Source organism: Rhodococcus sp. NCIMB 12038, assembly GCF_002165735.1.
GTDB lineage: Bacteria > Actinomycetota > Actinomycetes > Mycobacteriales > Mycobacteriaceae > Rhodococcus_F.
On sequence record NZ_NHML01000012.1, the window covers coordinates 1 to 55,915 of the forward strand.

57 protein-coding genes and 1 riboswitch (1 of these 58 cut by a window edge) are annotated in these 55,915 nt (G+C 68.6%); of the genes, 32 read left to right on the forward strand and 25 right to left on the reverse strand.

The annotated features are described in order from the left end of the window. The 4 genes from CA951_RS19160 to CA951_RS19175 all read left to right on the forward strand — a co-directional run. A partial coding sequence (locus CA951_RS19160; RefSeq protein WP_143543073.1) for a biotin/lipoyl-containing protein occupies positions 1–223 on the forward strand: 223 nt, incomplete at its 5' end. A 68-nt stretch (positions 224–291) separates the two neighbouring features. Further along, entirely contained in the window at positions 292–702 is a 411-nt protein-coding gene (locus tag CA951_RS19165) for a DUF1707 domain-containing protein (RefSeq protein WP_087558355.1), read from the forward strand. A gap of 1 nt (position 703) precedes the next feature. Next, complete coding sequence (locus CA951_RS19170) at positions 704–1,042, forward strand: hypothetical protein (protein WP_087558356.1); 339 nt, start codon at positions 704–706, stop codon at positions 1,040–1,042. 2 nt (positions 1,043–1,044) lie between these two features. Next, the gene (locus tag CA951_RS19175) at positions 1,045–1,377 is read left to right on the forward strand and encodes a VanZ family protein (protein WP_087558357.1); all 333 of its coding nucleotides are present in this window, start codon (positions 1,045–1,047) and stop codon (positions 1,375–1,377) included. On the opposite strand, the gene CA951_RS19180 is transcribed toward CA951_RS19175, so the two are convergent. The 3 genes from CA951_RS19180 to CA951_RS19190 form a co-directional block, all read right to left on the reverse strand. Continuing rightward, positions 1,341–2,129: a tyrosine-protein phosphatase gene (locus tag CA951_RS19180; RefSeq protein ID WP_087558358.1), complete on the reverse strand. Its 789-nt coding sequence runs from the start codon at positions 2,127–2,129 to the stop codon at positions 1,341–1,343. The two genes, CA951_RS19175 and CA951_RS19180, sit on opposite strands and share 37 nt — an antisense overlap. Beyond that, positions 2,126–3,469 (reverse strand): L-lysine 6-transaminase, encoded by a 1,344-nt coding sequence (gene lat, locus CA951_RS19185; protein WP_087558359.1) that lies wholly within the window; start codon positions 3,467–3,469, stop codon positions 2,126–2,128. The genes CA951_RS19180 and lat overlap by 4 nt, the downstream gene beginning before the upstream one ends. A 65-nt stretch (positions 3,470–3,534) precedes the next feature. Next, positions 3,535–3,999, reverse strand: coding sequence for an Lrp/AsnC family transcriptional regulator (locus CA951_RS19190; RefSeq protein ID WP_087558360.1), 465 nt, complete (start codon positions 3,997–3,999; stop codon positions 3,535–3,537). A 30-nt stretch (positions 4,000–4,029) separates the two neighbouring features. Between CA951_RS19190 and CA951_RS19195 the strand changes: the two genes are divergently transcribed. The 5 genes from CA951_RS19195 to CA951_RS43470 all read left to right on the forward strand — a co-directional run bounded on the left by CA951_RS19195 (position 4,030) and on the right by CA951_RS43470 (position 8,410). After that, positions 4,030–5,160: a 2-oxoadipate dioxygenase/decarboxylase family protein gene (locus tag CA951_RS19195; protein ID WP_087558361.1), complete on the forward strand. Its 1,131-nt coding sequence runs from the start codon at positions 4,030–4,032 to the stop codon at positions 5,158–5,160. Then, entirely contained in the window at positions 5,157–6,674 is a 1,518-nt protein-coding gene (locus CA951_RS19200) for an aldehyde dehydrogenase family protein (protein WP_087558362.1), read from the forward strand. The genes CA951_RS19195 and CA951_RS19200 overlap by 4 nt, the downstream gene beginning before the upstream one ends. A 30-nt stretch (positions 6,675–6,704) precedes the next feature. Next, positions 6,705–7,709, forward strand: a complete 1,005-nt coding sequence (locus CA951_RS19205) for an acyl-CoA dehydrogenase family protein (RefSeq protein WP_087558363.1) — start codon at positions 6,705–6,707, stop codon at positions 7,707–7,709. Between the two features lie 52 nt (positions 7,710–7,761). Then, positions 7,762–8,142: a VOC family protein gene (locus CA951_RS19210; protein ID WP_087558364.1), complete on the forward strand. Its 381-nt coding sequence runs from the start codon at positions 7,762–7,764 to the stop codon at positions 8,140–8,142. A gap of 130 nt (positions 8,143–8,272) precedes the next feature. Then, positions 8,273–8,410 (forward strand): hypothetical protein, encoded by a 138-nt coding sequence (locus CA951_RS43470; protein ID WP_179220244.1) that lies wholly within the window; start codon positions 8,273–8,275, stop codon positions 8,408–8,410. Positions 8,411–8,482: 72 nt separating this feature from the next. Here CA951_RS43470 and CA951_RS19215 read toward each other — a convergent pair whose 3' ends face one another. Then, entirely contained in the window at positions 8,483–9,877 is a 1,395-nt protein-coding gene (locus CA951_RS19215) for an HNH endonuclease signature motif containing protein (RefSeq protein WP_087558365.1), read from the reverse strand. A gap of 366 nt (positions 9,878–10,243) precedes the next feature. Here CA951_RS19215 and CA951_RS19220 point away from each other — a divergent pair, with 366 nt between their 5' ends. Both CA951_RS19220 and CA951_RS19225 read left to right on the forward strand, forming a co-directional pair. Then, on the forward strand, positions 10,244–14,752 hold the full coding sequence (locus CA951_RS19220) for an ATP-dependent helicase (RefSeq protein WP_218780508.1): 4,509 nt from the start codon (positions 10,244–10,246) through the stop codon (positions 14,750–14,752). 1 nt (position 14,753) lies between these two features. Further along, on the forward strand, positions 14,754–15,503 hold the full coding sequence (locus CA951_RS19225; protein WP_087558367.1) for a DNA-formamidopyrimidine glycosylase family protein: 750 nt from the start codon (positions 14,754–14,756) through the stop codon (positions 15,501–15,503). On the opposite strand, the gene CA951_RS19230 is transcribed toward CA951_RS19225, so the two are convergent. Both CA951_RS19230 and CA951_RS19235 read right to left on the reverse strand, forming a co-directional pair. Beyond that, a complete protein-coding gene (locus CA951_RS19230) occupies positions 15,500–16,231 on the reverse strand; it encodes a DUF1353 domain-containing protein (RefSeq protein WP_087558548.1) in 732 nt (243 codons plus the stop codon). The genes CA951_RS19225 and CA951_RS19230 overlap by 4 nt on opposite strands. A gap of 7 nt (positions 16,232–16,238) precedes the next feature. Then, positions 16,239–16,817, reverse strand: coding sequence for a TetR/AcrR family transcriptional regulator (locus CA951_RS19235; protein WP_087558368.1), 579 nt, complete (start codon positions 16,815–16,817; stop codon positions 16,239–16,241). Positions 16,818–16,870: 53 nt separating this feature from the next. Here CA951_RS19235 and CA951_RS19240 point away from each other — a divergent pair, with 53 nt between their 5' ends. Beyond that, the gene (locus tag CA951_RS19240) at positions 16,871–17,830 is read left to right on the forward strand and encodes an oxygenase MpaB family protein (RefSeq protein WP_087558369.1); all 960 of its coding nucleotides are present in this window, start codon (positions 16,871–16,873) and stop codon (positions 17,828–17,830) included. A gap of 184 nt (positions 17,831–18,014) precedes the next feature. Then, the gene (locus CA951_RS19245; RefSeq protein ID WP_087558370.1) at positions 18,015–18,551 is read left to right on the forward strand and encodes a hypothetical protein; all 537 of its coding nucleotides are present in this window, start codon (positions 18,015–18,017) and stop codon (positions 18,549–18,551) included. On the opposite strand, the gene glpD is transcribed toward CA951_RS19245, so the two are convergent. After that, positions 18,529–20,271, reverse strand: a complete 1,743-nt coding sequence (glpD, locus tag CA951_RS19250; protein WP_087558371.1) for a glycerol-3-phosphate dehydrogenase — start codon at positions 20,269–20,271, stop codon at positions 18,529–18,531. The two genes, CA951_RS19245 and glpD, sit on opposite strands and share 23 nt — an antisense overlap. Positions 20,272–20,321: 50 nt before the next feature. Here glpD and glpK point away from each other — a divergent pair, with 50 nt between their 5' ends. Continuing rightward, on the forward strand, positions 20,322–21,815 hold the full coding sequence (glpK, locus tag CA951_RS19255; protein WP_087558372.1) for a glycerol kinase GlpK: 1,494 nt from the start codon (positions 20,322–20,324) through the stop codon (positions 21,813–21,815). Here the strand turns inward: glpK and CA951_RS19260 are convergent. Beyond that, positions 21,800–22,984, reverse strand: a complete 1,185-nt coding sequence (locus CA951_RS19260; RefSeq protein ID WP_087558373.1) for a PLP-dependent aminotransferase family protein — start codon at positions 22,982–22,984, stop codon at positions 21,800–21,802. The two genes, glpK and CA951_RS19260, sit on opposite strands and share 16 nt — an antisense overlap. Before the next feature lie 167 nt (positions 22,985–23,151). Further along, positions 23,152–24,555: an NAD(P)H-quinone dehydrogenase gene (locus tag CA951_RS19265; protein WP_087558374.1), complete on the reverse strand. Its 1,404-nt coding sequence runs from the start codon at positions 24,553–24,555 to the stop codon at positions 23,152–23,154. A gap of 116 nt (positions 24,556–24,671) precedes the next feature. On the opposite strand from CA951_RS19265, the gene CA951_RS19270 reads away from it, so the two are divergent. Then, positions 24,672–25,133: a gamma-glutamylcyclotransferase gene (locus CA951_RS19270; RefSeq protein WP_087558375.1), complete on the forward strand. Its 462-nt coding sequence runs from the start codon at positions 24,672–24,674 to the stop codon at positions 25,131–25,133. A gap of 3 nt (positions 25,134–25,136) precedes the next feature. Here CA951_RS19270 and CA951_RS19275 read toward each other — a convergent pair whose 3' ends face one another. Genes CA951_RS19275 through CA951_RS19285 form a run of 3 tightly spaced genes read right to left on the reverse strand, consistent with a single transcriptional unit; the run spans position 25,137 to position 28,168 of the window. Beyond that, on the reverse strand, positions 25,137–26,300 hold the full coding sequence (locus CA951_RS19275) for a M20 family metallopeptidase (RefSeq protein WP_087558376.1): 1,164 nt from the start codon (positions 26,298–26,300) through the stop codon (positions 25,137–25,139). Beyond that, positions 26,297–27,457, reverse strand: a complete 1,161-nt coding sequence (locus CA951_RS19280) for a M20 family metallopeptidase (protein WP_087558377.1) — start codon at positions 27,455–27,457, stop codon at positions 26,297–26,299. The genes CA951_RS19275 and CA951_RS19280 overlap by 4 nt, the downstream gene beginning before the upstream one ends. Before the next feature lie 12 nt (positions 27,458–27,469). Beyond that, positions 27,470–28,168, reverse strand: coding sequence for an enoyl-CoA hydratase/isomerase family protein (locus CA951_RS19285; protein ID WP_087558378.1), 699 nt, complete (start codon positions 28,166–28,168; stop codon positions 27,470–27,472). Positions 28,169–28,188: 20 nt separating this feature from the next. On the opposite strand from CA951_RS19285, the gene CA951_RS19290 reads away from it, so the two are divergent. After that, positions 28,189–28,971, forward strand: coding sequence for a purine-nucleoside phosphorylase (locus CA951_RS19290; RefSeq protein ID WP_087558549.1), 783 nt, complete (start codon positions 28,189–28,191; stop codon positions 28,969–28,971). Further along, on the forward strand, positions 28,968–30,557 hold the full coding sequence (locus CA951_RS19295; RefSeq protein WP_087558379.1) for a phospho-sugar mutase: 1,590 nt from the start codon (positions 28,968–28,970) through the stop codon (positions 30,555–30,557). Before CA951_RS19290 ends, CA951_RS19295 begins: the two co-directional genes overlap by 4 nt. Positions 30,558–30,565: 8 nt before the next feature. Here CA951_RS19295 and upp read toward each other — a convergent pair whose 3' ends face one another. Further along, entirely contained in the window at positions 30,566–31,189 is a 624-nt protein-coding gene (gene upp, locus CA951_RS19300; RefSeq protein ID WP_087558380.1) for a uracil phosphoribosyltransferase, read from the reverse strand. Between the two features lie 134 nt (positions 31,190–31,323). On the opposite strand from upp, the gene CA951_RS19305 reads away from it, so the two are divergent. The 5 genes from CA951_RS19305 (at position 31,324) to CA951_RS19325 (ending at position 34,860) form a co-directional block, all read left to right on the forward strand. Beyond that, positions 31,324–31,647: a type VII secretion target gene (locus CA951_RS19305; protein ID WP_179220245.1), complete on the forward strand. Its 324-nt coding sequence runs from the start codon at positions 31,324–31,326 to the stop codon at positions 31,645–31,647. A gap of 2 nt (positions 31,648–31,649) precedes the next feature. Further along, positions 31,650–32,840, forward strand: coding sequence for a C40 family peptidase (locus CA951_RS19310; protein ID WP_087558382.1), 1,191 nt, complete (start codon positions 31,650–31,652; stop codon positions 32,838–32,840). Positions 32,841–32,848: 8 nt separating this feature from the next. Then, positions 32,849–33,193: a hypothetical protein gene (locus CA951_RS19315; protein ID WP_087558383.1), complete on the forward strand. Its 345-nt coding sequence runs from the start codon at positions 32,849–32,851 to the stop codon at positions 33,191–33,193. Further along, positions 33,190–33,495 (forward strand): YbaB/EbfC family nucleoid-associated protein, encoded by a 306-nt coding sequence (locus CA951_RS19320; RefSeq protein ID WP_015890015.1) that lies wholly within the window; start codon positions 33,190–33,192, stop codon positions 33,493–33,495. The genes CA951_RS19315 and CA951_RS19320 overlap by 4 nt, the downstream gene beginning before the upstream one ends. Positions 33,496–33,609: 114 nt before the next feature. Next, a complete protein-coding gene (locus CA951_RS19325; protein ID WP_087558384.1) occupies positions 33,610–34,860 on the forward strand; it encodes a primosomal protein in 1,251 nt (416 codons plus the stop codon). Positions 34,861–34,867: 7 nt separating this feature from the next. On the opposite strand, the gene CA951_RS19330 is transcribed toward CA951_RS19325, so the two are convergent. The 3 genes from CA951_RS19330 to CA951_RS19340 are packed head-to-tail and all read right to left on the reverse strand — an operon-like array spanning position 34,868 to position 37,655. After that, a complete protein-coding gene (locus tag CA951_RS19330; RefSeq protein ID WP_087558385.1) occupies positions 34,868–35,953 on the reverse strand; it encodes an adenosine deaminase in 1,086 nt (361 codons plus the stop codon). A gap of 9 nt (positions 35,954–35,962) precedes the next feature. Then, positions 35,963–37,258: a thymidine phosphorylase gene (locus CA951_RS19335; RefSeq protein ID WP_087558386.1), complete on the reverse strand. Its 1,296-nt coding sequence runs from the start codon at positions 37,256–37,258 to the stop codon at positions 35,963–35,965. Next, positions 37,251–37,655, reverse strand: coding sequence for a cytidine deaminase (locus tag CA951_RS19340; RefSeq protein ID WP_087558387.1), 405 nt, complete (start codon positions 37,653–37,655; stop codon positions 37,251–37,253). The genes CA951_RS19335 and CA951_RS19340 overlap by 8 nt, the downstream gene beginning before the upstream one ends. 255 nt (positions 37,656–37,910) lie before the next feature. Here CA951_RS19340 and sdhC point away from each other — a divergent pair, with 255 nt between their 5' ends. The 6 genes from sdhC to CA951_RS19370 all read left to right on the forward strand — a co-directional run bounded on the left by sdhC (position 37,911) and on the right by CA951_RS19370 (position 43,856). Then, positions 37,911–38,315, forward strand: a complete 405-nt coding sequence (sdhC, locus tag CA951_RS19345; protein ID WP_005239889.1) for a succinate dehydrogenase, cytochrome b556 subunit — start codon at positions 37,911–37,913, stop codon at positions 38,313–38,315. 1 nt (position 38,316) lies between these two features. Continuing rightward, positions 38,317–38,760: a succinate dehydrogenase hydrophobic membrane anchor subunit gene (locus CA951_RS19350; RefSeq protein WP_005239887.1), complete on the forward strand. Its 444-nt coding sequence runs from the start codon at positions 38,317–38,319 to the stop codon at positions 38,758–38,760. Between the two features lie 15 nt (positions 38,761–38,775). Continuing rightward, positions 38,776–40,527, forward strand: coding sequence for a succinate dehydrogenase flavoprotein subunit (gene sdhA, locus CA951_RS19355; RefSeq protein WP_087558388.1), 1,752 nt, complete (start codon positions 38,776–38,778; stop codon positions 40,525–40,527). Next, positions 40,527–41,306, forward strand: coding sequence for a succinate dehydrogenase iron-sulfur subunit (locus CA951_RS19360; protein ID WP_005256985.1), 780 nt, complete (start codon positions 40,527–40,529; stop codon positions 41,304–41,306). Before sdhA ends, CA951_RS19360 begins: the two co-directional genes overlap by 1 nt. 155 nt (positions 41,307–41,461) lie before the next feature. Further along, on the forward strand, positions 41,462–42,457 hold the full coding sequence (locus CA951_RS19365; RefSeq protein ID WP_087558389.1) for a malate dehydrogenase: 996 nt from the start codon (positions 41,462–41,464) through the stop codon (positions 42,455–42,457). A 118-nt stretch (positions 42,458–42,575) separates the two neighbouring features. Continuing rightward, complete coding sequence (locus CA951_RS19370) at positions 42,576–43,856, forward strand: D-alanyl-D-alanine carboxypeptidase family protein (RefSeq protein ID WP_087558390.1); 1,281 nt, start codon at positions 42,576–42,578, stop codon at positions 43,854–43,856. A 10-nt stretch (positions 43,857–43,866) separates the two neighbouring features. Here CA951_RS19370 and yhjD read toward each other — a convergent pair whose 3' ends face one another. The 5 genes from yhjD to CA951_RS19395 all read right to left on the reverse strand — a co-directional run bounded on the left by yhjD (position 43,867) and on the right by CA951_RS19395 (position 49,472). Next, positions 43,867–44,889 carry an inner membrane protein YhjD gene (yhjD, locus tag CA951_RS19375; protein WP_087558391.1) on the reverse strand — a complete coding sequence of 341 codons (1,023 nt, stop codon included), beginning with the start codon at positions 44,887–44,889 and terminating at the stop codon, positions 43,867–43,869. A gap of 4 nt (positions 44,890–44,893) precedes the next feature. Then, positions 44,894–45,928 (reverse strand): tryptophan--tRNA ligase, encoded by a 1,035-nt coding sequence (trpS, locus tag CA951_RS19380; protein WP_087558392.1) that lies wholly within the window; start codon positions 45,926–45,928, stop codon positions 44,894–44,896. A 52-nt stretch (positions 45,929–45,980) separates the two neighbouring features. Beyond that, positions 45,981–46,787 (reverse strand): exodeoxyribonuclease III, encoded by an 807-nt coding sequence (locus CA951_RS19385; protein WP_087558550.1) that lies wholly within the window; start codon positions 46,785–46,787, stop codon positions 45,981–45,983. Between the two features lie 35 nt (positions 46,788–46,822). After that, positions 46,823–48,046 carry an MFS transporter gene (locus CA951_RS19390; RefSeq protein ID WP_179220246.1) on the reverse strand — a complete coding sequence of 408 codons (1,224 nt, stop codon included), beginning with the start codon at positions 48,044–48,046 and terminating at the stop codon, positions 46,823–46,825. Positions 48,047–48,248: 202 nt separating this feature from the next. Further along, a complete protein-coding gene (locus CA951_RS19395; protein ID WP_005560536.1) occupies positions 48,249–49,472 on the reverse strand; it encodes an NADP-dependent isocitrate dehydrogenase in 1,224 nt (407 codons plus the stop codon). Between the two features lie 274 nt (positions 49,473–49,746). Beyond that, positions 49,747–49,867, forward strand: a riboswitch (SAM riboswitch). Between the two features lie 117 nt (positions 49,868–49,984). On the opposite strand from CA951_RS19395, the gene CA951_RS19400 reads away from it, so the two are divergent. Continuing rightward, on the forward strand, positions 49,985–51,268 hold the full coding sequence (locus tag CA951_RS19400; RefSeq protein WP_087558393.1) for a bifunctional o-acetylhomoserine/o-acetylserine sulfhydrylase: 1,284 nt from the start codon (positions 49,985–49,987) through the stop codon (positions 51,266–51,268). Then, a complete protein-coding gene (locus CA951_RS19405; protein WP_087558394.1) occupies positions 51,265–52,389 on the forward strand; it encodes a homoserine O-acetyltransferase in 1,125 nt (374 codons plus the stop codon). Before CA951_RS19400 ends, CA951_RS19405 begins: the two co-directional genes overlap by 4 nt. A 30-nt stretch (positions 52,390–52,419) precedes the next feature. On the opposite strand, the gene CA951_RS19410 is transcribed toward CA951_RS19405, so the two are convergent. Genes CA951_RS19410 through CA951_RS19420 form a run of 3 tightly spaced genes read right to left on the reverse strand, consistent with a single transcriptional unit; the run spans position 52,420 to position 54,205 of the window. Next, positions 52,420–52,704, reverse strand: coding sequence for a DUF3017 domain-containing protein (locus CA951_RS19410; protein WP_015889999.1), 285 nt, complete (start codon positions 52,702–52,704; stop codon positions 52,420–52,422). Between the two features lies 1 nt (position 52,705). Then, positions 52,706–53,566, reverse strand: coding sequence for a bifunctional methylenetetrahydrofolate dehydrogenase/methenyltetrahydrofolate cyclohydrolase (locus CA951_RS19415; protein ID WP_179220247.1), 861 nt, complete (start codon positions 53,564–53,566; stop codon positions 52,706–52,708). A 33-nt stretch (positions 53,567–53,599) separates the two neighbouring features. Further along, a complete protein-coding gene (locus tag CA951_RS19420; protein WP_087558396.1) occupies positions 53,600–54,205 on the reverse strand; it encodes a pentapeptide repeat-containing protein in 606 nt (201 codons plus the stop codon). 43 nt (positions 54,206–54,248) lie between these two features. Here CA951_RS19420 and CA951_RS19425 point away from each other — a divergent pair, with 43 nt between their 5' ends. Further along, positions 54,249–54,716, forward strand: coding sequence for a tRNA (cytidine(34)-2'-O)-methyltransferase (locus tag CA951_RS19425; protein ID WP_087558552.1), 468 nt, complete (start codon positions 54,249–54,251; stop codon positions 54,714–54,716). Here the strand turns inward: CA951_RS19425 and CA951_RS19430 are convergent. Beyond that, on the reverse strand, positions 54,697–55,641 hold the full coding sequence (locus CA951_RS19430; RefSeq protein ID WP_087558397.1) for a LysR family transcriptional regulator: 945 nt from the start codon (positions 55,639–55,641) through the stop codon (positions 54,697–54,699). The genes CA951_RS19425 and CA951_RS19430 overlap by 20 nt on opposite strands. A gap of 89 nt (positions 55,642–55,730) precedes the next feature. On the opposite strand from CA951_RS19430, the gene CA951_RS19435 reads away from it, so the two are divergent. Continuing rightward, positions 55,731–55,915 carry the start of a TDT family transporter gene (locus CA951_RS19435; RefSeq protein WP_087558398.1) on the forward strand. The gene runs 859 nt beyond the window's last position, so 185 of the gene's 1,044 nt are visible here — the first part of the coding sequence; it begins with the start codon at positions 55,731–55,733; its stop codon lies beyond the right edge, outside the window.

Sequence of the window (55,915 nt, forward strand, 5' to 3'; positions counted from 1 at the left end):
GCATGGGGGCGGTGACGCCGTCACCGCCCCCATGCAGGGCACCGTCGTCAAGGTCGCCGTCGAAGAAGGCCAGCAAGTCGCCGAGGGCGACCTCATCGCCGTCCTCGAGGCCATGAAGATGGAAAACCCCGTCAACGCCCACAAGGCCGGCACCGTCACCGGCCTCGCCGTCGAACCCGGCTCCGCCATCACCCAGGGCACCGTCCTCGCCGAGCTCAAGTAGGCGCCTGCACCACTCGTGAGTCCTTCTCGGCCCCCGGGTCGAGAAGGACTCACAGTAGTCTGTACGTCATGTCTGACGTTCCCGAGATCCGTATCGGCACAGCCGAACGTGAGCAGGCCCTGAACTCGTTGAGCGAACACTTCGCCGCGGGCCGTCTGACGGTCCCCGAGTTCGACGAGCGCAGTCTCGCGGTCACGAATGCCACCACCCGCGGCGAACTCGATCGAGTGTTCACCGACCTCCCCGCGACCACGCCCGCCGCGCCCGCCAAGGCCGTGGCAGCGGCCACCGGCAACGACCAGAACTGGCGTCGCATCGTGATGTCGGTGATCCCGCTCGTCGCCCTCGTGCTGTTCTTCGTCGTCCCCGTCGACAACAGCTGGCTGTTCTTCCTGATGATCCCTGCCGCCGGCGCCATCCTGTTCGGCACCCGCGACGACCGGCACGATCGCCGCGACCGCCGCCACCGGGACCGCTGACATGGAACCGATCGAGGTCAACGCAGGCGGCTGGTACCTGCGCGCGCTGCGCGAGGACGAGCGGGTCAACGACCGTCCTGCGCTCGCGGCCGGTGGAATTACCGAACCCGGCTACATTGCCCGCCGCACGGCGCAGTGGCTGAGCGACGAGCACTATTCGTGGGCGATCTGCCAGCCCAACACCGGCGAACTGCTCGCCGAGGTGGGGCTCACTCCGTCCGGTGAAACCGCGACACTCACCGGCTGGGCGCGGGCCGGTCACGAGGACGCGCTCGCGAGCGGATCGGATGCTGTGCAACGGTTTGCGGAGGGCGCACTGGGGTTCACGGTCCAGCGGTGAGTATGCGTTCCATTCCGGTGGCGGCCCTCACGGTGCTGGCGCTGGTCATGTTGCTGTCCCCCGCGTCCGCGACGCCGTCCGGTCCCGAACATGCCGACAAGGTGGTGCACGCCCTGCTGTTCGCGGCGCTGGCAGCCGCCTCCCGGTATGCCCTTCTGACACCACGGATCACGGTGCTCTGGCTCGCGGCATTCGGGGTGATCACCGAGATACTTCAGGGCGTGCTGCCGATCGGCAGGCACGGTTCGGTCTGGGATCTCTGCGCGGACATGGTGGGTGTGGCGATCGGGTTGTCCGCTCAGTCCGCGATCATGCGCTCCCGCAGCAGAGTCTGAACTCCGGCGTCGAGGCCGAGTCCGTCGGAGAAGTACCGCTCGATCGTTCCGTACTGCTCGCGCAGGGCGGCCAGCGACACCTGCAGATACTGCTCGCGGACCCCGAGCACGGGTTCGAGTAACGCCGGATCTCCACCCGCATCGACGAATTTCTCGAACACGCCCGCGAACGCCGGCAGCAGGAGTTCGTTGGTCAGCAGATAGTCGTGGAACACGTCGTCCTCGCCGACGCCGAGGAGCAGCAGCAGTGCCGCCGTGGCCCATCCCGTCCGGTCCTTCCCGGTGGTGCAGTGCACGAGGGCGGGCGTGTTGCCGTTCGACGCGAGACCGCCGAACAGTTCCCGGTACGAGGACACCGCGCTGGGCATCTCGACGAAATCGCGGTAGCTGCCCTCGAAGTATTCGATGGCACGTCCGCCTCCGAGTTCGCGTTCGGCGATCATCGGGTCGGCGATCACCTGCAGCATCTGCGCGGGGATCGACCGGATCCCCTTGTCGGCGAGCACGTCCAACGCGACCGCGCGGGCCCCGTTCGGGAGTATGTCGGGGGCGGCGGCACGCTCGTCCGCGGTCCGCAGGTCGTACACCGTCCGGATCCCGAGACCGTCGAGCAGCGGCATGTCGGTGTCCGCGACCCGGCTGAGATCGGTCGAACGGTAGAACACACCGGTACGCACCTTCGCGCCGTCCCCGGTCCGGTAGCCGCCGATGTCGCGCAGATTGGGCACGGACGTGAGCGGAATCGGCGTCATGCGTCGACGGTACCGCCCAGCACCCGGGCCAGTGCATCCACGGCGGCGTCGAGTTCCGCGGTCGTCACCGTCAACGGTGGACGGAACCTGATCCCGCGCTTGCCGGTAGGCAGGATCAGCACCCGCTCCCGGTCCCTGAGATCCGCGACCACCCGGTCCCGCCGCTGCGGGGTGGGAAGCGTGATCGCGCACATCAGGCCACGCCCCCGCGGCTCGGTCACGTCGGCGTTCGCCCGCGCGAGTTCCCGCAACCGTTCGAGAAGGTGTGCCCCCGTCATGCGGGCCCGGTCGACGAGCCGGTCCTCCTCGACGATCTCGAGGATCCGGCGGGACCGCACCATGTCGGTGAGGTTGCCGCCCCAGGTCGAGTTGATCCGCGAACTGACGGCGAACACGTTGTCGGGGATGTCGTCCACCCTGCCGCCGGCCATGATTCCGCAGACCTGGGTCTTCTTGCCGAACGCGACGACGTCGGGGTGCACCCCCAGTTGCTGGTACGCCCAGGCGGTGCCGGTGAGACCGCACCCGGTCTGCACCTCGTCGAACACGAAGAGGGCGTCGTTCTCGCGGCAGAGCGCCGCCATCGCCTGGAAGAATTCCGGGCGGAAGTGGTGGTCTCCACCCTCACCCTGGATCGGCTCGGCGATGAAACAGGCCACGTCCGAGGGGTTCTCGGTGAACGCTCGCCGCGCCTGATCCAGTGCGTGCCGTTCGGCTTCCTCGACGTCCCGCCCGTCCGCGAGATACGGGGAGTCGATGCGCGGCCAGTCGAACTTGGGGTACCGCGCCACCTTTCCGGGCTCGGTGTTGGTGAGCGACATGGTGTATCCGCTGCGCCCGTGGAAGGCCTCGGTCAGGTGGAGCACCTTCGTGCCGAGCGCCGGGTCGAGGCCCCGGCTCTCGTTGAGCCTGCTCTTCCAGTCGAACGCCACCTTCAGCGCGTTTTCGACGGCGAGCGCGCCACCGTCGATGAAGAAGAGATGTGGTAGCGCGGGATCGCCCAGCACCCGGGCGAACGTCTCGACGAACCGTGCCATCGGAACGGTGTAGATGTCGGAGTTGCTCGGCTTGTTGATCGCCGCGGCCGCCAGTTCCCGGCGAAACGCGTCGTCGTCCGCCAGTGCGGGGTGATTCATCCCGAGGGCCGACGACGCGAAGAATCCGAACATGTCCAGATAGCTGGTGCCGTCCCGCAGATCGACGAGATGGGTGCCGCGTGAGCGGTCCAGGTCGAGTACCAGGTCGAACCCGTCGACCAGAATGCGCTCGCGCAGCACGTCGTGCACCTGGCTCGCCGGCAGCTCGCCCCCATCTCCGGTAAAACGAATCGCTGTGCTCATACCGAGAGATTACGTCAAAATTCCTGTCTATCGACGACGATTCGGCAACATATCCGGCACAGAGCTTACTTGTCGTAAAATGTTTGCAAGATGATCGTGCTGCGCGTATGGACGTTGGCGGTGGCGCGGATCTCCTGCAGCAGGTGTTCCAGCTCCCGCGGCGAGGCGACGCGCACCAGCAGCACGTAGCTCTCCTCCCCCGCGACCGAGTGGCACGCCTCGATCGCGGGGAGGTTCCGCAACCGGGCGGGCGCGTCGTCGGGCTGCGACGGATCGAGAGGGGTGATCGCGACGAATGCGGACAGACCGTGCCCGAGCGCATCCGGATCGATCTTCGCGGTGTACCCGCGGATCACCTTGCGGGCCTCGAGCCTGCGCACCCTCGACTGCACCGCGGAGATCGACAGCCCGGCCTTCTCGGCGAGAGTCGCCAGAGTCGCCCGGCCGTCGGCCACCAGCTCCCGCATCAGTACCCGATCGATGTCGTCGAGAGGAGTATGGGGTGCGTCGCTACGGAAAGATTCCACCACCAGCGCAGGCTAGCCCAGCGGAGGTGCATCATGGTTGAAACGTGGGAGCTCCGCGCCCGCTTCGCCCGCGCACTGGGCGCGGCGTACGGCCGGACGGTGCCCGCCTACGTCACGCTGGTCGAGGTGGCCGACGAGGTCAACGCGGACTTCGCGGCGAGAAACCCGGCCGAGGCCGAACGCCGGGGTGGCCTCGCCCGGATCACCGTGGAGCGCCACGGCGCGATCCATCTCGGTGGGCCCACGGAGCTTCGTCAGGCCGCCATCCTGTTCTCGGGCTTCGGGATGCACCCCGTCGGCTGCTACGACCGGCGCGACGCGCCCGAACCCGCACCCGTCGTCTCGATGGTGTTCCGCCCCGTCGACCCGATCGAACTGGCCCGCAACCCGTTCGGGATGCTCGCATCGATGCTCACCACCGCCGATCGCCGGTTCTTCGACTCCGATCTGCAGCACCGCCTCGAGAATGTCCTCGCCGCCCGCACCGTATTCCCCACGGAACTGTTGCACCTGGCCGCGCTCGCGACCGAGGAGGGCGGACTGACGGCGCCGACAGCGGAGCGGTTCGTCGCACTCGCGGCCACGGCCTTCGCACCGTCGGACACCGCGGCCGACCGTTCCTGGCTCTCCGCGCTCGAACGCGTCGCACCCGTCGCCGCCGACCTCGGTGGGCGCACGGGCGTGCGGGTCGTGCACCTCGCACCACGGGTCTTCGACCTCGACGAACTGTGCCGTCGGTCGGCGCGGCACGGCCTGAGGACGATCGACGGCACCGACCGTCCTCGTGCGGGTGACCCGGACGTACTCGTGCGGCGGGTGTCGTTCGGCGCCGCCGGCACACCGGGCGGCGTCCTCGTGGCGGAATCACGCGGCATCGCACTGACACCCGAGGGACGGGCGCTGTACGCCACCCACGGGGCGGACGAGTGCCCGCAGACGGAAGCGGAACTGGAGACCGGTGGACTGGCGTACTTCACCCACCGCCGCACCGGCGACGGCCACGTCGCGGAGCCGATCCTCTACGAGGACTTCCCGCCGATGCCGGTCGACTCCGGCCCCGACCACCTACCGTGGCTCTCCGAGACGCTCGGCCGGGCCGTGCACGACCCGTTCACGCTCTACCGACAGCAGCAGGACCATTCCCGAGAGAGGACAGCATCGTGAACCTTCCCGCCCCCGAGGAGTTGTGCCGACGCGCCGAGGAAGCACTGATCAGGTGCGGCGCCGAGATCACCGACGGCGGTGGACCGCTCGTCGCGCGCACACCGATCACCGGGACCGAACTGCGCACGGTGACGGCGAGCAGCGCGGAGGACGTGGACCGGGCGATCACCGCGGCCCACGACGCCTTCCTCGAATGGCGTTCCGTCCCCGCCCCCCAGCGCGGAGCTGTCGTGCGCCGTCTGGGTCAGCTTCTGACGGAACACAAGGCCGATCTGGCGGAACTGGTCACGCTCGAGGCAGGCAAGATTCCATCCGAGGCGCAGGGCGAAGTGCAGGAGATGATCGACATCTGCGAATTCGCGGTCGGTCTGTCCCGCCAGTTGTACGGCCGGACGATGGCGTCGGAACGTCCGGGACATCGACTGATGGAGACGTGGCATCCGCTGGGAGTCGTCGGGGTGATCTCGGCGTTCAACTTCCCGGTGGCCGTGTGGTCGTGGAACACCGCGGTCGCGCTGGTCTGCGGTGACACGGTGGTGTGGAAGCCGTCGGACCGGACGCCGCTGACGGCGATCGCCTGCGATGCCCTGCTCGCGCGCGCCGCCCGCGACGTCGGTACACCCGCCGGCATCCACGCCCTGATTCAGGGTGCGGGGGACGTCGGCGAACGACTCGTCGACGACGCACGGGTCGCGTTGCTCAGCGCCACCGGTTCGGTGCGGATGGGGCGCGCCGTGGGGCCTCGCGTCGCCGCGCGCTTCGGCAAGTGCCTGCTCGAACTGGGCGGCAACAACGCGGCAGTGGTGGCACCGTCCGCCGATCTCGACCTAACCGTGCGGGGCGTCGTGTTCTCCGCCGCGGGCACCGCGGGACAACGCTGCACGTCCCTGCGACGGTTGATCGTGCACTCGTCCGTCGCCGACGAACTCGTGGAGCGCATCGCTTCCGCGTACGGCCAGTTGAAGGTCGGGAATCCCTTCGACGACGGCGTCCTCGTCGGCCCGCTGGTGAACCGATCCGCGTTCGAGGCGATGCAGACCGCGTTGGACAAGGCCCGCGCCGACGGCGGGACCGTCGTCTGCGGCGGCGAACGCAGCGGTCACAGCGACTCCGCCTATTACGTCTCGCCCGCCCTCGTCCGGATGCCCGCGCAGACGTCGGTGGTGCGGGAGGAGACGTTCGCACCGATCCTCTACGTGCTCACCTACGAAGACTTCGACCAGGCGATCGCGTTGCACAACGAAGTGCCCCAGGGCCTTTCGTCGTCGATCTTCACCACCGATCAACGCGAGGCCGAGAGGTTCCTGGCGGCAGACGGTTCCGACTGCGGCATCGCGAACGTCAACATCGGCACGTCGGGGGCCGAGATCGGCGGGGCGTTCGGCGGGGAGAAAGAGACGGGCGGCGGACGCGAGTCCGGATCCGACGCGTGGAAGGCCTACATGCGCCGTGCGACGAACACCGTCAACTACTCCGATCGACTCCCGCTCGCGCAGGGGGTGGAGTTCACCTGATCGGCGGCGCCGACCCGCTAGTCTCGGGGCGTGAGCAACTGGACCGAGATGGCGCGTGAGATCGCCGAGAACGTGCTGTTCCCGGTGGCCGACAGCGTCGATGCCGACGGCGAGATTCCCGACAGTCACTTCGAGACTCTCGCCGCCGACGGCTTCTACGGACTCGCGGCACCCGGCGAAGAGGGAGTGACGCCGTCGGTACTGGTCGACGTGATGGAGACGTTGTGCGGCGGCTGCCTCGCGACGGCGTTCACGTGGATGCAGCACCACGGAGTCGTCGCCGGTCTCGCCGGTTCGCCGAACACCACCCTGCAGGATCGGTACCTCGACGGACTCGTCGACGGCACGGTGCGGGCCGGCGTCGCTCTGGCCGGAGCGATTCCCGTCCCGCCCACCCTGTGGGCACGCAGCGTCGACGACGGCTACGTGCTGGACGGGGTGTCGCCTTTCGTCACCGGCTGGGGCATCGTCGATCTGCTCCAGGTGTCGGCACGCGACGAATTCGACGACTCCATCGTGCACGTCATCATTCCCGCACAACCGCTGCGCGGACTCACCGCCGAGGAACTCCCGCTCATAGCGGCCCGCGGGTCGAACACGGTCCGGCTGAAATTCGACGGGCTCGCCGTGCCGCGGGATCTGGTGAGCGCCGTCGTTTCCCCCGAGGACTTCGCGAAGAGCCAGCTGTTCGGGTCGTGGATCAACGGGTGCATGGCGATGGGAATCACCCGGCGGGCGATCAGCGAACTGGAAGCCCTCGGTGTCGACGCCGACCCGTTCGAGGAGCAGGCCGCCCGGGCACGTCTCGACCTGAACGCGGCACTCGAAGGCCGGGCCGAGATCGCCGAAGCGCGGGCCCGCGCTTCGGAACTCGCCATCCGCACCGCCGCCGCCCTCGTCACCGCGAAGGGCAGTTCCGCACTGCTCGCGGGAAACACGGCGGAACGACTGATGCGTGAAGCCACCTTCGCCCTCGTCGCAGCGGGACGTCCGGCGATCAAGTCCGCGTTGCTGCACCGCCTGGGCCGCGACTAGCTCGCGGCTTCGTGCATCCCGTCAACTCCCACGTTGAAAGTAGGTTTCGTCCATGGCATGCCGCATCAGTGAACTCGTGCTCGGTTGCCGCGACCCCGAGGCGCTGGCCCGGTTCTGGTGCGAGGTCCTGGACTTCGTGGTGCTCGACCGCGAGGGCGACGGAAGCATCGAGATCGGGCCCCGCGAAGGGTTCGGCGGCCCGCAACCGACGATCATCCTCAGCCGCCGAGACGCACCGGAACCCGGGAAACCGCGGCTGCACATCGACGTCAACGCCACCGACCGCGAACAGGACGCCGAACTCGAACGCCTCCTGAAACTCGGCGCACGCCCGGCCGACATCGGCCAGACCGGGGACGAGCCCTGGCACGTCCTCGCCGATCCCGAAGGCAACGAATTCTGCCTGCTCCGGGCCCGGCTCGCTCCGCTCTGACGGTTCTCGGCGGGATCCTGGTGCACGAGCGTCGAGTTCGCGTGCGTACCTGTCGGTGTCGTCGCCTCGTGTCTGACGGCTCCACCCGTGACGCACCGCCCTTCGACCGAAGCGAGACAACGTGTTCAGGATGATCCGCGCAGTTGTGCTGGCGCTACTCGCTGTCGGCGCGTACGTGGTGTTCGCCGAGCACGAGTCGTCGACCGTCGAGGTGCCGTCGCCGTCGTTCGCTCCGGCAGTACCCGCCGCGGATCTCGCGACGGTGTGAACACAGGCCTCGGCTACGGCACTCGGTCCTCGGCGCGCATCCGGTCGCGGAGCCTCCGGCGGGCACGGTCGATCAGCTCACCGGCGTGGCGCCGGTGATTGATTCGCGGTTTTCTGTCCGGGTCGATGTGCGGTATTCGGTGCGTCCCGCGTACACATCACCGGGTGGCGCGTTGGTGGTCGCCCAACCTGCATGACCGTCGTGCACCCGAGCATGGCAGGCATCGCACACGAGCGTCAGCGAGTCGATGTCGGTGCGTCCACCGTTGCGCCACTCCTGCACGTGGTGGACCGCGCAGATACTGGCCGGGGCCGCGCAGCCCGCACGTGTGCACCCACCTTCGGCGGCGATGAGAGCTAGCCGTTGGTCCGCGCTCGCCACGCGTCGGAGCCGTCCGAGATGCAGGGGCCTGCCATCGTGGTCGAACAGGACGAGCACTGGGTGCGCGTTCTCCGCGAGTTTCAACGCGTCGTCGAGGGGAAGGAGACCTCCGGTGGCCGTGGTCGCCACACCGCCCGCCGCTTTCTCGAGTTGGGCGAGCGTCATGGTGATGATCGCGGTGACGGGCAGACCGCGGTGCCGACCCAGGATCTGAGATTCGAGCACGACCCGGAATATCGCACCGAGGGCGTCGTGGTTGCGTTGCGCCGCGGTGCGCGTGTCCCGCGCAGCCGCCGCGACCAACGCGTCACGGTCGATCGACGGATCCTCGGCGTCGCCGCGTGGCGACTCGGGGTCGTCCGGGTTGTTCATGCCGGGGCGGGCCCATTTCGCGAGGATCGGGTCGAGGAGGGCGCGCGCGGTGGGGTCGAGTTCACCGGAGATCTTCGACATCAGTTCGGCGTCCTGACGACCGAGTGAGATGCCGCGTCGGCGAGCCCGATCGCGATCGTCCGTGAGACGACCGTCGGGATCGAGGTAGGCGAGCAGTCGGTGACCCGCACTCTCGACGTCCTCCGGGGTGCCGCCACGCGCGCATTCGGCCAGGATCGCTTCGGCTGCGGCGACGTCCGCATTCGACACGGCGTGCGGGATTTTGCGCATGATCTTCGAGACCACCCGGGCGTGATCGTGGCCGATGGCACCGTCGCGTTGCGCGGCGGCCGTTTCCGGCAGTGCCGCCGGCAGGTCGTCGCCCGACAGTGTGTGCCAGGTGCCGAGGTTGCGGGCAGCCGACACCCGGGCCGACGCGTCCGCCGACGACACGCGCAGCACGTCGATCAGGAGTTTGTTCGGTGAGTTGTAGCCGAGCGTCGCGGGCAGCGAGCGTTCGACACTCTCGACGATCAGCCGCTGCGAGACCGCGCCTGCGCGGCGGAGGGACTTCTCGAGTTGCTGCATCGTCAGCATCACGTCGGAATCCGACACACCCGTGAGATCGGCGTCGAGCAGTCCCGTGACGGCAGCAGCCAACGCAGTCAGGTGTTCCGTCACCTGATGCGCCGCCAACCCCCCGGTCGAACCCATGTTCGAATCATACTGCGCCCCACCGACAAGTTCGCCGATCTATGCGCACACGGCGGATCGCCAAGCTCGACCAGGCACATGCGCGGGGGTCCGCGGTCATCTGCTTGCAAGCGGGTACGGCGACTCCCACGGAGATCGCTGAAGTCGTGGATTCCGAATTCGCATCCGAATTAGTCCATCGATTCCACGGACACTTCGACGAGAGCGGCCGTGTTTCCGCGCGAACAGTTTCTCCGCGTGGTACCTCACCACCGAGCGTCGAGGTGGGAGCTCGACGCTCGTGCCGATCGCCCCCGGACGGGCGAAATCTGGAGACCGCACACCATGTCCCCGCCGCCTGTCGGACCCCCGGTGCACTATGGAACGGTGACTGACGTCCTGGGCAGGTTCTCCGCTGCCACCCGCGAGTGGTTCGACGGTGCGTTTCCCGCGCCGACGGCCGCGCAGCTCGGTGCGTGGGAGTCGATCGCCAGCCGAGCGCACACGCTGGTCGTCGCACCGACCGGTTCGGGCAAGACGCTGTCCGCGTTCCTGTGGTCGCTCGATCAACTCGCCGCCACGGACGGGAAGGACCGCAAGACCAAGGTCCTCTACATCTCCCCGCTCAAGGCGCTCGGTGTCGACGTCGAACGCAACCTGCGCGCCCCGCTCGTCGGGATCACGCAGACGGCCAAGCGGCTCGGGCTCACGCCGCCGGAGATCTCGGTGGGTGTCCGCTCCGGCGACACACCGGCCGGCGATCGGCGCGCGCTGATCAAGAATCCGCCCGACATCCTCATCACAACCCCCGAGTCCCTGTTCCTCATGCTGACGTCCGCTGCGCGCGAGACGCTGACGCAGGTCGACACGGTCATCGTGGACGAGGTGCACGCGGTGGCCGGCACCAAGCGGGGCGCGCACCTGGCGTTGTCGCTCGAGCGCCTCGACCGGCTTCTCGACACCCCGGCGCAGCGCATCGGCCTGTCGGCGACGGTGCGGCCGCACGAGGAGGTGGGCCGGTTCCTGTCCGGTTCGGCGCCGATCCGGATCGTGGCACCGCCGTCGCCGAAGACGTTCGATCTCACCGTGCAGGTTCCGGTGGAGGACATGACCGAACTCGGTCTCGCCGAGCCCGCCGAGGGTTCGGCGTCATCGACCCCGCAGGCGGGGTCGATCTGGCCGCACGTCGAGGAGCAGATCGTCGATCTCGTCCTGGCGCACCGCTCGTCCATCGTGTTCGCGAACTCGCGGCGGTTGGCCGAGCGCCTGACGGCGCGGCTCAACGAGATCTACGCCGAACGCGCCGGGACGGTGGTCGACAAGAACCCGAAACCGGCCTCGCAGATCGGCACCCCGTCGGAGGTCAACTTCGGTGCGGACCCGCTGCTCGCCCGCGCCCACCACGGGTCGGTCAGCAAAGACCAGCGGGCCCTGATCGAGGACGACCTGAAGTCGGGGCGGCTGCGGTGCGTGGTCGCGACGAGCAGCCTCGAACTCGGGATCGACATGGGTGCCGTCGATCTGGTGATCCAGGTGGAGGCGCCCCCGTCCGTGGCGAACGGTCTGCAGCGCGTCGGCCGCGCCGGACACCAGGTCGGCGAGATTTCCCGGGGTGTGGTGTTCCCGAAGCACCGCACCGATCTCGTGCACTGCGCCGTCACCGTCGAGCGGATGGTCACCGGCAAGATCGAGGCACTCGCAGTCCCCGCCAACCCCCTCGACATCCTCGCCCAGCACACGGTGGCGGCCACCGCCCTCGAACCGCTCGACGTAGACGACTGGTTCGAGACGGTTCGGCGCAGTGGTTCCTTCGCGACGCTGCCGCGCTCGGCGTACGAGTCCACCCTCGACCTTCTCGCGGGCCTCTACCCGTCCGACGAGTTCGCCGAACTCCGGCCCCGCCTCGTCTGGGACCGCGAGGCGAACACGCTCACCGGACGCCCCGGCGCGCAGCGGCTGGCGGTCACCTCGGGCGGCGCCATCCCGGACCGCGGTCTGTTCACGGTCTACATGGTCGGTGAGAAGGCGTCCCGCGTCGGCGAACTCGACGAGGAGATGGTGTACGAGTCGCGGGTCGGTGACGTCTTCGCGCTCGGGGCCACCAGCTGGCGGATCGAGGAGATCACCTTCGACCGGGTGCTGGTCAGCCCCGCGTACGGCCAGCCGGGGCGGCTGCCGTTCTGGCACGGCGACGGTCTGGGCAGGCCTGCGGAACTGGGCGAGGCTCTGGGGCAGTTCCTGCGGGAGATCTCGCTCGGGCACGAGACCGAGGTGCAGGAGCGCTGCCGGACCGGTGGGCTCGACGAGAATGCCACGAACAATCTTGTTCAACTCGTCACCGAGCAGAAGGCGGCCACCGGGCAGGTCCCCACCGACCGCACGCTGGTGGTCGAACGGTTCCGGGACGAACTCGGCGACTGGCGCCTCATTCTGCATTCGCCGTACGGCCAACGCGTGCATGCGCCGTGGGCGCTGGCGGTCAGTGCCCGGCTGAGTGAGCGTTACGGCCTCGACTCGAACGCGACGGCATCCGACGACGGCATCATCGTGCGCCTCCCCGACACCGAGGACACGCCGCCCGGCGCCGACCTCTTCGTCTTCGACACCGACGAGATCGAGGACATCGTCACCGAACAGGTCGGCGGATCGGCGCTGTTCGCGTCCAGGTTCCGGGAGTGCGCCGCCCGGGCGCTGCTGCTGCCCCGCCGAACCCCGGGGAAGCGCGCACCGCTGTGGCAGCAGCGGCAGCGGTCCGCCCAGTTGCTCGACGTGGCCCGCCGGTATCCGACGTTCCCGGTTCTGCTCGAGACCGTCCGCGAGTGTCTGCAGGACGTGTACGACCTGCCGGCGCTGAAAGACCTGCTGCGCAGGCTCGCACGACGGCAGATCCGCATCGTCGAGGTGGAGACGCAGTCGCCGTCACCGTTCGCCGGGGCACTGCTGTTCAACTACGTCGGCGAGTTCATGTATGAGGGCGACAGCCCGCTCGCCGAACGCCGGGCCGCGGCCCTGTCCCTGGACTCGACCCTGCTGGCGGAACTGCTCGGGCGAGTGGAACTGCGGGAACTGCTCGACGCCGACGTCATCGCCCGCGCCGAACTCGAACTCCAGCGACTGCTCCCCGACCGCAAGGCGAAGGACCTCGAGGGCGTCGCCGACCTCCTGCGGCTGCTGGGGCCGCTCACCTCCGAGGAGGTCGCCGCACGGTCGACCGACGATCCCGCCCCCTGGCTCGACGAACTCGTGCGCGCGAAGCGGGCGCTCGGCGTGTCGTTCGCCGGTCACGAGTGGTGGACGGCCATCGAGGATGCGGCACGCCTGCGCGACGGGCTCGGCGTGCCGCTGCCCATCGGTGTTCCCGCCGCGTTCATCGAACCCGTCGACGATCCGCTGGCCGATCTGATCAGCCGGTACGCCCGCACCCACGGCCCGTTCACGATCACCGACGCCGCGGCCCGTTTCGGTCTCGGTTCGGCAGTGGCCCGCGACGTCCTGCAGCGGCTCGCGCAGGGCAAGCGGGTGGTCGAAGGCGAGTTCCGCCCCGGGGCGACGGGCAGCGAGTGGTGCGATTCCGAGGTCCTGCGCCGCCTGCGCAGACGCTCGCTGGCCGCGGCGCGTCAGGAGGTCGAACCGGTCAGCACGGCGACGCTCGGCCGCTTCCTCCCGGCGTGGCAGCACGTCGGGGGCACGCTGCGCGGTATCGACGGCGTCGCGACCGTCGTGGAACAGCTTGCCGGTGTTCCCGTTCCCGCGTCGGCACTCGAGTCACTGATCCTGCCGTCCCGGGTCGCCGACTACTCCCCCGCCATGCTCGACGAACTCACGTCCACCGGTGAGGTGCTGTGGTCGGGCGCGGGCAGCATCTCCGGCAAGGACGGGTGGGTGTGCCTTCACCCCGCCGACACCGCACCGCTCACACTGACCGCGCCCACAGAGTCGGACCTGACCGACGTGCAGAGCCGGGTGCTCAACACGCTGTCCGGCGGCGGGGCGTACTTCTTCCGGCAACTCGCGGACACCCTCGAGATGTCCGACGACACCGCGCTGGCCACCGCGTTGTGGGATCTGGTGTGGCTGGGTCACATCGGCAACGACACCCTCGCCCCGGTACGTGCCCTGCTGTCGGACACGTCCAGAACCACCACGAGCCACCGGTCGCCGCGACGTCCCCCGCGCGCCCGGGCGTATCGCAGTCTGACGGTGCCGGTGCGCACGGCGCCGCCCACGGTCGGGGGACGGTGGTCGATTCTGCCCGCCGCCGAATCCGATGCCACGCTGCGGGCCAGCGCCACCGCCGAACTGCTGCTGGAGCGGTACGGGGTGGTGACCCGCGGGTCCGTGATGACCGAGAACGTTCCCGGCGGCTTCGCACTGATGTACAAGGTGCTGGGCACATTCGAGGACAACGGCCGCTGCCGGCGGGGACATTTCGTCGAGTCGCTCGGCGGTGCCCAGTTCTCCACTCCCCCCGTGGTGGACCGGCTCCGGAGCTACGGCGATTCGCTCGAGGGCAGGCACACCACGCTGCCCGCCGTGACGCTCGCCGCCAGCGATCCCGCCAACCCGTACGGTGCGGCCCTGCCCTGGCCGCGACGCGGTGACGACGCGCCCGCGCACCGGCCGGGACGCAAGGCCGGCGGACTGGTGGTGCTGGTGGAGGGCGAACTGATCCTGTTCGTCGAACGCGGCGGCCGCACCGTCCTCACGTTCACCGACGACCCGGGTGTGCTCCGCACCGCGGCCGTCACGCTCGCCGGAGTTGTCAAGCGAGGTGGGATCGACAGGATCGTGGTCGAGAAGGTGGACGGCGACACCATCCACGGCAGCGACTTCGCACCGATCCTGACCGAGGCCGGGTTCTCGCCCACTCCACGCGGATTCCGGTTGCGAGCCTGACATGCCCGAAGGCGACACCGTCTGGCGCACAGCCAACTCGCTGCGCGACGCCCTCGAAGGCAAGGTCCTGACCCGGTGCGACGTGCGGGTGCCCCGGTACGCCACCGTCGACCTGTCCGGTGAGGTGGTCGACGAGGTGGTCAGCCGGGGAAAGCACCTCCTCATCCGGGTCGGCGACCACTCCATCCACACGCACCTGAAGATGGAGGGTGCGTGGCACATCTACGCGCCGGACTCGAGGTGGCGGCGTCCGGCGCACCAGGCGCGCATCGTGCTGGCCACCGAAGACCGGGTGGCGGTCGGATTCTCGCTGGGCATCACCGAGATCCTCCGGCGTGACGACGAGGAGTCCGCGGTCGGCCACCTCGGACCCGATCTGCTGGGCCCGGACTGGGATGCCGGCACAGCGATCGAAAATCTGCGGGCGGCCGGCGAGCAGCCCATCGGTCTCGCCCTCACCGATCAACGCAATCTGGCCGGCCTCGGCAACGTGTACCGCAACGAAGTCTGCTTCCTCCGCGGCGTCCACCCGTACACTCCGGCGTCCGAGGTGACCGACCTGCCCGCCATGGTCACGCTCGCGCATCGCATGATTCACGCCGACAAGAACAACTCGATCCGTCGCCGGCCGTGGGTGTACGGGCGGGCCGGACAACGGTGCCGCCGCTGCGGGACGGTGATCGAAGGCCACGACCTCGGCCGCCAGGAGATCTTCTTCTGCACGTACTGCCAACCGCCAAGAGCGGATTAGCGCAGGACCGTCGTCGGCGGTCCGAGCGGCGGAGGTCGGCGCGTGCGCCTGCGGCCGAGCAACCAGGCGGCACCGTCCGGCACCCACAGCACCGCGGCGGTGCCGATCGTCAGCAGATACGTCGGCGCGATCAGAGGCAGCAGGATGCACCCGAGCAGGGCGACGGGAAAATCTCTGCGCCACAACAGCGACAGTAGGACCGGCAGCACGAGCAGGAGGGCGGCCAGGCCGAAGTGCGAGGTCGCCACGGCCCACGGCACGCCCACCACCCAGCACAGCATCCCGAGCACCTGGTGCGTGATCAGCAGGAACCGGACGGCGTCGGTAAACGTCCAGAACCGGCCGACCTCGACGCCGACCCAGAAGATGCGGCTGCGGAACGGTCCGACGCCCTCGTCGAGCAGGCCGAGCCGGAACAGTTCGTCCGCGTGGCGTCGCAGCGTGTTTCCCTCCGGCCCCAGCGCGCTCGCACGTTTGCAGAGGTCGTCGTGCATGATCGCGGGAAGCAGTTGCCGGCCGTACGGGGTGAGCAGACCCTGCAGCGGCGCCGGGATCGAGGCGAGATCCGTGCGGAGCAGGCACGGCATCGGGGCGCAGCCGGGCACCGTCACCACCGTGTCTCCGTGGACGTAGACGAACTCACCGACGAGTTGGAAGAACTTGCGGTCGAGTACCCGGAGCTCGGGTTGCGGGCGAGTCGGATCGTCCACGGACACCTGGAACGGCATGCGCACCTCACTCGTGGCCGGCCTTGTTTGCCTGCACCACCAGAGTGACGCAATGCGCGACGAATTGCTCGCGCGACGCGGCAACAGTTCCGTCGAGATATCCGATGAACAGCGTCGTGAGGGCGCCGACCACCCCGACGGCGACGAGTTGCTTCTCCACCTCGTCGTCGACGGCGGAGAGCTGGTCGTGCACGAGTCCGACGAAGCCGGGCATGAGGTCGATGCCCCGCCTGCTCAGCGCGGGTTCGGACAGGGGCGCCAGCAGCAGGACGCGGCCCATGGCGGGATCGTCGACCATCAGCTTCACGAATGCGTCCACGGCCGCCTCGGCGCGCTCCCGTGCCGTCTCGGTGGACGCCACCGCCGCCACGAGAGCGGCCCGCGCCTCGTCTCCCACCGCGGTGTAGACGGCGCGCACGAATTCGTCCCGGTCCCGGAACGACTCGTAGAAGTACCGTTCGGTCAGCGATGCCGCGCGGCAGACGGCGCGCACGTTCACGGCGGGCCCGTCCGCCGCACCGAGCAGTGCGACGCCCGCCCGCAGCAGCGACTTCCGCCGTGCTTCCCGCCGGTCCTCCAGCGTCACTCTTCTCGCCCCAATCCTTGACTACGCGTGTTGTCAGATCCTAGTCTGACAACGTGCGTAGTCACTTGAACTCGGACGGTACGCCCGTCCCGGCCTCCGACCCCGTCCCCCTCGGCCCCGATTCGCTGACCTGGAAGTATTTCGGCGACTGGCGCGGAATGCTGCAGGGCGTGTGGGCCGGGTCGATGCAGAACATGCACCCCGGTCTCGGCGCCGGAGTCGAGGAACACTCCCGCTTCTTCGACGAGCGATGGGAGCGGCTCTACCGGTCGCTGTACCCGATCGGCGGCGTCGTCTTCGACGGCGACCGCGCTCAGCGGACCGCCGAACAGGTCCGGGGATACCACGACGACATCAAGGGGATCGACAAACACGGCCGCAGGTACCACGCCCTCGACCCCGACACGTTCTACTGGGCGCACGCCACGTTCTTCATGGGCACCATCCTCACCGGCGACAACTTCATGGGTGGCCTCACCGAAGACCAGAAGCGCCGCCTCTTCACCGAGCACATTCAGTGGTACCGCCTGTACGGGATGAGCATGCGCCCCGTCCCGGAAACCTGGGAAGCGTTCTGTGAGTACTGGGATCACATGTGCCGCAACGTCCTCGAGGACAACAAGGCCACCCGCGACGTCCTCGACCTGTCCGGACTCGGCGCTCCCCCGTTCCTGTCGTGGCTGCCCGCCCCGGTCTGGACGATCCTCCGCATCCCGGTGGCGAGGGGCTTCGTGTGGCTGACGGTCGGCATGTACGACCCACCGGTCCGCGACCTCCTCGGCTACCGCTGGACCACCCGCGACGAGCGCCTGCACACTCTCGTCGGCCGCGCCGTGAACGCTGCCTTCCGCCTCGTCCCCTGGCGGTACCGCTATCACCCGCGCGCCCGCGCCGGCTGGGACCGCGAGACCGGACGCGCCCCCGCGCACGCACCGCTCGTCCACACGCCCCGGCGCAATCTTCCCCCGGTCGACCGGCGCGACGACCCCCAGCACTACAGCCCGAAAGTCTGAGTTCCCAGGAAGCTCACAGGCAACGCCCACATTGCTCACGGGTTCCGGGACGACGCTGAATCACATGGAATTCATCGCTGTTTCAGCCCTCGTCGTCATGGCGCTCTCCGGGGTCGTCGCCGCACACGCACCGAAATCGCTCGTCCACACTCGCTGACCGCGTGCGCGTGGAATGCTCGGGGCCATGGAGTGGGACCTTCCGAAGCTCTTCAACCGCCCCGCGCAGCTGACCGACGCCCCGATCGACACCGAGCGTGTCGCCCGGCGCATCAGCGCCTACATTTACGGCAACATCCTGGTCCTCGCCGCGCTGATCCCCGTCACCAAGGCGCAGGAAACCGTCGCCATCGCGATCGTCGTCGGAGCGGCGCTGTCCACCTTCCTCGCGCACATCTTCGCCGAGTCCGTCGGCCAGACACTACGACTCGACCGCACCCTCACCCGCGCCGAACGCACCGACGAACTCCGCGACAGCCTGCCCATCCTGACGTCGGCCGTCGTCCCCAGCGTCATCCTGTGCACCGCGCTGATCGGCTGGCTCGAGCCGAGGACGGCGCAGTTGATCGCCGAGTTCGCGATGATCACCCGGATCGCGTCGATCAGTTACGTGATCAGCCGTCTCCGCCGCGAGAAGGTCACGTCCGGCACCCACTGGGCGGCGATCGGCCTCGCCGCCGTCGCAGCGGCCATCGTGGTGATCAAGGTATTTCTGACACACTGACCGGCGGTTCGAGCAGTTCGATCCGCGATTCCGGTGCCGCCGCCCGCAGCGCGTCGGCGGACAGGTCGTCCGGTTGCGCCTGCGACTGCACCTCCGCCTCCACCCGCGCCTGGTACGTCTTCACCTCGCGGTCGATGTCGTCGGCGTCCCAGCCGAGGACCGGAGCGACCAGTTGCGCCACCTGCTCGGCGCAGTTCACACCCCGATGCGAGTACTCGATCGCGATGCGGGTGCGCCGGGCGAGGATGTCGTCGAGGTGCAGCGCGCCCTCGGCCGCCGCCGCGTACACGACCTCGACCTGCAGGTAGGCCGGTGCGTCGGTGAGGGGCTGGAGAAGTTCCGGCTTGTCGGCCGCCAGGTCGAGCACCTCGCCGATCAGTGAGCCGTACCGGTCCAGCAGGTGCTTCACCCGGTACGGGTGCAGCCCGTACAGCTGTCCGAGGTGCACAGTCTGGTTGACCAGCGCGAAATAGCCGTCCGCACCCACGAGCGGCACCTTCTCGGTGATGGACGGCGCCATCCGCGCCGGGATGTCCTCGGCCGCGAGATCCACGGCGTCCTCGGCCATCACACGGTACGTGGTGTACTTGCCGCCCGCGATGGCGACGAGGCCCGGCGCCACACGCGCGACGGCGTGCTCGCGCGACAACTTCGACGTCTCGTCGCTCTCCCCGGCGAGCAGGGGACGCAGACCCGCGTAGACGCCGTCGATGTCGTCGTGGGTCAGCGACGTCACCAGCACCTTGTTGACGTGACCGAGGATGTAGTCGATGTCGGCCTTGGTGGCAGCCGGATGCGCGAGGTCGAGGTTCCAGTCCGTGTCGGTGGTGCCGATGATCCAGTGACTGCCCCACGGGATGACGAACAGCACCGACTTCTCGGTGCGGAGGATGATCGCGGCGTCGCTGACGATCCGGTCTCGGGGCACCACGATGTGGACGCCCTTGGACGCGCGGACGCGGAAACGGCCGCGTTGCCGCGACAGCGCCTGGATCTCGTCGGTCCACACACCGGTCGCGTTGATGACGACGTTCGCCTTCACGTCCGCGGTGCGCCCGTCCTCGCAGTCCCGGATCCGTACTCCGGACACCCGGTCCGCCTCCCGCAGGAAACCGACAACCTGCGTCGACGTCCGCACGACCGCCCCGTAGTGGGCGGCGGTGCGCGCGACGGTCATGGTGTGCCGGGCGTCGTCGACGACGGTGTCGTAGTACTGGATGCCGCCGGTCAGCGAGTTGCGCTTGAGGCCCGGCGCCATCCGCAGCGCACCCGCGCGGGTCAGATGCTTCTGCGGCGGAACCGATTTGGCGCCACCCATCCGGTCGTAGAGGAAGATTCCTGCCGCCATGTAGGGCCGCTCCCACAGCCGGTGGGTGATCGGGAACAGGAACTTGAGCGGCTTCACCAGGTGCGGCGCGAGGGTGGTCAACGACAGCTCACGCTCCCGGAGCGCCTCCCGGACCAGTCCGAACTCGAGCTGCTCGAGATAGCGCAGCCCGCCGTGGAACATCTTCGACGAGCGACTCGACGTTCCGGACGCGTAGTCGCGCGCCTCCACCAACGCCACCTTCAGCCCGCGGGTGGCCGCGTCCAGGGCCGCACCGGCACCGACCACACCACCGCCGATCACGACGACGTCGAACTGTTCGGTCTGCAGCTCGTCCCAGGCGGCATCGCGCTGCCGGGGACCGAGGAACTGCACACCAGGCTGACTACTCAACTCGGGCTCCTGTGAGATGACGACGGATTCATGCCCAGGCTAGTAGCTTCATGCGTGTGATTCAGTACATCGCCGCGATAGACCAGGGCACCACCTCCAGCCGCTGCATGATCTTCGATCACGACGGCGCCGTGGTGAGCGTCGCCCAGAAGGAACACGAGCAGTTCTTTCCGCGCGCAGGCTGGGTGGAGCACGACCCGAAGCAGCTGTGGATCAACACCCGCGAGGTGGTGGCGTCCGCGCTCGCGAAGGCCGATCTCACCAAACGCGACATCGCCGCGATCGGGATCACCAATCAGCGCGAGACGGCGGTCGTGTGGGACCGCAACACCGGAGAACCCGTGTACAACGCCATCGTCTGGCAGGACACGCGCACCGACGAACTGTGCACGCAGCTCGGCGGCGACGAGGGCCCGGGCCGCTACCAGAAGCGCACCGGCCTGCCGCTGTCCACGTATTTCTCGGGGCCGAAGGTCCGCTGGATCCTCGACAACGTCGACGGCGCCCGCGCGAAGGCGGAGGCCGGCGAGCTCTGCTTCGGCACGATCGACAGCTGGATTCTGTGGCACATCACCGAGGGCACCCACGTGACGGATGTCACCAACGCCTCCCGGACGCTGTTGATGAATCTCGAGACCCTCGACTGGGATCCGGAGATCTGCGCCGATTTCGGCATCCCGATGTCGATGCTGCCGGAGATCCGCAGCTCGTCGGAGATCTACGGCGTCGGACGCGAACGGGGGACGCTGCCGGGTGTGCCCGTCGCGGGAATCCTCGGCGATCAGCAGGCCGCGACGTTCGGGCAGGCATGCCTGTCCGAAGGCGAAGCAAAGAACACGTACGGGACGGGGAACTTCCTGTTACTGAACACGGGAACCACACCCGTGCACAGCAAACACGGCCTCCTCACCACCGTCTGCTACAAGATCGGCGACAAACCAGCCGTCTACGCGCTCGAGGGGTCCGTGGCCGTCACCGGCTCGCTGGTGCAGTGGCTGCGCGACAACCTGGGAATCATCAGTTCGGCCAAGGACATCGAGGATCTGGCGAAGTCGGTCGACGACAACGGCGGCGCCTACTTCGTGCCCGCGTTCTCCGGGTTGTTCGCCCCACGCTGGCGGCCCGACGCCCGCGGGGCGATCGTCGGACTCACCCGGTTCGTGAACAAGGGCCATCTCGCCAGGGCCGCCCTCGAGGCCACCGCGTATCAGACTCGCGAGGTGATCGAGGCGATGCGCGCCGATTCGGGCGTCGAACTCGCCTCCCTCAAGGTGGACGGCGGCATGGTCGTCAACGAGACGCTCATGCAGTTCCAGTCGGACATTCTCGCGGTGCCCGTCATCCGGCCCGTCGTCAACGAGACGACGGCGCTGGGCGCCGCGTACGCCGCGGGCCTGGCCGTCGGCTTCTGGGAGAGCGAGGACGACATCCGCGCGAACTGGGCCGTCGACAAGACCTGGGAGCCCGGGATGGACGAGGCCGAGTCCACCCGGCTGTACGCCGAGTGGAACAAGGCGGTCGAGCGGACCTACGACTGGGCGTGATCGGCGTACGCGTCGCCGAGCCTCGCCGCCGCGCCCGTCAACACGGCTTCCGGACAGGTCGCGAAGCACAGCCGCAGAGCGCTCCGGTGTTCCGCGGCGACGCCGAACGCCGATCCGGGGACGAAGGCCACACCGTGTTCGACCGCGGTCTGCAGCAGCGCGGCCGTGTCCAGACCCGAGTCGGCAAATTCGGTCCAGCAGAACATTCCGCCCACGGCCGAGGACACGTCGGCGCGGTCGCCGAACGTCGAGGCGACACCGTCGGCGAGTGCCCGGGCCCGGGACCCGTAGCGGGCGCGCAGCATCTCCAGGTGCAGGTCCAGCCACGGCTCGTCCGACAGCAGTCCGGCGGCGATCTGGTGGGTCAGTGACGAACCGCACAGGTCCGCACCCTGTTTGAGCAGTTCGACGGCCTCGCACACCCGGCGGTCGCCGTGCAGCCACCCGACCCGCAGCGCGGGTGCCAGGATCTTCGAGGCGCTGGACAGCCGGATCACCCGGTCCGACAGCGCCGCGACAGGCGCGGGCGGTGGTCCGTCGAAGAAGAGTTCGCCGTACGGGTCGTCCTCGATCACCCAGAAGCCGTAGCGGTCGGCCAGTGCGGCGAGGTGTTCCCGGCGGCCGGCCGCCAGGACGACGCCGCGCGGGTTGTGGAAATTGCTCACCGTGTGGACGACGGTGGGCCGCAGTCCGGACTTGAGCAGGCCCTGCAGGGCGGCGGTGTCCATGCCGTCTGCGTCGAGTGGGACGGACCGGACGTCGGCCTCCGCGGCACGGAACACCTGCAGCGCGCCGGTGTAGGCGGGTTCCTCGACGATCACGACGTCGCCGGGGTCGAGCAGCACCTGGGCGAGCAGGCTCAGCGCCTGCTGGGAGCCGTGGGTGACGACGACGTCCGCGGCGTCGAGTGGGCGGCCGATCTTGGCGCCCTCCCGTGCGGCGAGCACGTCACGGAGCCTGCGCAGCCCGGTGGTCTCGCCGTACTGGACGGACGCCGGGTCCGCGAGCGCGAGTTCGGCTTCCTTCCGGATCCGTTCCCGCGGAATGAATTCGGGGTCCGGCAGCCCGCCCGCAAGGCTGACCACGTCGGGCCGGGCGGTGAGGGTGAGCAGGTCACGGATGGCGGAGCTGTGCAGCCCCTCCATGCGGCGGGCAAGTGATTGCGGCATGTCGACTCCCAGGAGGCACGTCAAAGCGGAGATCAGGTGAGAACACCCTGTCCGTCCTGGGTCTGCGGGGCGGGAGAGCGCCGAGGCACGGCCGATGATTTCGGACCGTGCCTCGACTATCTCACCGCAGGAGCCACTATATGAAATGCGATTCCCACATTTCGGGATCAATCCAGGTCGTCGTGCCGCATCAGCTGGCGAGCCGCCTCGGTGATCGACCCCGTCAGCGACGGGTACACCGAGAACGTCGCGGCGAGATCGTTGACGGTGAGGTTGTTCTGCACGGCGATGGCGATGGGCAGGATCAGCTCCGACCCGTTGGGGGCCACCACCACGCCGCCGATCACCACACCGGTGGCCGGACGGCAGAAGATCTTCACGAAACCGCGACGCAGCCCGGACATCTTCGCGCGCGGGTTGGTGTTGAGCGGGAGCATGACGGTGCGGGCAGGCACCTCGCCGTCGTCGATCGCGGCCTGGCTGACGCCCACGGTCGCGATCTCGGGGCGGGTGAACACGGCCGACGCCACCGTCTTCAGCTTGATGGGGCTGACGCCCTCGCCGAGCGCGTGGTACATCGCGATGCGGCCCTGCATGGCGGCGACCGACGCCAGCGGCAGCAAGCCGGTGCAGTCGCCCGCCGCGTAGATCCCCGACACCGGCGTGCGCGACACCCGGTCCACCCGCAGGTAGCCACCCTTGTCGAGTTCGATGCCGACCTTCTCCAGCCCGAGGCCCTGCGTGTTGGGGACCGAACCAACCGTCATCAGGGCGTGGCTGCCCTCGACGGTGCGGCCGTCCGCGAGGACGACGACGATGCCGTCCTCAGTGCGCTTCACGGCGTCGGCCCTGGCATGCTTGACGAGGGTGACGCCGCGTTCGGCGAGGACGTCCTCGAGGACGAGGGCCGCGTCGGCGTCCTCACCGGGCAGGACACGGTCGCGGCTGGACACCAGGGTGACCTTGACACCCATCTCGGTGTAGGCGGACACGAACTCGGCGCCGGTCACACCGGAACCGACGACGACGAGGTGCGAGGGCAGCTCGTCGAGGTCGTAGAGGTCGCGCCACGTCAGGATCCGCTCACCGTCCGGCTCCGCCCCGGGGATCACCCGGGGGCTCGCGCCGGTGGCGATGAGGACGACGTCGGCGTCGAGTGTCTTCTTCTCGCCGTTCTCGAGGGTCGCACACACCTGATGCGACGCCATGCCGAGCCGCTGGTCGGTGAGCTCCGCGGTGCCCGACAGCAGTTCGACACCCACGGTCTGCAGGCGGGTGCGGATGTCGGAGGACTGCGCCTGCGCGAGGCTCTTCACGCGGGCGTGGATCTGCGGCAGAGCGACCGTGGCCTGCTCCGGATCGAGCGCAATCCCCAGGTCGGTGGCGCGACGCATGTCGGTGCGCACGCCGGTGGACGCGATGAAGGTCTTGGACGGCACGCAGTCGAACAGAACGCAGGCGCCGCCCACGCCGTCCGAATCGATCAAGGAGACGGAGGCGCCGTGCTGTGCGGCCACCAACGCTGCCTCGTATCCGGCAGGCCCGCCACCAATGATCACGATTCGGGTCATCTGTCCTCCAATTCACCTGACGACCGGGGTCTCCGGCCGGCTTTTCCTACGATCGCAGCGCGTCGTGTCGTGCACTGCATGCAACAGATTACTAGCCACCGTTTAGGCTTGCCGCCGTGTCGATCTATGCCGCCTACGGGTCCAACATGCATCCCGAGCAGATGTTGCAGCGCTGCCCTCATTCGCCGATGGCGGGGACGGGCTGGCTGCACGGCTGGCGACTGACGTTCAGTGGCGGGGACATCGGCTGGGAGGGCGCACTCGCCACCGTGGTCGAGGACCCCGATTCCAAGGTGTTCGTCGTCCTCTACGACGTCCCCGAGGAGGACGAGGTCAGCCTCGACCGATGGGAGGGCTCCGAACTCGGCATCCACCGCAAGATCCGCGTCCGCGTGGACACCGACGGCGAACCCGAACTCGCGTGGTTGTACGTGCTCGACGCGTACGAGGGCGGTCTGCCGTCGGCCCGCTACCTCGGGGTGATGGCCGACGCCGCAGAGATCGCCGGGGCCCCCGCCGACTACGTACGCGACCTGCGCACCCGCAACAGCCGCAACGTCGGTCCGGGCACCGAATAGCGCCTAACGCTGCGCCTCGGCCAGCACCAGGCTCGACAGCACCCGCACGCCGACGCCGAGCGCCCGCTCGTCCAGATCGAACGTGGGCTGGTGGATGTCGAGTTGCTCGCCGACGCCCGACCAGACGCCGAGCCGGGCCATCGCGCCGGGAACTTCTTCGAGATACCAGGAGAAGTCCTCGCCGCCGCCCGACTGCGGCGTGTCGGCGAGGGCGTCCGGGCCGACGGTCCGGATCGCGTCCTCGAACATGCGCGTCGACACCTCGTCGTTGACGACGGGCGGGACGCCGCGGCGGTAGTTCAGCTGATACCGCACCCCGGTGGGCGCGAGGAGCCCGTGGACGATCTCCCGGACCAGCGGCTCGAGCATCTCCCACGTCTCGTGATCGCCGGTCCGCACGGTGCCGGTCATCATGCCGGTCTGCGGGATGGCGTTGGGGGCCCGGCCTGCGCTCACGGCGCCCCACACCATGACGGTGCCGGTGCGCGGGTCGATCCGCCTGCTGAGCATGCCCGGCAATCCGGTCACGACGGTGCCCAGCGCGAACACGAGGTCGGTGGTCAGGTGCGGACGGGACGTGTGGCCGCCCGGCGAGTCGAGCACGACCTCGACCGTGTCGGCCGCGGACGTGATCGCGCCGAGCCGTACCCCGACCCGACCGGCCGCCAGTCGCGGATCGCAGTGGAGGGCGAAGATCCTCGACACACCTTCGAGCCGTCCGGCCGCGACGACCTCCAGCGCACCCCCGGGCATGACCTCCTCGGCGGGCTGGAAGATCAGCCGGACACCCACCGGCAGGTCGGGGATCTCACTGAGGGCCAGACCGGTTCCCAGCAGGATGGTGGTGTGCGCGTCGTGCCCGCAGGCGTGCGACACGCCCGGCACCGTCGACGAGTACGTGGCGCCGGTGAGTTCCTGGAGCGGGAGCGCGTCCATGTCGGCGCGCAACGCGATGCGGGGACCGTCCGACGGCCCCAGATCGCACGTGAGCCCCGTTCCCCCGGGAAGCAGTTCGGGTGACAGCCCCGCCGCGGCCAGGCGGGTGGCCACGAATTCCGTCGTCGCGTACTCGTGTCGTGCGAGTTCGGGATTGGCGTGGATGTGCCGTCGCCACTGGGACAGTTCGTCGGTGTGAGCGAAAATCCATTTGTCGACTGCCGCGTTCACCGGCGATCAACTCCTTCCAACAGCCGCACCCGCTGTGTGTCGTCCGTTGCAGCGCGAACTGCCGTGCGCGCCAGGGCAATCGCTCCGTCGATCACGGCCAGGTCGGCAGATTCGGTGATGCACGCCGCCGCGAACTGCGGCTGATGCGTCACCGCACCTCCCGAGTCGAGGCCGATGATGGGATGGATTCCGGGCAGGACGTTGGTGACGTTGCCCATGTCGGTGCTGCCCAGCGGACGGACGCCCTCCCATTCGAGCGGCAGCGGGGTCCGCCCCATGTCGACGATCTGCTCCCGGTACGTCGCCACCAGCCAGGGATCCGGCGTCAGTTCCGTATACGTGGGCGACACCGTGCGGATCTCGTGGGTGCACCCGGTGGCGAGTGCCCCGGCCGCGAAGCACGCTTCCGCGCGGGCCGTCAGCTCGGACAGCGCCCATGCCGTCTCGGCGCGCAGGTAGTACAGCATTTCGGAACGGGCGGGAACGATGTTGGGCGCGGTTCCGCCGTCGGAGACGATGCCGTGGATCTGCTGTCCCGGCGAGAGATGTTGGCGCAGTAGGCCGATGCCGACCTGGGCGACGGTCGCGGCGTCGGCGGCGTTGCGCCCGAACTCCGGCGCGGCCGACGCGTGCGCTTCGCGGCCGTTGAACGTGACCGCGATGTCGGCCAGTGCGAGCGACGTCGCACCCGTGATGTCGATCGGACCCGGATGCACCATCAGGGCGGCCGCGACCCCGTCGAAGACCCCCTTCTCGAGCATGGCGATCTTGCCGCCGCCGCTCTCCTCCGCGGGCGTCCCGATGACCCGCACCGTGATCCCGAGCCGTTCGGCCACCGTGGCGAGCGCGACTCCGGCGCCGACCGCGGACGCCGCGATGATGTTGTGCCCGCACGCGTGCCCGATCTCCGGCAGCGCGTCGTATTCGGCGCAGATGCCCAGGACGAGGTCGCCGCTGCCGAACGTGGCGTCGAACGCCGTCGGCAGGTCCGCGATGCCCGTGCGCACGTCGAACCCGCTGCGTTTGAGCAGTTCGGTGATCTTCGCGACGCTCCGGAACTCCTCGAACGCGAGTTCCGGTTCGCTGTGGATCGAATGGGACAGCGCAATCAGATCGGTCTCGATTGACCTGACCGCCGCCTCGACATCCGCATTCACGTGCTCATTCTCTCACCCGAAGCTGAAGTTGCTCTTGTCCGTCGCCGTGGCGAGCGCGGCGAGGGCGTCGTGATGGATTCCGCGCTTGATTCCGGCCAGGTTGGCGCCGCGGGTGGCGGTGAGCGCGGCGGCCCGTTCCACGGCGGCGGAGAGGACGGCGTCTCCCTCCTCGATCTGGTCGACGATGCCCGCGGCGAGCGCGTCGGAACCGCCGAAACGGCGACCCGTCGTCATCGCCTCGACGGCGGTCTGCTTGGGCAGGCGCGTGTTCAGGAGCGCCGACATCCCCACCGTGAACGGCATGTTCAGCGACACCTCGGGGAGGCAGTAGAACCCGCGGTCGGCGCGCATCACCCGGAAGTCGTGGGAGGTGGCGAGCATCGCGCCGGCACCGAAACTGTGGCCCTGGACGGCGGCGACGGTGGCCATCGGGAACGCGAGCAGGCGGCTGTAGATCGTGTGCACGCGGTCGAGGTATTCCGGGAGCTTGTCCGTGTTGGCGAAGATCCACGTGGTGTCCAGACCGTTCGTGAAGAACTTGCCCGTCGCGGTCGTCACCAGCGCTGCGGAACCCTCGTGGGCTTCGACCTCGTCGAGCGCGGTGTGGGTGGCGTCGATCCAATCCGGATGGAAGCGGTTCTCGTTGTCCGTCTCGCCCTCGGTACCGAGGTACAGGATGAATACGTCGCCGTCGCGATCGAGATAGGGCATGAGTGGAAGACTATCGCCTCATGGGAACGCCAGACGCCGCGGCCGCCGCGCTCGCCGCGCACACGAACTGCGCCGAACACTCGATCGCCGTCGTCCTCGGATCGGGGTGGAACGCCGCCGCCGACCGGTTCGGCGAATCACTCTGCACCGTCCCGATGGCCGACCTCCCGGGGTTCACCCCGCCGTCCGCCGCGGGGCACGCCGGAACGATCCGCTCCGTGGAGGTGGGCGGCAAGCGGGTCCTCGTCCTGCTCGGCCGCACCCACGCCTACGAGGGCCATCCGCTGTCGTCCGTCGTCCACCCCGTGCGCACGGCCATCGCCGCCGGGGCGTCGACCGTCATCCTGACGAACGCCGCCGGCGGGATCCGCCAGGACTTCACCGTCGGACAGCCGGTGCTGATCAGCGATCATCTCAACCTCACGGCCCGGTCACCACTGGTCGGCGCCGAGTTCGTGGACCTCGTCGACGCGTACGACCCCGAACTGCGGGCCCTCGCCCGCGACATCGACGGATCACTCAGCGAAGGCGTCTACGCCGGTCTGCCAGGCCCGCACTACGAGACCCCGGCCGAGATCCGCATGCTGCGGACGATCGGCGCCGACCTCGTCGGCATGTCCACCGTCCACGAGACGATCGCGGCGCGAGCACTCGGCGCCCGCGTCCTCGGGATCTCGATGGTGACGAACCTCGCGGCAGGCATCACCGGCGAGCACCTGAACCACCAGGAGGTCCTCGCCGCGGGCCGGGCGTCCGCCGATCGCATGGGCGGGCTCCTACGAGAACTGGTGGAGCGCTTGTGAACGATCCGATCGCGGACTGGATCGACGCCGACCCCGACCCCGGCACCCGCGCGGAACTCGCGAACCTGTCCCCCGGCGAACTCGCCGACCGCTTCGCCGCGCCGCTGAGTTTCGGGACCGCAGGACTGCGCGGCCCGGTGCGGGCGGGCCCGAACGGCATGAACCTCGCCGTCGTGATCCGCACGACCGCCGGGCTGGGCGAGTGGCTGAAGGATCGCTGCCTGGGCGGCTCCACCGTCGTCGTCGGGCGCGACGCGCGGCACGGATCGGAGAAGTTCGCCGTCGCCGCCGCGGAAGTGCTGGCGGGCGCAGGATTCTCGGTCGTCCTCCTCCCCCGTCCCCTGCCCACACCGATCGTCGCGTTCGCGGTCCGCCGCCTCCGGGCCGCGGCAGGCGTGCAGATCACCGCCTCCCACAATCCTGCCGCCGACAACGGGTACAAGGTCTACCTCGACGGCGGCGCCCAGTTGATCTCGCCGTCCGACCGGGAGATCGAGGCGGCGGTCACCAGGATCGGGCGGGCCGACCTCGTTCCCCGGACCCCGGTGACACCGGCGTCCAGGGAACTCCTCGACCGCTACGTCGACCGGGTCGCGTCCCTGCCGAGGGGCGAGTCGCGATCCGTGCGGATCGCGCTCACCGCCATGCACGGCGTCGGCGGCGAGACCGCGCTCGCCGCACTGAAATCCGCCGGGTTCACCGACGTCCACACCGTCGCCGCGCAGTTCGACCCCGACCCGGACTTCCCGACCGTCGAGTTCCCGAATCCGGAGGAACCGGGCGCCTCGGATGCCGTCCTCGCGCTCGCCGCGGACGTCGACGCCGACCTCGCGCTGGCCCTGGACCCCGACGCGGATCGGTGCGCGGTCGGTGTGCGCGGGCCGGACGGCTGGCGGATGCTCCGCGGAGACGAGACGGGGGTGCTGCTCGGCGACCACGTCCTCGCGTCCGCCCCCTCGGATTCACTCGTCGCGACGACGATCGTCTCGTCGGCACTCCTCGGGAAGCTCGCCGCGGCCCGCGGCGCCCGTTTCGCCCGGACCCTCACCGGCTTCAAGTGGCTCGTCCGGGCGGGCGAGGGTCTCGTGTACGCGTACGAAGAGGCGATCGGTCACTGCGTCGACCCGGAGTCGGTGCGCGACAAGGACGGCATCTCCGCGGCGGTGATGGCCGCCGACCTCGCGGCGACCCTGCGGGCGGAGGGGTCGACACTCCTCGACCGGCTGGACGACTACGCGCTCGAATTCGGGTTGCACGCCGGAGACCAGGTGTCGCGTCGCGTCACCGACCTCGCGGACATCACCGAGATGATGCGACGGCTGCGGGCGGAACTGCCGGCCGAACTGGCCGGCGAGCCCGTCGAGGCCACCGATCTGGCCGCACTGCGCGGGCAGTCCCGCACCGACGCCGTGGTCCTCGCCGGGTCGACGGTCCGAGTGGTGGTGCGCCCCTCCGGGACCGAACCCAAGCTCAAGTGCTACCTGGAGGTGGTCGTCCCGGTGCCGGATCGGTCGGCGTTACCCGCGGCACGCGAGGCGGCCGCGGCGCGGTTGAATCTGTTGCGCGAGTTCGCCGAAGTGCTATAGCCGAGTCGTCAGCGCGGTCCGAACTGCCGGTCCCCGGCGTCGCCGAGGCCGGGGACGATGAACGCGTCCCCGTTCAGCCCCTCGTCGACCGCCGCGGTGACGAGTCGCACGGGATGACCGGACGCCGTGAGCGCGGCAACACCTTCTGGCGCCGCGACGACGCACACGGCGGTGACGTCCGTGGCACCGCGGGCGACGAGCAGGTCGATCGTGTGCACCATCGAACCGCCGGTCGCCAGCATCGGGTCGAGGACGTACACCGGGATGCCGGACAGGTCCGCCGGGAGCGACTCGAGATACGGCACCGGCAGATGCGTCTGCTCGTCCCGGGCCATGCCGACGAAACCGACTCGCGCCTGCGGGATCAGGCTGCTTGCCTGCTCGACCATGCCCAGCCCGGCGCGCAGGACCGGGACGAGCAGCGGCGGATGGCTGAGCCGCACTCCGTCGGTCGTCGCGATGGGGGTGACCACGTCGAACGTGTCGACCGGAGCCTCGCGCATCGCCTCGTACACCAGCATGTGGGTCAGCCTTCGCAAGGCGGCACGGAATGTGGCATTGTCGCTGCGCGCATCGCGCATCGTGGTCAGGAGGACCGCTGCGAGCGGGTGGTCGACGACGTGCGTGTTCATGCTCGAAGAATAAGGGGGCGCGGGTCGGGATTTCGCAGGAGCGCGATTCTCGGCGAATTGGGGGGTGGAACCGATCGGGTGTCCCCCGCGTCCAATATGGTGACCGGTATCAAATCCGACTGGGGGGGATGACGATGAACGACTTGAGGGCGGATACCGCGAGTATCGCCGAGTTCGCGGCCACGGCCGCGACCATGTCCGTGGAGATGCAGGCCGCGGGTCTCGGGGCCGCCGCCGCGGGACCGCTGCTGCTCGGACCGGTCTTCGGGGTGATCGGGGGCGATTTCGTCGCCGCATTCGCCACGGCGCACGCCGCGCACCTGACTTCCATCGAGAAGCTGTCCGGCGTGCTCGGCGGAATCAGTGCGACCGCGCTCGCCAATGCCGCCGCGTACGAGGGCACCGAGGTGGCCACGACGGCCGCGCTCGCCGCCGGCGCGGTCGGGCTGGAGGCCTGACCGTGATCCCCATCGATCTCCTCACCCGCCCGATCCTCGATCTGGTCGGCGCGTTCGGCAGCGGAGTCCTCCCTTCAGGCGGTCCCGCCGACGCCTTGCGCGCGTCCTCGGTCGCCATCGACGCGGTGCACGACACCGGACGCACCGGCATCAGCTCGATCTACGGCGACTGGCAGGGCAAGGGCGGCACCGGTGCGATCGTGAAGACCGAGGAGGCGCAGCGGGCGACGGTCGCGGTCTCTGATCGCGGCAACGACATGGCCGCCGTCGTCGCCGAGGCGTCCGAGATCGTCCGGGCCGGAATGCTGCAGTTGCAGGAGATCCTGCAGTCGTTCATCGCCCTCGCGGTCGCGGCCGGACCCGCCCTGGCCACCCCGCCAGGTCAGGCGATGATCGTCGCGGCGGCACTCGACCACCTCGGCCGGGCCACCGCCGTCGTCGCGAAGGTGCGGGCAGAACTCGCCGAGCAGACCGGAAAGATGGTCACCCTCACCCCGGCCGAAGACGTTCCGTCCGCGCCCGCCGCCACCGCGCCCGCGAGCACGACCGCCGCGAGCACGGCGCCCGCCTCCGCCGCCCCTGTCACACCCGCCGGGTCCGACGCGGTGAGCCGCGCCGCGTCCGGGTTCGCGAGTTCCTCGGGGACGTCACCGATGTCCGGCCTGACGAACATCGCCGCCCCGGCCGCGCACTCGTCCGGCGGACGCGCAGCGGGTGGGTCCCGGGCGGATTCCCTCACCGGCAGATCGGGAGGCACCGGTCACGGGCCGTCCACCTCGGACCCCGCGCACGGCGGTGAGGGCGTCGAGGTTGTCCTGCCCGACGGCAGCACCGCCGTCGCCCCCAACAAGGAGGCGGCCGACGCCGTGCGCAACGCGCTGTCGCAGCAAGGCGTCCCGTATGTCTGGGGCGGGACGTCGCCCGGCGAGGGCCTCGACTGCAGCGGGCTGACGCAGTGGGCGTACGGCGAAGCGGGCGTGGGTCTTCCGCGCCTGGCGCAGGAACAGAACGTCGGCACCGCCGTCGATCCGGGCGACCTGATGCCCGGCGACCTCGCCGTGTGGGACGGCCACGTGGCGATGGTGATCGGCAACGGCCAGCTCGTCGAGGCCGGTGATCCCGTGCAGGTCGGACCGATCCGAACCAGCAACAGCGGCATGGGCTTCTACGGCTTCTACCGACCCACGGAATGACAGGAATCATGTTTCCCCCCACCCCGCCCCCGGCCGGCACCACGGCCGCTGTCAGCAATCGCTCCGGCACCGTCTCGGTCCGGACCACCGAGCAGGGTCTGCCGCTCGAACTCCGCATCGATCCGCGCGAACTCCGGTACGGCGGCCAGCGGCTCGCGGACGAGATCCTGACCCTGTGCCGGCGCTCGGCGATGGAGGCCGGCGCGCGCCGCCGCGACGAACTCGCCCGTGACGGCATGCCCGCCGACATCCTCGACAAGCTCGGCCTGCCCACCCGCGCCGACGTCGCCGCCGCGCAAGCGATCGAGGACGAGGAAGAACCCACCCCGACGAGCTGGATGCGACCACTGTGAGCGAACACGACATGGATGCGATCGTCGGCCGGGCCACCGAGCAGGTGAATCTCCTGGAAGAGGCCCTCGCCGGGCTGCAGTCGATCACGGCGCGGGCGTCGAGCGAGTCCGATCAGGTGACGGCCGAGGTCGACGGGAACGGCACGTTGACCGGTCTGTGGATGGACGACTCCATCTCGAGCCTCGACGCCCGCACTCTCGCGGCGATGATCACGAGCACCACGCAGGAGGCGGCCCGGCTCGCCACCGAACAGCGCACCCGGGTCATGACGGCGCTGCAGGACGGGTTCGGGAAGGTGTGACGGTCACTCGCCGAGGGCGTCGCGGCCGCCGCGGCAGGGCCGCGACGGGCATCGGAAACGGTCCGCACACAGCCCGGGTATAACTTTGGCCGCGGGGTCGATAGGCTTCGCGCCATGGCTGGAGACATCGTCCCGATCGAACTCGGTCTCACCGACGGCGACCTCGTGACACTGTGGGCACCACGGTGGCGTGAGGGCGACGACGAGTGGGAAGCATTCCTTGGTCACGAGGAAGACCTGTACGGGTTCGAATCAGTGGCAGAACTCGCTGCCTTCATCCGCACCAATACCGACAACGACCTCGTCGAGCACCCCGCGTGGGGTGTGGTGTCAGGGCTCTCCGCTGCCGAGCTCGAGCCCGACGAGAACTTCTGCTTCGACCTGATCGGTGTGCCCGAGCTGGCGGCGAGCGACCCCGACGCCGTCGTCGTGAGCGAACTCGAAGACACGCTCAACATGGTGCGCAACATCGGTGAAGTCTGCGAACTGGACGTGATCACCAAATTCTTCAGCGCGAACCCCATTCTCGGCGCGCTCCCCGCAGGCGCCAGCGCATTCGAGGGACGCGAGGGCGAGGAACTGTGGGCGCAGATCGGCACCGCGATCGCGAAGGGCTGGGATGACGTTCTCGACGCCGTCGACAACATCGTCGCCACCCCCGAGGTGGACGCCGAGGCGGTAGCCGTGGCCGAGGCCGAACTGGTGGCCGCCGACGAGAACACTGTCGACGTGGACGACGTCGCCGAGGAGGCCGAGGAAGACGAGGAGTTCGTCGCGCTCGACCTGAACACCGTGGACGACGAGGAAGAAGAAGACGACTCGTTCTGGGGTGCGGTGGGTGTCGACCCCGTCAAGATCATCACGTCCGGGGAGACGTACTTCACACTCCGGTGCTACCTCGACGACGAGGCGATCTTCCTCGGGCGCGACGGCGCGATCTTCGTGTTCACGTCCGAGCGGGCACTTGCCCGGTACCTCGCCGACAACCACGAGCACGCCCTCGCGCAGGTCAGCACGTACGAGGAGATCCAGGTGGCGGCCGTCGACGGGTCGCTCGAGGTCGAGGTCACCGACGAGAACGTGTACGTTCTGCCCGGTCTCGCCGACGACCTGGCCGCAGGCCCGGAGTCGGTCGACGCGGACCAACTGGACCTCGCCGTCGAATTGTTCACCGATGCAGCCGATTTCGCCGACGACGATTCGGTGGAGACCGCGCTCGTGTCGTCCGACCCGCTGGGCTGGTACGTCTCGTTCGTCCTCAACCCGGACCCGACGCGGATGGCGCCGAGCGCGCCCTTCGACGCGGAGGCCGAGGCGTGGCGGAAGCTCGAGCGGGAGTTCGAGGCCCGCCTGCGGAAGGTCTGACAGGCGGTCAGCCCACCAGCACGGCGAATCCCGGCTTGATCACCTCGTCGATCAGCTGCAGCCGCTGATCGAACGGGATGAAGGCCGACTTCATCGCATTGATGGTGTAGCGCTCGAGATCCGTCCAGCCGTAGCCGAACGTCTCGACCAGGCGGAGCATCTCCTGACTCATGCTGGTGTCGCTCATCAGCCGGTTGTCGGTGTTGACGGTGACGCGGAACCGCAACCGGGCGAGCAGATCGAACGGATGGTTCTCGAGCGCGTCCACGGCCCCGGTCTGAACGTTGGAGCTCGGACACAGTTCGAGGGGAATCCTCTTGTCCCGCACATAGTTCGCCAGCTTGCCGAGCACCGGGACGCCGTCGTCGCCGATCGTGATGTCATCGGTGATCCGGACTCCGTGACCGAGGCGGTCCGTGCCGCAGAACGCGATGGCCTCGTGAATGGACGGCAGGCCGAACGCCTCACCCGCGTGAATGGTGAAGTGGGCATTGCTGCCCCGCATGTACTCGAAGGCGTCGAGGTGGCGGCTGGGCGGATTGCCGGCCTCGGCGCCTGCGATGTCGAATCCGACGACGCCGCGGTCCCGGAATCGGATCGCCAGTTCCGCGATCTCCCGGGACCGTGCCGCGTGCCGCATCGCGGTGAGCAGGACGCCGATCCGGATGTTCTGGCCGCGCACCTCCGCCGCGGACTCCCCGGCCTCGAATCCGAGCAGGACCTGTTCCACCACCTCGTCCAGGGTCAACCCCTCTTCGAGGTGCTGTTCCGGGGCGAACCGGACCTCGGCGTAGACCACGCCGTCGTCGGCGAGGTCCTCGGCGCATTCCCGGGCGACGCGTTCGAGCCCGGCCCGTGTCTGCATGACGGCGACGGTGTGGGCGAACGTCTCGAGATACCGCTCGAGCGAACCGCTGTCCGCTGCCTCCCGGAACCACGTGGCGAGTGCGGGCGCGGTGTCGGCGGGCAGCGCGTCGTAGCCGCAGTCGCGGGCGAGTTCGAGAACCGTCTCGGGCCGGAGACCTCCGTCGAGATGGTCGTGCAGCAACACCTTCGGCGCTCGGCGCAGGGCCGACAGATCCAGTGCGGTCATGGGACGACGTTAGCGTGAGGGATCCTCAATCCGCTCGATGACGAGCGGTGTGATCACCGGCGGCGCGTCGGCCACGACGGTCCAGGCTTCGGAAAGTGCGGCTTTCGCCGCGGCGAACCGTTCGGGCGTGTCGGTGTGCAGCGTGACGAGCGGGGTGCCGACCGACACCGTCTCCCCCGGCTTCGCGTGCAGTTCGATGCCGGCCCCCGCCTGCACCGGTTCACCCTGCCGGGTGCGGCCCGCGCCGAGCCGCCAGGCGGCGAGCCCGACTGCCATGGCGTCGAGGCCGCACACCACACCGTCCGACTCGGAGAGCAGCACCTCGGTGTGCCGGGCCGTCGGCAGCGCGGCGTAGGGGTCGCCGCCCTGGGCGGCGATCATTCTCCGCCAGCGGTCCATGGCGGAGCCGTCCCGCAGCTTGTCGGCCGGGTCGACGCCGTCGATTCCGGCTGCCTTCAACATTTCTCGCGCGAGTTCGAGGGTCAGTTCCACGACGTCGGACGGGCCGCCCCCGGCGAGCACCTCCAGCGATTCGCGCACCTCCAGCGCATTGCCGGCGGTGTGGCCGAGGGGCGCGTCCATCGCCGTGAGCAGTGCCATCGTCCGCACCCCGGCGTCGTTCCCGAGGTCGACCATCGTCTGGGCCAGTTCGCGTGCGTCGTCGAGCTTTTTCATGAACGCGCCCGAACCGACCTTCACGTCGAGGACCAGTGCGCCGGTGCCCTCCGCGATCTTCTTGCTCATGATCGAACTGGCGATCAGGGGAATCGACTCGACGGTCCCGGTGACGTCCCGCAGTGCGTACAACCGCCGGTCCGCCGGGGCCAGGTCGGAGCTTGCGGCGCACACGACGGCGCCGACCTCGGGGTCGGACAGGATCTCGGCCATCTCCGACGTGTCGAGGTCGGCGCGCCAGCCCGGGATCGACTCGAGCTTGTCGAGGGTTCCGCCGGTGTGGCCCAGTCCGCGTCCCGACAGCTGCGGGACCGCGGCGCCGCACGCGGCGACCAGTGGTGCGAGCGGGAGCGTGATCTTGTCGCCCACACCACCCGTCGAGTGCTTGTCCACGGTGGGGCGGCCGAGGTGGGTGAAGTCGAGGCGGTGACCGGACGAGATCATCGCCGTGGTCCAGCGGCTCACCTCGTCGCGCGTCATCCCGCGAAAGAAGATCGCCATCGCCAGAGCCGACATCTGCTCGTCGGCCACGACACCCCGGGTGAATGCCTCCACCACCCAGTCGATCTCTGCACCGGACAATTCTCGGCCGTCGCGCTTGGCGGCGATGATCGACGAGGCGTCATGCATGGCTGATTCTCCCCTTCTCCTCCGGACCGAAAGCGTCCGGCAGCAGCTGTTCCAATGGGCGCACGCCGGCCCGGTGGTCGACGAGCAGTCCGGGGCCGCCGTGCTCGAAGAGAATCTGCCGGCAGCGTCCGCACGGCATGAGTATGTCGCCACTCGCGTCACAGCAGGTGAAGGCGATTAATCGCCCGCCGCCGCCCGCAAACAAGTTACCGACCAGTACGCACTCGGCGCAGAGCCCCAAACCGTATGAGACATTTTCCACATTGCATCCGACGACGATTCGTCCATCGTCCACCAGCGCCGCCGACCCCACCGCGAACCCGGAGTAGGGCGCGTAGGCCCTCTCCATCACCTCATGCGCGTTGGCGCGCAACAGTTTCCAATCGATCTCGACCATGGTTACCCATCCAATCACGTGGGCTGAATGGATGCAGAGAATCGCCCGGGACGACCCGATCCGTATTGGAGAGGCAAACCTAAGTTCATTTGCAGGGGCGGTACGAACCCCGACTCGAATTAGTTCCCGCGTTTCTGTTGGGTTTAGAGTTCAGAGAAGTCGGTTCAGGAACACGTCGGGTCCCCAGTTGTGGTATGTCCGCAACGCTGCGCAGACTCGACACGTCCACCAATGACGTTGGAGGCACAGCACTCGATGAGTACTACGACTGAAGCCGCTCCGGCCAAGGAGCGCACACGGTCGCTTTACCGGGGCGACCCCGGAATGTGGTCCTGGGTTTTGCACCGGATCACAGGCGTAATGACGTTCTTCTTCCTATTCGTGCACGTGCTGGACACCGCGCTCGTGCGGGTGAATCCCGACACGTACGACAGTGTCATCGAGACCTACAAGAACCCGATCGTCGGGCTCATGGAGCTCGCTCTCGTCGCCGCGGTGCTGTACCACGCACTGAACGGTGTCCGGGTGATGCTGGTGGATTTCTGGTCCAAGGGACCGCAGTACCAGCGCCTGATGCTCTGGGTAATCCTCGCGATCTGGTTCCTGGTGATGATCCCGGGCGCAGGCCGCATCTTCTACAACATGTTTGCGGGGCACTGACATGACGACAGAAGCCAAGAGTCTCGGCAAGACCTACGACCGTCCCGCCAGCCTGGACAACCCGCGCTCTCCGCGCCGGACCTCGAAGAACAACTTCGAGCTGTACGCCTGGCTGTTCATGCGGTTCTCCGGTCTCGCACTGATCTTCCTCGTGCTCGGCCACCTCTTCATCATGCTGATGCTCGACGACGGTGTGCACCGCATCAACTTCGCGTTCGTCGCAGGCCGCTGGTCCAGCCCGTTCTGGCAGTTCTGGGACCTCACCATGCTGTGGCTTGCCCAGCTGCACGGCGGAAACGGACTCCGCACGGTCATCGCGGACTACTCCCGCAAGGACTCCACGCGCTTCTGGCTGACCACGATCCTCGTTCTCTCGATGATCCTGATCATGGGCCTCGGCACGTACGTCATCTTCACCTTCGACCCCAATATCTCGGCGAGCTAGGGGAGCACAGACTTCATGCAGGAACACCGTTATGACGTGGTCATCGTCGGTGCCGGCGGCGCCGGCATGCGCGCAGCGATCGAGGCCGGTCCCCGCGCCCGCACCGCGGTACTGACCAAGCTCTACCCCACCCGCAGCCACACCGGCGCGGCCCAGGGCGGCATGTGCGCCGCGCTGGCGAACGTGGAGGAAGACAACTGGGAGTGGCACACCTTCGACACGGTCAAGGGCGGCGACTACCTCGCCGACCAGGACGCCGTCGAGATCATGGCCAAGGAGGCCATCGACGCGGTGCTCGACCTCGAGAAGATGGGTCTGCCGTTCAACCGCACGCCCGAGGGCAAGATCGACCAGCGTCGTTTCGGTGGTCACACCCGCGATCACGGTAAGGCCCCCGTGCGCCGCGCATGTTATGCCGCGGACCGCACCGGTCACATGATCCTGCAGACGCTCTACCAGAACTGCGTCAAGCACGACGTGGAGTTCTTCAACGAGTTCTACGCCCTCGACATCGCGATCACCGAGACGGAGAACGGTCCCGTCGCCACCGGTGTCATCGCCTACGAGCTGGCCACCGGCGAGATCCACGTCTTCCACGCGAAGTCCATCGTGTTCGCCACCGGCGGCTCGGGACGCATGTACAAGACGACGTCCAACGCGCACACCCTCACCGGCGACGGCATGGGCATCATCTTCCGCAAGGGCCTCCCGCTGGAGGACATGGAGTTCCACCAGTTCCATCCGACAGGCCTGGCCGGGCTCGGCATCCTCATCTCCGAGGCCGTGCGCGGTGAGGGCGGAATCCTCCGCAACGCCGACGGCGAGCGGTTCATGGAGCGCTACGCCCCCACCATCAAGGACCTCGCACCCCGTGACATCGTGGCGCGGTCGATGGTTCTCGAGGTGCTCGAGGGACGCGGCGCGGGACCGAACAAGGATTACGTCTACATCGACGTGACCCACATCCCCGAGGAAGTCCTCGACGAGAAGCTCCCCGACATCATGGAGTTCTCCCGCACCTACCTCGGTGTGGACCCGGTCAAGGAACCCGTGCCGGTGTACCCCACCTGCCACTACGTCATGGGCGGCATCCCCACCAGGATCAACGGTGAGGTCCTCCGCAACAACGACGAGATCGTCCAGGGCCTGTACGCCGCCGGCGAGTGCGCCTGCGTCTCCGTCCACGGCGCGAACCGTCTCGGCACCAACTCGCTGCTCGACATCAACGTCTTCGGACGCCGCGCCGGCATCGCCGCCGCCGAGCACGCCAACAACAGCGAGTTCATCGCCCTGCCGGAGACGCCCGAGAAGATGGTCGACGAGTGGATGGAAACCATCCTGTCGGACCACGGTCACGAGCGGGTCGCGGACATCCGCAGCGAGCTGCAGCAGTCGATGGACAACAACGCCTCGGTGTTCCGCACGGAAGAGCGCCTCACCCAGGCACTCAAGGACGTGCGCGCACTGAAGGAGCGCTACAACCACATCACGGTGCAGGACAAGGGCAAGCGCTACAACAGCGACCTGCTCGAGGCCGTCGAGCTCGGCTTCCTCCTCGAAATGGCGGAGGTCACCGTCGTCGGCGCGCTCAACCGCAAGGAATCGCGCGGCGGCCACGCCCGCGAGGACTTCCCGGACCGCAACGACGCCGAGTACATGAAGCACACGATGGCATACAAGGAGGGCGACGGCCTGCTCTCCGACATCCGTCTCGACTACAAGCCGGTAGTCCAGACCCGCTACGAGCCGATGGAGCGTAAGTACTGATGAGCGCACCTGCAGTCGACAAGAGCGAGAACAAGTCGGATCTCCCTCCCGTTCCCGAGGGCGCCGTCATGGTCACCCTCAAGATCGCGCGGATGAACCCGGAGTCCGGCGAGGGCCAGCACTGGGACAGCTTCCAGGTTCCGGCGCTGCCGACGGACCGCATGCTGAACCTGCTCCTGTACGTGAAGGGCTACCTCGACGGCACCCTGACGTTCCGCCGCAGCTGCGCCCACGGCGTGTGCGGTTCGGACGCGATGCGGATCAACGGAGTCAACCGTCTGGCCTGCAAGCTCCTCATGAAGGACATGCTGCCCAAGGACGGCAAGCCGGTCACGATCACCGTCGAGCCCATCAAGGGCCTGCCGGTGGAGAAGGACCTCGTCGTCGACATGGAGCCCTTCTTCGACGCGTTCCGCGCCGTGAAGCCGTTCCTCATCACCACCGGCAACGAGCCCACCCGTGAGCGCATCCAGTCGCAGCACGACCGGGCCCGTTTCGACGACACCACGAAGTGCATCCTGTGTGCCTGCTGCACCACGTCGTGCCCGGTGTACTGGAGCGACGGCAGCTACTTCGGTCCCGCTGCCATCGTCAACGCGCACCGCTTCATCTTCGACAGCCGTGACGAGGGTGCGTCGGAGCGTCTCGACATCCTCAACGACAAGGACGGCGTCTGGCGTTGCCGGACCACGTTCAACTGCACCGACGCGTGCCCCCGCGGCATCCAGGTGACGAAGGCGATCCAGGAAGTCAAGCGCGCGCTGCTCTTCGCACGCTGACCCCAGGTCGTCCGAGCACGTTCCAGGGCGCCCCCGGCCACTTCGGCCGGGGGCGCCCTGCGTCGTGTCCAAGCTCACCGTCCGATCCGTTCCACGGTGAGATCTCCGCGCTAGTGTCGAGAACGGATGCTCCCGACGAAGAGCGAGGTTCACACATGACGCAGTCGCCCACTCCCGCGGTGGTCACGGTCACCGGAGCGGCAGGCAGTATCGGTTACGCGGCGCTGTTCCGGATCGCCGCGGGCGCGATGCTCGGCCCCGACACCCCGATTCGACTGCGGCTCTTGGAAATTCCGTCCGCCGTGTCCGCGGCCGAAGGCACCGCGATGGAACTCGACGACAGCGCCTTCCCTCTCCTTCGCGACGTCGAGGTCCACGACGACCCGAAGCGGGGTTTCGACGGCACCGACGTGGCCCTGCTCATCGGATCACGTCCCCGGTCCAAGGGGATGGAGCGCGGCGACCTGCTGGCCGCGAACGGGCAGATCTTCACCGTGCAGGGTCGCGCGATCAATCAGGTTGCCGCGGAGGGCGTCCGGGTGCTGGTCGTGGGCAACCCGGCCAACACCAATGCGCTGGTCGCCGCGAACAACGCCCCCGACGTGCCCGCGGAGCGGTTCACGGCACTGACCCGGCTCGACCACAACCGCGCGATCGCCCAGCTGGCACGGCACTCCGGCGCCGCGGTGAAGGACATCAGCCGGGTCACGATCTGGGGCAACCACTCGAGCACCCAGTACCCGGACATCTTCCACGCGCGGGTCGGGGACCGGTCCGGCGCCGAGTTCGCCGCGGACCGCGAATGGCTCACCGGCGATTTCATTCCCACCGTCGCGAACCGGGGCAGCGCGATCATCGAGGCCCGCGGCGCATCGTCCGCGGCCTCCGCAGCCAACGCCGCGATCGACCACGTGCACGACTGGGTGCTCGGCACCCCCGACGACGACTGGACGTCCGTGGCGCTGCCCTCCACCGGCGCCTACGGAGTGCCGGAGGGGCTCGTGAGCTCGTTCCCGGTCCGCTCGGTCGACGGGGTCTGGCAGGTCGTGGAGGGGCTGGAGATCGACGACTTCTCGCGGAAGCGGATCGACGCGTCGGTGGCCGAACTCGAATCCGAACGCGACGCCGTCCGGGGCATGGGTTTCATCTGACCCGGCCGTCCGCGCCTCGGCACGGGGCACGGACGTCACGAATGCGTGTCGACGCGCGTCCGTTTTCGGAACCGGCCCGGTCATCGCATACGCTGCCTCTTCGATGATGTGGCGTCGAGTGTGTACCGCGGTAGTGTCCGGAACCCTGCTGGCCGGACTCTCGGTGAGCGCTGCCGGGGCGATCCCGCCCCCGGTCCCCCCCTCCCCCACCTCGGCGCCGTTCACCACCCCCAACACCGACGACTGCCCGCACCGCTCGGCGCCGGCCCCCGCGATCGACCTGTCCGAGGTGCCGCAGCCCGGTGATCCGGCACCGACCGCCGTGTCCGTGCCCGACGAGCCGGTGGGCGGGCCGAAACTCGCCGAATGCGGGGTGACGCTTCCCGACGGCGCCCCCGCGCTGCCCGCCGACATCGCGGCGTCCGGCTGGGTGCTGGCCGACATCGACACCGGCGACGTGCTCGCGGCGAAGGACCCGCACGGCCGGTACCGGCCGGCCAGCACCATCAAGATGCTGCTCGCGCTCGTGGCGCTGGACGAACTGGATCTCGACAAGACCGTGACCGCCACCGCCGAGGACGCCGCCGTGGAGGGCAGCGCGGTCGGGATCGGCAAGAACGGTCAGTACACGAACCGGCAGCTGATGCAGGGCCTCGTGATGGCGTCGGGGAACGACGCCGCCCACCTCCTCGCCCGGCAACTCGGCGGCGACGCCGCGACGGTCGAGAAGATGAACCGTCTCGCCGACAACCTCGGCGCTCACGACACGAGGACCGCGACCCCGTCCGGACTCGACGGGCCCGGCATGAGCAGTTCGCCGTTCGACCTCGCGCTGATCTTCCACAACGCGATGAAGAACCCGACGTTCGCGGAGCTGATCTCCACGGAAACCGTTCAGTTCCCGGGCTTCCCGAAGGATCCCGCGATCCCGGAAGACCAGGACCGGCCGCCGTTCGCACTCGCCAACGACAACCAACTGCTCTACAACTACCCGGGTGCGCTGGGCGGCAAGACCGGATTCACCGACGACGCCCGCCACACGTACGTCGGCGGCGCCGACCACGACGGCCGCCGCCTGATGGTGACACTGATGGGAGCCGAGGCGCAGCCGATCCGAACCTGGGAACAGGCGGCGCGACTGCTGGACTACGGGTTCGCCCTCGACCGCGACGCCCGGGTGGGGTCGCTCGAGGACCTGTACCCGGCCGAGGACGGGTCGGACGCGGTCCTTGCCGCACCGCCGCAACAGGATTCGGCCGCCGCCACGAGTTCCGTCGTCGCCTCCGGTTCCGACCACCCCGACCACACGCTGGCCCTGCGGGCGGGCGTGGGGATCGTCGGGGCGGCCATCGTCGTCGTGCTGGTGCTCTGCGCACGCCGGCTGTCCCGCAGGCGCTGACGCTCCCCGATCAGCGCTTGCTGCGGGTGAACAGTCCGGACAAGCCGAGCGCGGCGAGGGCACCCACACCGACCAGGGCGAGTCCCCCACGCACCCCCGGACCCTCGTGGACCTCGATCCGCGGCGTGATGACGGCGGGATCCGGTGGCGGCACGAACGCGAGCGCCATGCTGGCCCTGGTGGTCGCGGCCCACGCCGTCGAGAAGAGCAGCATCCGGCAGGTCAGGTAGATGAACACGAGCAGACCGATGATCGGGCCGAACGCCACTCCTGCCGGACCGGCGGTGACCGCCGTGAGATAGATGGCGCCGACCTGCTTGAAGATCTCGAACACCACGGCCGCGAGCAGGGCCGCCTTGATCGCACTGCGGAACGTCACGGGCTCCCGGGGCAGCCGGGCGATCACCCAGGCGAACACCGCCCACGTCGCGACCAGCGAGAGCACGGTCGACAGTGCGCGCAGTCCGGCGTCGACGCCGGTCACCTCGTCGAGGTTGAGCACCTCGACCACCGTGCGGGCCACCGGACCGCTGCTCAGCGCGGACGATCCGATCGAGACGATCATCGCCAGGCCCAGCCCGAGCAGAGCACCCGCGTCGCCCAGCTTGGTGCGCACGAATCCCTTCGACTCGCGCTGGCTCTCCCACATCGCCGTGAGCGCGTCACGCAGGTTCGCCATCCACCCCAGACCGGCGTAGGCGGCGCCGAGCAGACCGAGGATACCGACGCTGGCGCGGGACGCGATCGCCGAATCGATGATGGTGTTGAGCGTGTCACCGAGACTTCCGGGCACGTTCTTCGTGATGCCGTCCTGCAGTTCCTGCAGCAACTGCGGCTGCCCGGCAAGCACGAAACCGGCGACGGCGAACGCGACCATCAGGATCGGAATCAGTGCGAGCACACTGAAATACGTGATACCCGCCGCGTAGTAGTCACCCTTCTGATTCTGGTACCGCTGAGCGGCCCGCATCAGATGGTCGAACCAGGGGCGCGCTGCCCGCTGCTTGTCGAGAAAACTCGGTTCGTCAGCCACAGTGCTATCCCTTCGGTGTCAAAAACCCTACCTTCTCGTACACGGCCGCCAACGTCTGCGACGACACTTCACGGGCACGGTGGGCACCGGCCGCGATGACCCGATCGAGTTCCGCCTCGTCCGAGAGGTACCCCTCCACTTTCGCTTTCAACGGTGTCACGAATTCGGCGAGAACGTCGGCCGTATCGGTTTTCAGGTCGCCGTAGCCCTTGCCCTCGTACCCGGCGACCAACGTCTCGACGGGGGTGCCGGACAACGCCGACTGGATGGTGAGCAGGTTGCTCACACCGGGCTTGGCCTGCGGGTCGTACCGGATCTCCCGCTCGTTGTCGGTGACCGCGGACTTGATCTTCTTCGCCGACACCTTGGGGTCGTCGAGCAGGTTGATCAGGCCGGCCGGGCTCGGACCGGACTTGCTCATCTTCGACGTCGGATCCTGCAGGTCGTAGATCTTGGCGGTGCCCTTGATGATCTGGGCCTCGGGAATGACGAACGCCTTCCCGAACCGGGTGTTGAACCGCTGGGCGAGGTCGCGGGCCAGTTCGAGGTGCTGACGCTGGTCCTCACCGACGGGAACCCGCTGCGGGCGGTACAGCAGGATGTCGGCGGCCATCAGCACCGGATACGTGAACAAGCCGACACTGGCGTTCTCACTGCCCTGCTTCGACGACTTGTCCTTGAACTGCGTCATTCGGCTGGCCTCACCGAAACCGGTGATGCAGTTGAGAACCCACGCCAGCTGCGCGTGCTCGGGGACCTGACTCTGGACGAACAGCGTGGCGCGGTCGGGATCGATTCCCAGCGCCAGCAACTGTGCCGCCGCGATCTTCGTGCGGCGGCGCAGTTCCTTCGGGTCCTGCGCCACCGTGATCGCGTGCAGGTCGGGGATGAAGTAGAACGCGTCGAAGTCGTCCTGCAGAGGCACCCACTGCTGCAGAGCACCCAGGAAGTTGCCGAGGTGGAACGAGTCGGCGGTGGGCTGGATGCCGGAGAGCACCCGCGGTTTCGCGGTGGGTTTCTGAGCTGCAGGGGTCGACATGAGTATTGATCTTTTCACGTGTGCCGTGACGACACGAATCAGATACCGCCCGTCACCGGTACTGGACGGTGACCGGCGCGTGATCGGACCACCGCTGGTCGTAGGTTTCGGCGCGCTCGACGACGGCCTGCTTGGCGCGCTCCGCCAGTTCGCGGGTGGCGATCTGGTAGTCGATGCGCCAGCCGGAGTCGTTGTCGAACGCCTTCCCGCGGTACGACCACCACGAATACGGTCCCGCGACGTCCGGTTCGAGCAGGCGCACGACGTCGGACCAGTGCGCGTCCTCCGCGAAGAGCGCGGACATCCACTCCCGCTCGTGGGGCAGGAATCCGGAGTTCTTCTTGTTCGTCTTCCAGTTCTTCAGGTCGAGTTCGGTGTGGGCGATGTTCCAGTCACCGCAGACCACGACGTGCCTGCCTGCCGCGACGGCGGCCGCGGCGGTGGCTGTGAGGTAGCGGGCGAAGGAGTCCATGAACCGCTCCTTCTCCTCCTGCCGGGGTGTCTGGGCCTCACCCGACGGCAGGTACAGACTCGCCACGGTCAGGTCGTCGAAGTCCGCCTCGATGTAGCGGCCCGCGGCCGCGAACTCCTCGTCGCCGTGGCCGACGCGAACGGCGTCGGCCGGCTTCCGGGACAGGATCGCGACGCCGTTGCGCCCCTTCGACGACGGTTCCGCCGACGCCAGGTTCCATCCGCCCTCCAGGGCGGGCGCGAGGGTCTCGGCGAGCTGCTCGTCGGACGCCCGCGTCTCCTGCAGGCAGACGACGTCGGCCTCCGTGCGCTCCATCCACTCGGTGAGTCCCTTGCGGGCGGCCGCGCGGACTCCGTTGACATTGACGGTGGTGATGATGTGTGGCACGGCAAGCACCGTAGCGGACGCGTACGACAGCGCGGCTACCGAGACGAACGGGCGCTGCGGCGTTCCAGCGCGACGGCCACGGTGAGGACGACGAGGCCCGCGACGGCGAGCAGCGCCCCGACCGCGGCGGGCGCCGTGTAGCCGTAACCGGCGGCGATGACGACGCCACCGATCCACGCCCCGAACGCGTTCGCGATATTGAGGGCCGCGTGGTTGAGCGACGCGGCGAGGGTCTGGGCGTCGGCGGCGACGTCCATCAGCCGGGTCTGCAGTCCGGGAACCATCGACGCGCCCGCGGCGCCGACGAAGAACACCAGCAGCAGCGCCGTGTACGGGTTGTGCGAGGCGATCACGAAGATGCCGAGCACCACCCCGAGCGCCGTCATCGCGGCGAACAGACCGGGAACCAGGGCCCTGTCGGCGAGCCTGCCACCGATCAGATTGCCCGCGACCATGCCCAGCCCGTAGATCATCAGGGCCAGCGGCACCAGCGACCGCGACAGCCCGGCGACGTCGGTGAGGGTCGTGCTGATGTAGGTGTAGACCGCGAACATGCCACCGAATCCGACCATGCCGATGATCAGCGTCATCCACACCTGCGCGCGCCGCAGGGCACCGAGTTCGGTGAGGGGATTCGTCATCCGCATGGCGGCGAGCGCGGGCACCCACGACCAGATCGCGCCCAGCGTCACGACACCGATCAGCGCGACGAGTGCGAACGCGCTGCGCCAGCCGAGGGTCTGACCCAGCCACGAGGCGACGGGCACGCCGACGACGTTCGCCACCGACAGACCCATCATGACGAGCGCGACCGCCCGGGCCCGCTGTCCTCGCTCGGCGAGATGCGCCGCCACCAGGGCCGCGACGCCGAAGTACGCGCCGTGCGGGAGGCCCGCGACGAACCGCGCGGCCATCAGAACCCCGTAGTTCGGTGCGAACACGGTGGCGGCGTTGCCGATCGTGAACGCCGCCATCAACGCGATCAGCAGCGTCTTGCGGGGCACCCGCGCGGTGAGTGCGGCGATGAGCGGCGCCCCCACCACCACACCCAGGGCGTACGCCGAGATGACGTGCCCGGCCGTCGGCTCGGTGATCCCGAGGCTCGACGCCATCTCGGGAAGCAGTCCCATCGCCACGAACTCGGTGGTGCCGATCCCGAAGCCGCCGAGCGCGAGCGCGATCATGGCGAGCTTGCGGACGGACGGATGTTGCGCGATGACACCGAGGTGCTCGGGACGGACCGGGGTGGAAGTGCTCACAGCAGAACTTTCGACTAGGCAGAAATACGACTACGCGGCGCACGGCGCCTCGTTGCGCAACGACCCACACCGGAATTCTCTTCCCCGGATTCCGGTTTTCGCGCCGCGAGCGGCCGTGAGATGACTCACCCGGTCCCGGAGACGCGAAACGGGACACCCCGGCGAGGGGGCGTCCCGTTTCGTACTGCTGTGGCGCGAGTGCCTACTGCTCGGCGATGGCCTTCTGGAGGTTGATGTCCAGCGCACCGAGGAATTCCTCGGTGGTCAGGTAACCCTGGTCGCCGCCGACCAGCATCGCGAGGTCCTTCGTCATCTGGCCACCCTCGACGGTCTTGATGACCACGTCTTCGAGCTTCTGAGCGAAGCCGATGACGTCGGGGGTGTTGTCCAGCTTGCCGCGGTGCTCGAGTCCACGGGTCCACGCGAAGATCGACGCGATGGGGTTGGTGGACGTCGGCTTGCCCTGCTGGTGCTGACGGAAGTGACGCGTCACGGTGCCGTGCGCGGCCTCGGCCTCACACGTCTTTCCGTCCGGGGTCAGCAGCACGGAGGTCATGAGGCCGAGCGATCCGAAGCCCTGCGCCACGGTATCGGACTGGACGTCGCCGTCGTAGTTCTTGCAGGCCCAGACGTAGCCGCCCTCCCACTTGAGCGCCGACGCGACCATGTCATCGATGAGGCGGTGCTCGTAGGTGAGTCCGGCCGCGTCGAACTCCGGCTTGAACTCGGTCTCGTAGACGTGCTGGAAGATGTCCTTGAACGCGCCGTCGTACGCCTTGAGGATGGTGTTCTTGGTCGACAGGTACACCGGGTAGTTCTGCTGCAGGCCGTAGTTGAGCGAGGCGCGCGCGAAGTCCTCGATGGACTTGGTGAAGTTGTACTGACCCTGGACGACGCCGCCGCCTTCGGGGAAGTTCACCAATTCGTGCTCGATCGGCTCGCTGCCGTCCTCGGGCGTGTAGGTGATCATCACCTTGCCGGGGCCGGGGACCTTGAAGTCGGTGGCGCGGTACTGGTCGCCGAAGGCGTGACGGCCGATGATGATCGGCTTCGTCCAGCCCGGAACCAGTCGCGGAACGTTGGAGATGATGATCGGCGCGCGGAAGATCGTGCCACCGAGGATGTTGCGGATGGTGCCGTTGGGCGACCGCCACATCTTCTTGAGGCCGAATTCCTCGACGCGTGCCTCGTCCGGGGTGATCGTCGCGCACTTGACGCCGACGCCGTGCTTCTTGATGGCGTTGGCCGCGTCGACGGTGACCTGGTCGTCGGTCTCGTCCCGGTACTCGATACCGAGGTCGTAGTACTCCAGGTTCACATCCAGGTAGGGATGGATCAGCTTGTCTTTGATGAACTGCCAGATGATGCGTGTCATCTCGTCGCCGTCGAGTTCGACGACGGTGCCCTCAACCTTGATTTTGGACATGGGTGCTTCGCGTCCTCCTAGGAAAATTCCCTGGTTACACGGTTGCGGGCGCACTTCGTGAGTGGGTCCGCGAACGGTTCGCTTATCAAACGTAGACGGTCGATGCGGCCGCCGGGGAGACCGCAGTTAAACAAGACAAGCGTACTGCTATAGCCGGGACGCGCAAGATCTGGGTGCAAAATTCCACGCCTACTGGCGGGTAACTTTCGCCTGCTAGCAGGCCTGATCGGTGCCGTTTCCGGTCGTTCCACCCCAGCCGCTAAGATTCGACAGAGGTCATGAGTGCCAGCAACGAGCCCCGGCTAGCTGGCCGGCAACCCTCCGCCGCGGTGGGGTGCCCCGGGTGATGACCTGGTTTCCTGATTCATACAACAGTCGGGTGACAAGCGCGGGTCCGACATCGGAGGTTCATGATGCGTTGTTGTTGTCGTAGATAGAGCCCAGACAAGCCCTGTGCGCGAACGAACCAGATTGTCGTCCGCGCCTCGTCAGACCACTGGAGTAGACAGCACATGACCGAGAACTGGTCGTTCGAGACCAAGCAGATCCACGCCGGGCAGACGTCCGACGCGACCACCAAGGCGCGGGCGCTGCCGATCTACCAGACCACCTCGTACACGTTCGACAGCACCGACCATGCTGCCGCGCTGTTCGGTCTGGCCGAACCGGGCAACATCTACACCCGCATCATGAACCCCACCCAGGACGCCGTCGAGCAGCGCATCGCCGCCCTCGAAGGCGGCGTCGCCGCCCTGCTGCTGGCGTCCGGGCAGGCCGCCGAGACGTTCGCGATCCTGAACCTCGCCGAGGCAGGCGACCACATCGTCTCCAGTCCCCGCCTGTACGGCGGCACGTACAACCTCTTCCACTACACGCTGCCCAAGCTCGGCATCGAGGTCTCGTTCGTCGAAGACCCCGACGACCTCGAGCAGTGGAAGAACGCGATCCGGGACAACACGAGGGCGTTCTACGGCGAAACCATCTCCAATCCCCGCAACGACGTGCTCGATCTGCCCGGCATCTCCGGCATCGCACACCAGCACGGGATCCCGCTGATCGTCGACAACACCGTGGCCACCCCCTACCTGATCCGCCCGCTCGAGCACGGCGCGGACATCGTGGTGCACTCGGCCACCAAGTACCTCGGCGGTCACGGCACGGCCATCGCCGGCGTCATCGTCGACGGCGGCACGTTCGACTGGACCCAGGGCAGGCACCGCAGCTTCACCACCCCGGACCCGAGCTACCACGGCGTCGTCTACTCCGAACTCGGACCGCCCGCGTACGCCCTCAAGGCGCGCGTGCAGTTGCTCCGCGACCTCGGTTCCGCGATCTCCCCGTTCAACGCGTTCCTCATCGCGCAGGGCCTCGAGACGCTGAGCCTGCGGATGGAGCGACATGTGTCCAATGCGACCGCCGTCGCCCAGTACCTGGAGGCGCGGCCGGAGATCGTGTCCGTCGGATACGCCGGGCTCCCGTCGTCACCGTGGTACGACCGGGCGAAGCAGATCGCGCCGCGCGGCGCGGGTGCCATCGTGACGTTCGAACTCGCCGGCGGCATCGACGCGGGCAAGAAGTTCGTCAACGCACTCACCCTGCACAGCCACGTCGCGAACATCGGCGACGTCCGCTCGCTGGTGATCCACCCGGCGTCCACCACACACTCCCAGCTGACCCCGGAGGAACAGGCCGCCAGCGGCGTCACCCCCGGACTGGTCCGCCTGGCAGTAGGCATCGAAGGGATCGACGACATCATCGCCGATATCGAGACCGGAATTACGGCGGCGGCATCTTGACCGTGAGCGCAGTGCAGAACCTCCCCGTGGCCGACGGACGTCTCGGCACCGTCGACATCGGATCGCTCGAGCTCGAGAACGGCGCGGTGATCCCGTCCGTGACCCTCGCCGTGCAGCGGTGGGGCGAACTGTCCCCGAACCGCGACAACGTGGTGCTCGTCGAGCACGCCCTGACCGGCGACTCCCACGTCACCGGCCCCGTCACCGACGAGCACCCCTCCCCCGGATGGTGGAGCGGAATGGTCGGTCCGGGTGCGCCGATCGACACCGACGAGTGGTGCGTCGTCGCGACCAACGTCCTGGGTGGCTGCCGCGGCACCACCGGTCCCGGTTCGGTCGCGGCGGACGGGCGCCCGTGGGGCAGCCGCTTCCCGGAGATCACCATCCGCGACCAGGTCGCGGCCGAGAAGAAGTTCACCGATCTGCTGGGGATCGAGAAGCTGGCGTCCGTGGTCGGTGGTTCGATGGGCGGCATGCGAGCGCTCGAGTGGGCCGTCACGTACCCGGACCAGGTGGCGTCGGCGCTCGTCCTCGCCGTCGGCGCCCGCGCGACCGCGGACCAGATCGGCACGCAGACCACCCAGATCGAGGCCATCACCAGCGATCCCGACTGGCTGGGCGGCGACTACCACGGCACCGGCCGGATCCCCCGGGCCGGACTGCGCATCGCCCGCAGGATCGCGCACCTCACGTACCGCACCGAGAGCGAACTCGACTCCCGGTTCGCGAACTCGCCGCAGGACGGCGAGGACCCGTGGCGCGGCGGGCGGTACTCCGTCGAGAGCTACCTCCAGCACCAGGCCGACAAGCTGGTCGGCAGGTTCGACCCGGGCACGTACGTGCTGCTGTCCGAGGCCATGAACCGGCACGACGTGGGTCGCGGCCGCGGAGGCATCTCGGCTGCGCTGGGGACGATCACCGCACCCGTCATCGTGGGCGGCGTCGACTCCGACCGCCTGTACCCGATCCGCCTGCAGGAGGATCTGGCCGAGGACATCCCCACCTGCGACGGCCTGCGGGTGCTGAACTCGCGGGACGGCCACGACGGGTTCCTCACCGAGGCGGCCGCCGTCGCGAAACTGCTGTCCGAAACGATGCAACTGGCCCGCGCCGGACGCTGATCCCGCGCCTTGTGACGCCCGCTCGGACCGTCAGTCGGTTCCGAGCGGGTCGATCGACACGGCCAGCCACACGATCGCGCCGCCGACGGCCACGAGTGCGCCCACGTCGAAGGCCCTGCTGCGCACCGCGAGCAGTCCGACGCGCTCCGATGGCATCGTCAACCGGAACGCCGCCGCGAGCAGGGTGGCGACACCGAACACGAACGCTCCTCGCCGCCACCGGTCCGCAAGCACGAACACCACGGCCACGACGATGACGACGAGGACTGCCAGCATCGGCAGGTTCTTCTTCGCGAACTGCCCCCAGTCGGCCATCTCAGCCGAGAGACGCTGCGACACGCTCAGCCCGCTCCACGACGTTGGTCAGCAGGAACGCACGGGTCAGGGGTCCGACCCCACCGGGGTTCGGGGACAGGAAACCGGCGACCTCGGCGACGTCCGCCGCCACGTCGCCGCGCAGTCCGTCCTCGGTGCGGCTCACACCCACGTCGAGTACCGCGGCACCGGGCTTGATCATGTCGGCCGTCACCAGCCCGGGGACACCCGCCGCCGCGATGACGATGTCGGCGCGCCGGACCTCCGCTCCGAGGTCCCGCGTGCGGGTGTGGCAGAGGGTGACGGTGGCGTTCTCGCTGCGCCGGGTGAACAGCAGACCGATCGGACGGCCCACGGTGACACCGCGACCGACGACGACGACGTGCGCCCCCTCGATCGGGACCTCGTAGCGGCGCAGCAGGTGCAGGATGCCGCGCGGCGTGCACGGCAGCGGCGCTTCCTTGCCGAGCACCAGCCTGCCCAGGTTGACCGGGTGCAGGCCATCGGCGTCCTTGTCGGGGTCGATGCGCTCGAGGGCGGCGTTCTCGTCGAGCTGCTTCGGCAGCGGAAGCTGCACGATGTATCCCGTGCAGTCCGGGTTGGCGTTGAGCTCGTCGATGGTGGCGTCGAGCTTCTCCTGCGTGATGTCGCCGGGCAGGTCGCGGCGGATCGAGGTGATCCCGACCTTCGCGCAGTCGTTGTGCTTGCCGCGCACGTAGGCGGCCGACCCCGGGTCGTCCCCCACCAGGACGGTGCCGAGACCGGGCGTGATGCCCTTGTCCTTCAGGGCGCTCACCCGCACCTTCAGGTCTTCGAAAATCTCGTCGCGGGTCGCCTTGCCATCGAGGATCGTTGCAGTCACATGCCCCATTCTCTCAGGTTCGGATAACCCGCGTCAGGTCGGTTCCACCACGAGCCCGTTGGCCGTCGCGTACGCGATGGCCTGGGTGAGTTCGATCTGCGCCTTGTCCAGTGTGGCGGCCGTCCACAGGTTCGCGTCGACGTGCGCCCCGCGCAGGTCGGCGCCGTCGAGTTTCGCGCCGCCGGCGCGGGCTCCGAACAGGTCCGCCGAACGGAGCACGGCCCGGCGGAGGTCCGTGCGGACGAGGTTGGCTTCCCGGAACCGGCAGTCCGTGAAATCGAGTCCACGCAGGTCCGCACCGCCCAGCGACACGAGCGTGAAGTCGCACTCGTCGAAGACCATCGGGCGTAGCCGGCAGTTGTCGAACTCCGACCCGAGGAAGCTGCAGTTGCGGAACTCGCTGTGCCACAACGTGGTTCTGGTGAACGAGCACGAGCGGAACGCCGTGCCCACGTGGTGCGACTCGGCGAGGTCGGCGCCCGTGAAATCGCAGTCGGTGAAGATCACCGACTCAGTGCGGAGTTCACTCAGGTCGGCGTCACGGAAGTTGCATTTCGTGTAGTGCCGCCGCTGCCAGTTCTGCGCGGGGAGGCGCGCGTCGCCGTAGTCCTCACCCACCACCTCTTCGACCGGATCCATGCGTCCATCATGCCGCCTCACGGTGTGGCCCTAAGCTGTGCGGGTGTTCCGAGTGATGTTCCACGAACCCCGAATCCCACCCAACACCGGCAACGCCATCCGCATGGTGGCGGGCACCGGTTGCGAACTGCACCTCGTGGGACCGCTCGGGTTCGACCTGTCCGAGCCGAAACTGAAACGGGCCGGGCTCGACTACCACGACCTGGCGTCGGTGACCGTGCACGAGAACCTGGAGGCGGCCTGGGCGGCGGTGGAACCGGCGCGGGTGTTCGCATTCACCGCGCACGCCACCGTGTCGTACGCCGACATCGCCTACCAGCCCGGCGACGTCCTGCTGTTCGGTCCGGAACCCACCGGGCTGTCGGCGGAGGTGCTGGCCGATCCGCACGTGACGGAGCGAGTCCGCATCCCGATGCTGCCCGGCCGGCGGTCGCTGAACCTGTCCAACGCCGCGGCCCTCGTGACGTACGAGGCGTGGCGCCAGCACGGATTCAGCGGGGCTGCGCTGTAGCTCCGGCAGTCACGGCCCCGACCCCCGCGGCCGCGCCGGCACCGAGTGCGATGTCGAGGAAGTCCCGGGCCGCACCCTGCACCCCGCGCACCGGGTCCCAGACGGCGGACAGCCGCCGCGGCAGCGTCAGCCCCTCCACCTGAACGGAGGCGAGCCTGCCGTCCGTCAGGTCGGCGGCGACCGCCAGCGAGGACAGCACCGCCGGAGCGTTGCCCGCCACGACCGCCGCCTTCACCGCCGTGCACGACGTCAGCTCCAGCAGCGGCGGCACGCACTGCGGGACCGCGTTCTCGAGGGTGGTGCGCGTTCCGGACCCGGATTCGCGCTGGATCATCGGGGTCGCCGCGAGTTCGGACACCGGAATCGGTGACCGGCGCACCCATTCGTGCTCCGGCGGCACCACGACCACCAGGTGGTCGCGGCCGATCTCCCGCACCTGCAGTCCCGCCGGAATGTCCGGGCCCTCGACGAACCCGAGGTCGGCCTCGCCGGACAGCACCCGGGCGGTCACCTCGGACGAGTTGAGCAGCCGCACGTTCGTGACCACGTTCGGGTACTTGCGCCGCATCGCGACGGTCCACCCGGGAACCAGGTACTCGGCGATCGTCATGCTGGCCGCGACCGTGAGGCCGGCCTGCCGTTCCCCTCGCAGCGCCGCGACTCCCGACGCCAACTCCTCCGCGGTGGCGAGGATGTGACTCGCCCATTCGAGGATGAGCGCGCCCTCCGACGTGGGCCGCACCCCGCTGGCGCCGCGGCTGAACACCTTGATGCCGAACTGACGCTCGGCCGACCGCACCCGGGCGCTGACGGCCTGCTGACTGAGACCGTGCTCGCGCCCCGCCGCACCCATGCTCCCGAGCCGCTCGACGGACAGCAGGACGTCGAGGGCACTGAGTTCGGGTACTCGGGGAGACAGCGGCACAACCCAAGGCTAGTCCCACAAACGTGATTTGTGGGCATTCAACGACAAGCCTTCTACCGGCCACGACGATGCGACGGCAAGCTCTGGGTATGACCCCGAATTGGTTCGCAGCAGTGATGGGCACCGGCATCCTCGCAGTCGTCGCCGCCGCATTTCCGGCCGGCGTTCCGGTGGTCCGGACGGCCTCCGAGGTCTTCTGGCTGATCGCCGTGACGCTACTCGTGCTGCTGACGACCGCACTGGTGCGGCACTGGATCCACCGCCGCGACGACGC

What these genes read in the sequence shown, in the direction of transcription:
- CA951_RS19165 (WP_087558355.1), top strand. Translation starts at nt 292, where the DNA reads ATGTCTGACGTTCCCGAGATCCGTATCGGCACAGCCGAACGTGAGCAG.
- CA951_RS19170 (WP_087558356.1), top strand. Translation starts at nt 704, where the DNA reads ATGGAACCGATCGAGGTCAACGCAGGCGGCTGGTACCTGCGCGCGCTG.
- CA951_RS19175 (WP_087558357.1), top strand. Translation starts at nt 1,045, where the DNA reads ATGCGTTCCATTCCGGTGGCGGCCCTCACGGTGCTGGCGCTGGTCATG.
- CA951_RS19180 (WP_087558358.1), bottom strand. Translation starts at nt 2,129, where the DNA reads ATGACGCCGATTCCGCTCACGTCCGTGCCCAATCTGCGCGACATCGGC.
- lat (WP_087558359.1), bottom strand. Translation starts at nt 3,469, where the DNA reads ATGAGCACAGCGATTCGTTTTACCGGAGATGGGGGCGAGCTGCCGGCG.
- CA951_RS19195 (WP_087558361.1), top strand. Translation starts at nt 4,030, where the DNA reads ATGGTTGAAACGTGGGAGCTCCGCGCCCGCTTCGCCCGCGCACTGGGC.
- CA951_RS19210 (WP_087558364.1), top strand. Translation starts at nt 7,762, where the DNA reads ATGGCATGCCGCATCAGTGAACTCGTGCTCGGTTGCCGCGACCCCGAG.
- CA951_RS43470 (WP_179220244.1), top strand. Translation starts at nt 8,273, where the DNA reads ATGATCCGCGCAGTTGTGCTGGCGCTACTCGCTGTCGGCGCGTACGTG.
- CA951_RS19215 (WP_087558365.1), bottom strand. Translation starts at nt 9,877, where the DNA reads ATGGGTTCGACCGGGGGGTTGGCGGCGCATCAGGTGACGGAACACCTG.
- CA951_RS19225 (WP_087558367.1), top strand. Translation starts at nt 14,754, where the DNA reads ATGCCCGAAGGCGACACCGTCTGGCGCACAGCCAACTCGCTGCGCGAC.
- CA951_RS19230 (WP_087558548.1), bottom strand. Translation starts at nt 16,231, where the DNA reads ATGCCGTTCCAGGTGTCCGTGGACGATCCGACTCGCCCGCAACCCGAG.
- CA951_RS19245 (WP_087558370.1), top strand. Translation starts at nt 18,015, where the DNA reads ATGGAGTGGGACCTTCCGAAGCTCTTCAACCGCCCCGCGCAGCTGACC.
- glpK (WP_087558372.1), top strand. Translation starts at nt 20,322, where the DNA reads ATGCGTGTGATTCAGTACATCGCCGCGATAGACCAGGGCACCACCTCC.
- CA951_RS19260 (WP_087558373.1), bottom strand. Translation starts at nt 22,984, where the DNA reads ATGCCGCAATCACTTGCCCGCCGCATGGAGGGGCTGCACAGCTCCGCC.
- CA951_RS19265 (WP_087558374.1), bottom strand. Translation starts at nt 24,555, where the DNA reads ATGACCCGAATCGTGATCATTGGTGGCGGGCCTGCCGGATACGAGGCA.
- CA951_RS19285 (WP_087558378.1), bottom strand. Translation starts at nt 28,168, where the DNA reads ATGCCCTATCTCGATCGCGACGGCGACGTATTCATCCTGTACCTCGGT.
- CA951_RS19290 (WP_087558549.1), top strand. Translation starts at nt 28,189, where the DNA reads ATGGGAACGCCAGACGCCGCGGCCGCCGCGCTCGCCGCGCACACGAAC.
- upp (WP_087558380.1), bottom strand. Translation starts at nt 31,189, where the DNA reads ATGAACACGCACGTCGTCGACCACCCGCTCGCAGCGGTCCTCCTGACC.
- CA951_RS19305 (WP_179220245.1), top strand. Translation starts at nt 31,324, where the DNA reads ATGAACGACTTGAGGGCGGATACCGCGAGTATCGCCGAGTTCGCGGCC.
- CA951_RS19315 (WP_087558383.1), top strand. Translation starts at nt 32,849, where the DNA reads ATGTTTCCCCCCACCCCGCCCCCGGCCGGCACCACGGCCGCTGTCAGC.
- CA951_RS19325 (WP_087558384.1), top strand. Translation starts at nt 33,610, where the DNA reads ATGGCTGGAGACATCGTCCCGATCGAACTCGGTCTCACCGACGGCGAC.
- CA951_RS19330 (WP_087558385.1), bottom strand. Translation starts at nt 35,953, where the DNA reads ATGACCGCACTGGATCTGTCGGCCCTGCGCCGAGCGCCGAAGGTGTTG.
- CA951_RS19335 (WP_087558386.1), bottom strand. Translation starts at nt 37,258, where the DNA reads ATGCATGACGCCTCGTCGATCATCGCCGCCAAGCGCGACGGCCGAGAA.
- CA951_RS19340 (WP_087558387.1), bottom strand. Translation starts at nt 37,655, where the DNA reads ATGGTCGAGATCGATTGGAAACTGTTGCGCGCCAACGCGCATGAGGTG.
- sdhC (WP_005239889.1), top strand. Translation starts at nt 37,911, where the DNA reads ATGAGTACTACGACTGAAGCCGCTCCGGCCAAGGAGCGCACACGGTCG.
- CA951_RS19350 (WP_005239887.1), top strand. Translation starts at nt 38,317, where the DNA reads ATGACGACAGAAGCCAAGAGTCTCGGCAAGACCTACGACCGTCCCGCC.
- sdhA (WP_087558388.1), top strand. Translation starts at nt 38,776, where the DNA reads ATGCAGGAACACCGTTATGACGTGGTCATCGTCGGTGCCGGCGGCGCC.
- CA951_RS19360 (WP_005256985.1), top strand. Translation starts at nt 40,527, where the DNA reads ATGAGCGCACCTGCAGTCGACAAGAGCGAGAACAAGTCGGATCTCCCT.
- CA951_RS19365 (WP_087558389.1), top strand. Translation starts at nt 41,462, where the DNA reads ATGACGCAGTCGCCCACTCCCGCGGTGGTCACGGTCACCGGAGCGGCA.
- trpS (WP_087558392.1), bottom strand. Translation starts at nt 45,928, where the DNA reads ATGTCGACCCCTGCAGCTCAGAAACCCACCGCGAAACCGCGGGTGCTC.
- CA951_RS19395 (WP_005560536.1), bottom strand. Translation starts at nt 49,472, where the DNA reads ATGTCCAAAATCAAGGTTGAGGGCACCGTCGTCGAACTCGACGGCGAC.
- CA951_RS19400 (WP_087558393.1), top strand. Translation starts at nt 49,985, where the DNA reads ATGACCGAGAACTGGTCGTTCGAGACCAAGCAGATCCACGCCGGGCAG.
- CA951_RS19410 (WP_015889999.1), bottom strand. Translation starts at nt 52,704, where the DNA reads ATGGCCGACTGGGGGCAGTTCGCGAAGAAGAACCTGCCGATGCTGGCA.
- CA951_RS19420 (WP_087558396.1), bottom strand. Translation starts at nt 54,205, where the DNA reads ATGGATCCGGTCGAAGAGGTGGTGGGTGAGGACTACGGCGACGCGCGC.